Genomic DNA, 54,981 nt, shown 5'->3' with positions numbered 1-54,981 from the left:
AGGTCACGCTCGGTATCGGCCAGCCGCTGCTTGTCGGCATCGCCTTCGGCCTGCAGCGCGGCGCGCAATGCATTGAGCACGGCCACTCGCTGCTGCAACTGTGCCAGGCCGTTGGCGGTGACGTAATTGGGCTGGTCGCTGACCAGGCGCTCGACCGGCTGGCTGGCCTGGGCGGCGGCCTGGTCTTCATTGACGAATGCTCGGCTCATGGTTGGCCTCCTTGTGCTGGAGACCATGGTGGCAGGCTGCGGGTTTCAACAGTTGTCCATTTACGACGTCAGTTGCGGCGGTATGCACGGGCCGCACCTTGGTCTTTCTCCTTCTGCCAGTCGCGGTCACGCTCGTCCCAATAGCGTTCGCGATACTCGCGCAGGTCTTCGTTGGACTGCATGGCGTGGCACTGGCGAAAGCCATCGTCCCAGCCGCTTTCGTACTGGCGGTTATTCAGGTAGCGCGGGGCATCCTTGCGGAAGTCGCCGGCCATCAGCCCGGCGGCCTGGCGACCGCTGCTGCAGCCGTCCTGGAAGCCGTCGGCATAGGCGGGCGGGTAGCCCTGGTTGACCATTTGTTCATGGGTGGTTTCGCAACCCGCCAGCAGCAAGAGAAACAAGGCTAACCAGTACCGCGACATGACCACAGGACCCTCGGATTGATACCGCAAAGTCTAGGTCGGGAATTGTTGGCGCGATGTCAAAACGCTGTCGAAGGATTGCATCGGGACTGGGACCGCAAAGCGGCCCAGGTGCTCAGTACTGATACCACTTCAACTCCAGCATCACCTCGTTCTGCGCCGTGGCCAGGTGGCTGAATTGGCGTGAAGCACTCAATCGCAAGCCCAGGTCGCGGCTGATCTCCCATTGCTGGTTAAGGCTCACGCTACGCCGTACTTCGCCGTTGGTGAAAAAATCACCCTTTGCCTCAAGCGTCAGGTTGCCCAGCGGGTTGCGCCACAGCAGCCCGCCGTTGAACCCGGCGGCGGGCGAGATTAACTCAGCGAAATCGTTGTGATGCTCGACCCGCACCGTGCCCAGGGCAAAGCCCAGCAAGTCGTCACCCAGTTGCCAGGTACCGCCGGCGCCGCCGTTGACATGGCTGACCAGCACCTCGTCGTCATGCTTGCCCGGCACGCGCTCCAGGCCGCCCGCGACCTGCCACGACCATGGCTTGAGCAGTTCGTTGCGCGGTGTCAGCGAGCGGATGGTGGCCAGGTCCAGGCGTTGTACCTGCCAGTCGTTGCCCTCGTACTGACGCAGCTTGAGCTGCAGGATCTCGATCTGCGCGCCGAGGGGGAAACTGTCCATGTTGTCGTTGAGGTCGTGGTAAGCCATGCGCAGGCCATACTCGGCGTAGGCGCGGTCCTCACGGGTACCCACCCCCAGTTGCCAGGTTCGCGACTGGTGGCCGTCCTCCGGCAGGCCGGGCCGCTCGATCTGCAATGGCGGCGGCGGGTTGCGGTTGATCGCCCTGAGCAGTTCATAGCTGCGGCCGGCCTGGGCCGGGTCGCGTTCCTGGCCGTTGGCGCGGTAGCGCTCCAACCGGTAGGCGGCGTCCTGTACCAGCGCCTGGCGGTCGCGGGGCAGGGCGGTGAAGGAGGGGCTCTGCAGCTGCGCGGTGTCGGCGCTGATGGCCAGCACCTGCTGCTTTTCCTCGTGGTCCAGCGGCTCGGCACGGGCCAGCAGTTCACGCTCGCGGGACGGGCGGTAGCGCACGTTCGCCACCAGCCCGGACTGTTTCACCGCCTTCACGGTGTCGGTCGGGATGGCGGTCAGCGGGAACTGCGAGGTCAGGTCCAGGCTGGGGCGTGCCACCTGCAACAGCTCCAGCAGGCGATAGGAGCAATTTTCGTCGAAGAAGAAATAGTCGAACTTGATCTGCTTGAGTTCCCACACGTGCTCGACCATGCGCCCGGTCTCTTCTGGGGTCAGGTCCAGTTGATACTCCCACAGGTCACGGTTTTCCAGGCTGCGGTACTCGGACAGCTTTTCCTGGTAGGGCATCATCGCGAACAGCCCGGGATAGCCGCCCATCAGGCCTTTCCAGGCATAGAGGATGCTGTTGTCGCTGCCCTCGATGTAGGCGCCGAAATTGATCGCGTAGCTCAGCAGCGTGGTGTCGTCACGCCGGGTATTGGACTGGTCGATGCGCAGCAGCGTATGGCCGAACATCGACGACGGGCTGTTGAGGTAGGCAGCCGGGAAGATCAGCGCCGCGCTGTGCGGGTCGATCGACTTGTACCAGGTATCGAATTCCTGGCAGGCCGGGCTCGGCAGGTCGGTGAGGGCCAGCTGTTCGCGCAGCCAGCGGGTCCGTGCCGGGAACACGCACTGGGCATGCTTGTCACCCAGGCTGGCCGGGGCATAGAGCGCGGCGACCGTTGCCTGCAGCTCCTGGTCCGGGTGATGCGCGCCATCCTCGGCGAGAAAGAAGCGCGGGTCGTCCACATAGCTGCGCCAACCGCCAAGCTTGGCAGTCTCGTAATGGCCGAGGGCGATCCAGTAGGGCGTGGCCGCCAACTGCTGGACGCGGGCCAGGTCAAGCTGTGGGGCGGCATGAAGCGGTGCGCTGACGATCAGCGCCAGGGAAGCGAGGCGTTTGAGCATGTCGGGCAACTACATCCTGATGATGCCGAAAGGTAAAGCGCCAAACCCGCCCCGCTGCCGGGGCGGGAGGCGTGGTACTCAAGCCTCGGTGGCGTACTTGGCCAACTGCGGGTCGCTCTTGAGCACCGCCAGGGTGTTGGAATGGACAGTCTCGGCAGTCACGTCGGCGCTGCTGAAGATCTGCTGGAAGTGCTCGTGGGTGACAGCGGCGAAATGCGCGCGGTCTTCAGGGGCTACACCTAGGACCACGGCATAGGTGGTCAGGGCTTCGCCCTGGCCCTGGGCCATGTCTTCGGAGAGCTCGTTCATCATGCCGTTCATGGCGAACCAGGATTTGCCGCCATAGGTGAGTGCGGCCTTGGTCGAGCAGCCATTGGTGCCCGAGGTCATGCCGAATGTTGCGTTGCCGGAAGTGCCGTTGGTGGTGGAGGCCAGGAAGTGGGCCGGCGTGCCGCGCTGGCCCTCGAACAGCAGGTTGCCCCAGCCGCAGTTCGGGCCGCCTGGCGCTTCAGCCATGGCGTTGATCGAGACAGCGGCGAACAGAGTACCCAGAAGAATCCGTTTCATAGCGATGTTCTCTTTCTCAAGTGACGTACCAATGGTCAGGTTTCTGGCAACGCAGTTGCCAGTGCGAGAGGATTTCCATCCTCCTGCGCAGCTTGGAGTTTAGGCACGATCCAAAGGTTGCGTTGTTTATTGCGAAAAATTGCTTGCGTGATGGCCAGGCTTGGGCTGTGACATAAAGTCCCACGGAGCCTTGCCGCTACGCGCTGGCAGCGCCAGAATGCCTTTCATCCGCCCCGCCGAAGTAAGGAAACCCAATGCCCGATCCTGTCGCCTCGCGCCTGCGTCTCGCGCCAGAAGCCCTGACCCGGCGTTTCTCCGCTGAACAGTTTGCTTTTTCCAATACCGACGATCTGGAGCCATTTCGTGGTGTGCTGGGCCAGGAACGTGCTGTCGAGGCCCTGCAGTTCGGCGTGGCCATGCCGCGTCCCGGTTACAACGTGTATGTGATGGGCGAGCCCGGTACGGGCCGTTTCTCCTTCGTCAAGCGTTACCTCAAGGCCGAAGGCAAGCGCCAGCACACCCCGGCCGACTGGTTGTATGTCAACAACTTCGAGGACTCGCGCGAGCCACGCGCGCTGGAACTGCCGGCTGGCAGCGCCCATGAGTTCATCAGCGACATGAACGGCCTGATCGACAACCTGTTGGCTACGTTCCCGGCGGTGTTCGAGCACCCTTCCTACCAGCAGAAGAAAAGCGCCATCGACCGCGCCTTCAACCAGCGCTATGACCGGGCACTGGATGTGATCGAGCGCGCCTCGCTGGAGAAGGATGTGGCGCTGTACCGCGACAGCAGCAATGTCGCCTTTACCCCCATGGCCGATGGCAAGGCGCTGGACGAAGCTGAATTCGCTCAACTGCCTGAGCAATTGCGCGAGCGCTTCCACGAGGACATCGCCGAGCTCGAGGAGCGTTTGAACGAGGAGCTCTCCAGCCTGCCGCAATGGAAGCGTGAATCGAACAACCAGTTGCGCCAGCTCAACGAGGAGACCATCACCCTTGCTCTACAGCCGCTGCTGGCGCCGTTATCGGAAAAGTACGCAGAAAACGCCGCAGTGTGCGCCTATCTGCAATCGGTGCAGTTGAACCTGCTGCGGACTGTCGTCGAACAATTGGTCGATGACAGCAAGACCGACGCGGTGGCGCGCAAGATGCTCGAGGAGCAATACGCCCCCAACCTGGTGGTCGGCCACCCGGGCAAAGGCGGGGCGCCGGTGGTGTTCGAGCCGCATCCGACCTACGACAATCTGTTCGGTCGCATCGAATACAGCACCGACCAGGGCGCTTTGTACACCTCCTATCGCCAGCTTCGCGCCGGTGCGTTGCACCGCGCCAATGGCGGCTTCCTGATTCTCGAAGCCGAGAAGATGCTCGGCGAGCCCTTTGTCTGGGACGCCCTGAAGCGTGCCTTGCAGTCGCGCAAGCTGAAGATGGAGTCGCCGCTGGGCGAACTGGGCCGTGTCGCCACGGTGAGCCTGACGCCACAGATGATCCCGCTCAGCGTCAAGCTGGTGATCATTGGCTCGCGCCAACTGTACTATGCGCTGCAGGACCATGACCCGGACTTCCAGGAGATGTTCCGGGTGCTCGTGGACTTCGATGAAGACATGCCCATGGTCGACGAGAACCTGGAGCAGTTCGCCCAGTTGCTGCGCACCCGCACCAACGAGGAAGGCATGGCGCCGCTGACCAGCGATGCAGTGGCGCGCCTGGCCACCTACAGCGCGCGCCTGGCCGAGAACCAGTCGCGGCTGTCGGCGCGCATCGGCGACTTGTTCCAGCTGGTCAGCGAGGCCGACTTCATCCGCCAGCTGGCCAGCGAGAGCATGACCGACGCCGGTCACATCGAGCGCGCCCTGAAGGCCAAGGCCCAGCGCACCGGGCGGGTGTCGCAGCGGGTGCTAGACGACATGCTCGCCGGGATCATCCTGATTGACACCGAAGGCGCGGCGATCGGCAAGTGCAACGGCTTGACCGTGCTCGAGGTCGGCGATTCGGCGTTCGGCATGCCGGCGCGGATTTCCGCCACCGTCTACCCGGGCGGCAGTGGCATCGTCGACATCGAGCGCGAGGTCAACCTGGGGCAGCCGATCCACTCCAAGGGGGTGATGATCCTCACCGGCTACCTGGGCAGCCGCTATGCCCAGGAGTTTCCCCTGGCGATCTCGGCGAGCATCGCGCTGGAGCAGTCCTATGGCTATGTCGACGGCGACAGCGCCTCGCTGGGCGAGGCATGCACGCTGATCTCGGCGTTGTCGCGTACGCCGCTGAAGCAGTGCTTTGCCATTACCGGCTCGATCAACCAGTTTGGCGAGGTGCAGGCGGTCGGTGGGGTCAACGAGAAGATCGAAGGCTTCTTCCGACTTTGTGAAGCCCGTGGCCTGACCGGTGAACAAGGGGTGATCATCCCGCGTGCCAACGTCGCCACGCTGATGCTCGACGAGCGGGTGGTGCAGGCGGTCGAGGCTGGTCGTTTCCATGTCTATGCCGTCAGCCAGGCCGACGAAGCCTTGAGCCTGCTGGTGGGCGAGGAGGCCGGCGAGATGGATGACAAGGGCGAATTCGCCGAGGGCAGTGTCAACGCCCGGGTGGTCGAGCGCCTGCGGGTGATCGCCGAGATGATCAGCGAGGAAGAAATCAAGGAAGCCGAGAAAGAGCGCCTGGAGGAGGTCATCACCCAGGCCAAGCCTGCGTAAGTCAATAAACTGGCGCTAGCGGCGAAGTGCTACCGTTCAGCGCCAGTTTTCCAACTTTTTCCTTAGGTCGGCTACAGTGGAACTTAAGGACGTTATCAGGGTTCAGGATGGAAACAGCCTGAAGGTTTCAGGCTGAACAGGGCTTTACAGAGGGGACGCCGCCATGCGCAACCTCAGCCTCACCCGCCAGTGCCTGGGCCTGGTGACCCGCATCGAATGCAGCATCCGTCCGCTGGCCGGCGACAATGGCATGTGGACCTTGCTGTTCGCCGCCGGCATGGCCGGTGAACAACCCTCGGCGATCAAGGCCCAGGGCCCGTTCCACGGGCCGATGGTCGCCGAATCGGTGATGAATGCCATCGTCGACAGCCTCACCCTCCATGGCTATCAGGTCGCTGAAGATCCGCAGATCTGGTGCCTGCACCTGCAGGCGCAGTTGCGTCGGATCAATGGTGAACGTTGCCGGAACCTTGGGGATTATCAGTTCCATCCCGAAACCTGATCCAATGATCTCGTCGCCAGCAAGCTGTTACACACCTGACCTGTGGGAGCCGGCTTGCCGGCGATAGGATATAGAGGATTTATCGGGCCTGCGGCAACTGACCGCAGGCTTTTGCTGTAACAGGTGGCTGGATATACTCGCGCTCGCTTTTCCAGTCACTTCAGAGTCCCTTATTGTCCATGGAACGTATCCTCGAAAACGCGATGTATGCCTCGCGCTGGCTGCTCGCCCCGATCTACTTCGGCCTCTCGCTGGGCCTGTTGGCACTGGCCCTGAAGTTCTTCCAGGAAATCATCCATGTCCTGCCCAACGTCTTCACCCTCGCCGAAGCCGACCTGATCCTGGTGATCCTGTCGCTGATCGACATGTCGCTGGTTGGTGGCCTGCTGGTGATGGTGATGATCTCCGGCTACGAGAACTTCGTCTCGCAGCTGGACATCGACGAGAGCAAGGAAAAGCTCAACTGGCTGGGCAAGATGGATTCCTCGTCGTTGAAGATGAAGGTCGCCGCATCGATCGTCGCCATTTCCTCGATCCACCTGCTGCGGGTGTTCATGGATGCGCAGAACATCTCCACCGACTACCTGATGTGGTACGTGATCATCCACATGACCTTCGTCATTTCGGCATTCGTCATGGGTTACCTGGATCGCATCACCAAGCACTGATCCGTCTGCGCTCATCGCGGGCTTGCCCCGCGATGCTTTTCAGCTCCTGACGGATGGTGGCTTGTACTTTCAGCAGGTCTGTACAAAAAATGAGCACTCATGCGCGGTTCCCGCAGCGAGGTGCGTCCATGAACCTGCATCAGCTCAATTCCGAGGCCAGGGCTGGCCATGTCGACGAACTCAACCTGATCGCCATCGAAGGCGGCGATTATCTGTTGGAGGCCCGGATCAAAGGCCGTGCCCACCCCCTTGCCGACGCCCGTGGTGAACGCCTGAGGGTGCATTCGGTGGAGGATGCAAGGCAGCTTCTGCAAGCCATTCCCCAAGTGTCGATGAATCTTACCCATTGGTCCGTGCAAGACGAGATGTGCGGCATGGGCACGCACCCGGAAGAAGACCTCAAATTACCGATCTCCCAGCGATCGGCCTGGTAGCTGCTTCGCGCGGCGCCAGTGTGCTAGGCTGCTCGCCCTTTTCATCAGGGCGCGGATGCAGTGCGCCCTCAAGCGGAGCACGCCAATGTCCGAACTCAATCTGTCCACCGACGAATCCCGCGTCAGCTACGGCATCGGCCGTCAGCTGGGTGGCCAGCTGCGCGACAACCCGCCACCGGGCGTCAACCTGACCGCCATCGTCGCCGGCCTGACCGATGCCTTCAACGGCGCCGACAGCCGCGTCAGCGAAGAAGACCTGTCGGCGGCCTTCAAGGTCATCCGCGAAGTGATGCAGGCAGAAGCTGCTGCCAAGGCCGAAGCCGCCGCTGCCGCCGGCAAGGAATTCCTGGCTGACAACGCCAAGCGTGAAGGCATCGTGACCCTGGCCTCGGGCCTGCAGTACGAAGTGCTGACCGCAGGCGAGGGCGCCAAGCCGTCCCGCGAAGACAACGTGCGTACTCATTACCACGGCACCCTGATCGACGGCACCGTGTTCGACAGCTCCTACGATCGTGGCCAGCCTGCCGAATTCCCGGTTGGCGGCGTGATCGCCGGCTGGACCGAGGCCCTGCAACTGATGAATGCTGGCAGCAAATGGCGCCTGTACGTGCCGAGCGAGCTGGCCTACGGCGCTCAAGGCGTCGGCAGCATCCCGCCGCACAGCACCCTGGTATTCGACGTCGAACTGCTCGACGTTCTGTAATACCGTCGGGGCCGCTTTGCGGCCCATTCGCGTGCAAGCCCGCTCTCACAGGAACAGCACAAGACCTTAGGTCGTTGCGATCAGTGTGGGAGCCGGCTTGCCGGCGATGAGGGCAGGCCTGCTAAATTCAGTTCCAATCCGTTCCGCCCGGGCGCAATGCCCGCGCATAGCAGAACAGGAACAGGTTCCTCACCAGCTCCTTGAGCACTCCCGGCTCACTCGAATTCAGCCCCATGAGGTCCAGGTCGCCCTGGTCGCGCAGTTCATCGAGCGCGTCTTCCTCGAGCACGGCGCAGACTTCGCCAGTCTCGCGATGCAGGATACGCAGGTAAGGGTGGGGGCGGTCGAGCCAGGCGTCGATGAGATAGGTCATGGCTACTCTCCTTGGATAGCGGTTCCAATGAGAATAATTCTTATTATCAAAATAGCAAGAGACTATTGGAAGATTTCTTCCGAATGGTCCCGGCGATCCTGTTGCAGGATCTGTCAGGGCCGCCCGTTGGGCAGCCCCGAGGGGCAGGCGATCAGACCTTGCGCACGAACTCAGACTTGAGTTTCATCGCGCCGATGCCGTCGATCTTGCAGTCGATGTCGTGGTCGCCGTCGCACAGACGGATGTTCTTGACCTTGGTGCCGACCTTGACCACCAGGGACGAACCCTTGACCTTGAGATCCTTGATCACGGTGACGGTGTCGCCGTCCTGCAGGACGTTGCCGACCGAATCCTTTTTCACCACGTCGTCGCTGGCGGCTTCGGCTTCGCCGTTGGCCGACCACTCGTGGGCGCATTCGGGGCAGATCAGTTGGGTGCCATCCTCATAGGTGTATTCGGAGTTGCATTGGGGGCAGGGTGGCAGAGTGCTCACGGCGTTTCCTTTCAAGTACAGGCGGTTAAAGGCGCACATTGTATAGGGTTTAGTGATTTCCTGCACAAAAGCATCGCGGGGCAAGCCTGCTCCCACGCCATGATGTGCTGGCGTGGGAGCGGGCTTGCCCCGCGATAGGGGTGATGCGATGGATCAGTGCGTACGCGCTACGGCAAACTCGCTCAGCTCTACCAGTGCATCCCGGTATTCGCTGGCCGGCAGCACTTCCAGGCAGGCGATGGCGCGGGCGACGTAGTCGCGGGCCATCTGCGCGGTGTAGTCCAGCGCGCCGGATGCCTCGACGGCGAGGCGGATCTGCTCCAGGTCCTCCAGGCCACCCTTCTGGATCGCCTGGCGTACCAGAGCGGCCTGCTCCGCGGTGCCTTCGCGCATGGTGTAGATCAGCGGCAGGGTCGGCTTGCCTTCGGCCAGGTCGTCGCCGACGTTCTTGCCCAGGGTCTCGGAGTCGCCCTTGTAGTCGAGCAGGTCGTCGACCAGCTGGAAGGCCACGCCCAGGTGGTCGCCGAAGGTACGCAGGGCCTCGCGCTGCGCGTCCGTGGCGCCGGCCAGGGCGGCGGCGCTGTGGGTCGAGGCTTCGAACAGCATCGCGGTCTTGCCGCGGATGACGTCCATGTAGATTTCCTCGGTGGTGCTGGCATCACGCACGCGCGACAGCTGCAGCACTTCACCTTCGGCGATCACCCGTGTGGCCTTGGAGAGGATCTGCATGACCGGCATCGAGCCCAGCTCGACCATCATCTCGAACGAGCGCGAATAGAGGAAGTCGCCCACCAGTACGCTCGGCGCGTTGCCCCACAGGGCGTTGGCGGTGGAGCGGCCACGGCGCATGCCGGACATGTCGACCACGTCGTCGTGCAGCAGGGTGGCGGTGTGCAGGAACTCGATGGTCGCCGCCAGCAGGCGCAGGTCGTCGCCCTCGCGGCCCAGGGCCTTGCCGCACAGCAGCACCAGCAGGGGGCGCAGGCGTTTGCCGCCAGCGGACGTGATATAGTCGCCGATCTTCGATACCAGCGGCACGCGCGAGGTCAGCTGCTTCTTGATGATCTCGTCGACGGCGCTGAAGTCATCAGCTACCGCGCGGTAGAAGGTTTGGGGTTGCATCGGCTGCTCCATTGAGGTTGCGCGGCATGCTAGGTCGCAGGTACCGGTGTGTCAAGGCGCGGTGGCCGTGGCCCCGGGCCGGTACTTGCAAGCATTTATGGGGTTGCGTACAATCGCGCACCCTAACTTCCTGGGCAGCACCTGCCTTACGCAATTGCACCGGGCCGTTCCAGCCCTGTGCAGCCATGCCAGCCAATACTCATCATATAAAGCGCTGGGTGAGCAGGATTATCGGAGAAATACCATGTCTTACGCAGTAATCGTTACCGGCGGCAAGCAGTACAAAGTCGCTGAAGGTGAATTCCTCAAGATCGAAAAACTGGAAGTCGCCACTGGCGAATCCGTGACCTTCGATCGCGTTCTGCTGGTCGCCAACGGTGAAGAAGTCACCATCGGCGCTCCAGTTGTTGCTGGTGCTAAAGTAGTGGCCGAAGTCGTTTCGCAAGGCCGTCACGACAAGGTTCGCATCATCAAGTTCCGTCGTCGTAAGCACCACATGAAGCGCATGGGCCACCGCCAGTGGTTCACCGAAATCAAAATCACCGGTATCCAGGCTTAATCGCCCCGATCCCCTGAATTTATTGGAGAATTGAACCATGGCTCACAAGAAGGCTGGTGGTAGTACTCGTAACGGTCGCGACTCAGAATCGAAACGCCTTGGCGTGAAGATGTATGGCGGTCAGGTCATCAAACCTGGCAACATCATCGTCCGTCAGCGCGGCACCGAATTCCACGCTGGCTACGGCGTTGGCATGGGCAAGGATCACACCCTGTTCGCTAAGATCGAAGGCGTGATCAAGTTCGAGAAGAAAGGCGAGTTCATGCGCCGTTACGTGAGCATCGTCGCCGCTTAATCGCGACGTCGCTCCAGAAGCCCCGTCATGCGACGGGGCTTTTTCGTTTGTGGTGAGCCTCTTGCAAAGCTGTTTGTCTGGGCTGCCGGCGTTGGTTTCTGATTCGTACGGGGCCGCCGCGCTCATTTTTGCAAGAGCCTCATGGTTTTCTGGTTTTCGACTCGTCGTCCGACGAGAGGCGGTTTTGAATGAAGTTTGTAGACGAAGTATCGATCCGGGTAAAAGCCGGTGACGGCGGCAACGGTTGCATGAGCTTCCGCCGCGAGAAATTCATCGAGAACGGTGGCCCCAACGGCGGCGACGGCGGTGACGGCGGCTCGGTGTACATGGTGGCCGACGAGAACCTCAACACCCTCGTCGACTATCGCTATACCCGCCACCACGAGGCCCAGCGCGGCCAGAACGGTGGCAGCACCGATTGCACCGGCAAGAAGGGCGAGGACCTGTTCCTGCGCGTGCCGGTCGGCACCACCGTGATCGACGCCTCCACCCAGGAAGTGATCGGTGACCTGGTCACCCCGGGACAGAAGCTGATGGTCGCCCAAGGCGGCTGGCACGGCCTGGGCAACACCCGTTTCAAGTCGAGCACCAACCGTGCGCCGCGCCAGACCACCCCAGGCAAGCCGGGCGATCAGCGCGACCTGAAGATGGAAATGAAAGTCCTGGCCGACGTCGGTCTGCTGGGTCTGCCGAACGCCGGCAAGAGTACTTTCATCCGCTCGGTTTCGGCCGCCAAGCCGAAGGTCGCCGACTACCCGTTCACCACCCTGGTGCCGAACCTTGGCGTGGTCAGCGTCGACCGCTGGAAGAGCTTCGTCATCGCCGACATCCCTGGCCTGATCGAAGGCGCCTCCGAAGGTGCCGGCCTGGGTATCCGCTTCCTCAAGCACCTGGCCCGTACCCGCGTGCTGCTGCACCTGGTCGACCTGGCGCCGCTGGATGGCAGCAGCCCGGCCGACGCAGCCGAAGTGATCATCAACGAGCTGGCGCAGTTCAGCCCGGCGCTGGTCGACCGTGAGCGCTGGCTGGTGCTGAACAAGGCCGACATGATCATGGACGACGAGCGTGACGAGCGCGTCAAGGAAGTGGTCGAGCGCCTGAACTGGGATGGCCCGGTGTACGTGATCTCGGCTATCGCCAAGCAGGGTACCGAGAAGCTCAGCCATGACCTGATGCGTTACCTCGAGGACCGCGCCGACCGCCTGGCCAATGACCCGGCCTACGCTGCAGAGCTGGCCGAGCTCGACCAGCGCATCGAAGACGAGGCCCGCGCCCAGCTGCAGGCCCTCGACGACGCCCGCACCCTGCGTCGCACCGGCGTCAAGAGCGTGCACGACATCGGCGACGATGACGACTGGGATGATTTCGAGGACGATGAAGACGGCCCGGAAATCATTTACGTGCGCGACTGATCGGTTGCAGTACACTAAACGCCGCTCTCTGGAGCGGCGTTTTTGTATCCAAGGTATCTACAGATTCGACATAGGTTGGAAGAGAAGATGCGAAGCAAGGTGACTGGCGCCAAGCGCTGGGTCGTGAAGATCGGCAGCGCGCTGCTGACCGCCGACGGCAAGGGCCTCGACCGTGGCGCCATGGCGGTGTGGGTCGAGCAGATGCTGGCCCTGCGTGAAGCGGGCGTGGAACTGGTGCTGGTCTCCTCCGGGGCCGTGGCGGCGGGCATGAGCCAGCTGGGCTGGACCACGCGACCGAGCGCGATGAACGAGCTGCAGGCCGCCGCCTCGCTTGGCCAGATGCGCCTGGTGCAGGCCTGGGAGTCGAGCTTCGGCGAACACGGCAAGCACACCGCGCAGATCCTCCTGACCCACGACGACCTCTCCGACCGCAAGCGTTACCTCAACGCCCGCAGCACCCTGCGCACCCTGGTAGACCTGGGCGTGGTGCCGGTGATCAATGAGAACGACACCGTGGTCACCGACGAGATCCGCTTCGGTGACAACGACACCCTGGCGGCGTTGGTGGCCAACCTGGTGGAAGCCGACCTGCTGGTGATCCTCACCGACCGCGACGGCATGTTCGACGCTGACCCGCGCAACAACCCCGAGGCCCAGCTGATCTACGAAGCCCGCGCCGATGACCCGGCGCTGGATGCCGTGGCCGGCGGCACCGGCGGCGCCTTGGGCCGTGGCGGCATGCAAACCAAGCTGCGCGCCGCGCGCCTGGCTGCCCGTTCTGGTGCGCATACCATCATCATCGGTGGCCGTATCGAGCGCGTGCTCGACCGCCTGAAGGCCGGTGAGCGCCTGGGCACCCTGCTGTCGCCTGAGCGCGGCATGCTCGCCGCGCGCAAGCAGTGGCTGGCCGGCCATCTGCAGACCCGTGGCACCCTGGTGATCGACAACGGTGCCGTGAAGGCGCTGCGCGAATCGAACAAGAGCCTGCTGCCGGTCGGCGTGAAGACCGTGCAGGGCAGTTTCCGCCGTGGCGAGATGGTGGTCTGCGTCGGTCCCGACGGCCTGGAAGTGGCCCGTGGCCTGGCCAACTACAGCGCCCTGGAGGCGCAGAAGATCATTGGCCAGCCGTCCGATGCCATTGAGGGCCTGCTGGGCTACAGCGCCGAGCCTGAGCTGGTGCACCGCGACAACCTGGTGTTGGTCTGAAGGAGATGCAAGTGCTTAAAGGATTGATTGCCGCCGCCGCGCTGGCACTGCCGATGCTGGCCTGGGCCGAGGAAATCGGCCAGGTGTCCACCGTGTTCAAGTTCGTCGGGCCGAATGACCGCATCGTCGTCGAGGCGTTCGACGACCCGAAGGTCGATGGTGTGACTTGTTACCTGTCGCGGGCCAAGACCGGCGGCCTGAAAGGGGGGTTGGGTCTGGCCGAGGACCGCGCCGAGGCGTCGATTGCCTGCCGTCAGGTCGGGCCGATCCAGTTCAAGGGTGAGCTCAAGGATGGCGAGGAGGTGTTCAAGGAACGCACCTCGCTGGTGTTCAAGACCATGCAGGTGGTACGTTTTCTCGACAAGAAGCGCAACACGCTGGTGTACCTGGTGTACAGCGACCGCGTGATCGAAGGCAGCCCGCAGAATGCGGTGACGGCGATTCCGATCGTGCCTTGGGCTCAACAGTAACAGCCGGTTGAAATGATCGCGGGGCAATCCCGCTCCCACAGAGCCTTGTGGGAGCGGCGGTGCGCCGATGCGAATTGCCCCGCGATGCTTTTCGGTTTGAATCAGGCCAGTTCCTCGGCCTCATCCTCACGCACTATCGCCTTCACCTCGTCGCGACGGCTGATGTACTTCCAGTCCGACTCGTCGATGTAGATGCCATTCGGCCCGCTGCCACCTTCCAGGTCGATTGCCACCCGCGCCGACACCTGCGGCTTCACGCTCGCCAGGATCGGCACGAAGCCCAGCTGCTGGCTGGTTTCCAGCAACGCCGCCTGGTTGCGTTCGTCGATGTCCGCCGCCTCGTCGAGGTAGTACGGCAGGCGAATGCGCCCGGCCAGGTCGCGGTCCATCAGGTGCAGCAACAAATACATGTTGGTCAGCGCCTTGATGGTCATGGTGGTGCCGTTGGACGCGGCGCCATCGATGTCGGCGTGGATCACCGGCTGGCTGTTGATCTTGGTGATCTCGAAGGCCAGTTCGAACAGGTCCTTCAGGCCCAGCTGGTTGTGGTTGGCCGCCACCAACCGCGCCAGGTACTCCTTGGCCTCTTCGTTCTTGTGGTCCTGCTCGGCGCTCTGGGTCAGGTCGAACACCGACAGGGTCTCGCCTTCCTCGTACTGGCCGGCGCTGTGGATGATCTGGTCGATGTGCTTGAGCGCTTCCTTGTTCGGTGCCAGCACCACGCGGAAGCTCTCCAGGTTCGATACCTGGCGCTTGTTGATCTCTCGGTTGAACAGCGCCAGCTGGTGCTCGAGACTGTCATAGTCGCTACGGATGTTGCGCAGGGTCCGGGCGATGTCGGTGACCGCGGCGCGGCGGGCCTTGGCCAGGGTCAGCGCTTCCTCGGTGCGGTGCGAGTAGGCGTTGATCAGCAGCTGCAGGCGGCGCTCCATGTCGTCTTCGCTGTCGAACTTGGCCACGCCCTTCAGGCGCACCTGGGCGTACAGCGCCTCGATCTGGTTGTCCACGCGTTGCAGGGCCTGCCAGCTGTCCTGGTAGTCGTTGAGCAGCGGCAGCAGGTTGTCCATGGAGTCGTCGATGGCTTCCATGAACGGCGTGCCGAACGGCAGGTCGGCCGGCAGCAGTTGGCGACGGCGCAGGGCGTCTTCCAGGGTGCGCTGCTTGGCTTCCAGGTCGGCGATCTGCCGGCCCACCAGTTGCAGCTTGGCCGACAGCTGCTGGACGCGCTCGGTGAAGGCGTCGCTGGAGCGCTTGAGCTCGTCCTGGGCGGCTTCCAGCTGGCCCAGTTGCTCCATTTTTTCCGGCTCTTCGGCAGCCAGGGTCTCGGTGCGGCGGAAGTCTTCCAGGGCCTTCTGCGCATCCAGCACCTGCTGGTACAGCGCTTCGGTCTGCGCCTTGCTCGCGGCGCGGTCGAGGGCCACGGCCTGCTGGGTCTTGAGCTGCTTGAGCTCCTTCTCCAGGCGTTCCTTCTGGTCGCGCAGGGCGGCGCGGTCGGCCAGGGCCTGCAGCGCGGGCGGGTCGATGTGCGAGATGTCGATGGACAGGCCGGGCACTTCGAAGCGCTCTCCCTTGAAGCGGTCGAGCACGCTTTCCAGGGTCTTCACCCAGACGTCGCTGTCGTCCAGCTCGATGCCGCGGTCACCCATCGGCAGGCTGAACAGCGCGCCGTTGAACAGGCGCATCAGGCGGTCCACGTCCTGCTGCGAGAACTCTTCGCGCAGGCGGGCGTAGCTGTTGTTGTCGGCGTGGTCGAGCTGCTGCTTGACCGCCTTGACGCGTTTTTCAAGGTCGCGCACGCGCTCGTCGAGGTCTTCGGCGGAGAACTGCCGCGACTGGGCCAGGGCGCCGGCCAGTTCATCGTGGGCGTCCTTGGCGGCCAGCAGCTGCTGCTCCAGCACCTTGACGTCGGTGACCAGGGCGAAGCGGTGCTTGAGCACCGACAGCTCCCCCAGCCAGCGCTGGATGCCGGTGATCTCGCGCTCCAGGCGCATCAACTCCTGAGTGCCGCCGCGCTGGTCGTTCTGCAGGCGGTCCTGCTCGCCACGGTAGTGCTCGGCTTGGATGGTCAGCTCTTCCTTGCGTGCCATGGCGTATTCCTGCCATGTGCCCAGCAGGTTGTCGAGCAGGGGCGAGATACGGTGCAGCTTGCCGCGCAGGATGTCGCGCTGGGCCACGCCGCCGGCCAGGGCCTCGACCAACGGGCCGGCAGCCACCAGGGCGTTGTAGTCGCCCTCCATGCGGCGCACATCGCGGAAGGCCTCTTCGCAGGCAGCGATGTAGTCGACGCTGCCCGAACGCAGGCTGTGCTCGAAGGCATCGAGGAACAGTTGCTTGAGCTTGGCGGCGGTGATTTCGCGCATGTGCAGCAGGTTGATGAATAGCGCCCGGAATGTCTTCAGACTCTGTTCGCTGGTCGAGCGCAGCGGGATCAGGGTCAGGTCCAGCGGCACCGAGGTGTGGCCGCCGACCAGCAGCCGGCGTAGTTCGTCAGGCTTGAGCTCGTAGGCCTTCAGGCCATGGCGCTCGAGGTTGGTGAACAGCTCTTTCTGGCGCAGGCAGGTGTCGTCTTTCTGGTAGTGGGCCAGGTCCAGCTCGCCTTGGTAGGCGAAGAACTGGTGGCCGAAGCCGCCGCCCGGGCCGCGGCCGACCACGCCGATCACGTGAGGGCCGTGGGGCAGGTTCAGCTCGCAGAGGATGTAGCTGGTGTCGGTGGCGAAGTAGAAGCGGCGTGACTGCTCCAGGCTGTACTTGCCAAAGCTCATGTCGGACATGCGCGCCAGGATCGGGAACTGCAGGGCGTTGATCGACGCCGATTTACCCAGGTTGTTGGCGCCATAGACCGACAGCGGGTGTTCCAGGGGGAACAGGCCTAGGCTGTAGCCGGCGGTGTTGAGCAGTGCGAAGCGGCGGATGCCGTAGCGTTCCTGGCTCATGCGTCAATCTCCTGTTGCTCTTCGCGGATCGCCCGAGCCAGGGCATCCTCTTCGCTTTCCTCGCCATCGAACGGGGTGAGGTCGAGCGGGTCGTCGGTGCGGTTGAGTTCTTCGGGCGTCTCTTCCACAACCAGCACGGGTACCGGCAGCGGCAGGTCGCTGTGCAGGGTGGCGGCCAAGTCGCGGTCCTGCTGGACCGACAGGCAGACGTCGAGGAAGCGGTGCATCGGCGGCAGGAAGCGGTAGATGCCGCCTTCCTCATGGGCAAAGCCGAGCTGGCTCATGCGGCGCATGATTTTTTCTTCGAGCTCGTCGACGGTCTGCACTTCGGCCTGCAGGAACAGGTCGCGGTACTTGTCCAGCAGCGACGGCAGTTCGTCACGGCCGATGCTGCCACCGTCGAGCACGGCCATCGGGTCGCGCCCCTGGTCGGCGAGGTGCTCGACCAGGATGAAGGTAAACAGCGACAGGCGCTGGGCGGTCTTGTTGACCTGCGCGGCGGCCTGCTCGGGGACGAAGTAGTAGAAGCCGCGGGTATCGCACACCAGCTCGAAGCCCAGGGCCTTGAACAGGGTGCGGTACTGGTCCTGGAAGTTCGACAGCTGGGCGTACAGCTCCGGGTCGCGGCGGCTGACGTGGAAGCCCTTGAACAGCTCGCGGAAGATCGGCGCGAGCTGGGACAGTTCGGAAAGATCAAGATGCATGGGTGGGGCTCGCGGTGGATTCGGTCGTGGTCGCCGGCTTGTCGCGGCTGGAGGTCAGGGCGAAGGAGCGCAGGCTGACCAGGTGTTCGCGGGTGAGGTATTGCTGGCGGTCGAGGCGCTCGCGGCTGAAGCGCTTCTCGCGCGACAGGCGCGAGAACCAGTACAGCAGTTCGTCGGTGGCGCCTTCAGGCTCCTGCTCCAGCAGCCAGACCATCAGGTCCGGCAGCGGCAGGGCGTCTTCGCAGCGCTCGAGCATTTCCTTGACCGTGCGCGGGGCGCGGGGCAGCGGGCCCTTTTGCGTCTTGTGCGCCTTGGGGAAGCGCGCGGGCTTGGGCTCGAAGCGGGCCAGGGCATAGACGTAGGCCTCGACCTGGCTGGCGCTGCCGAGGAAGGTGCTCTGCGGGCGGGTGAACAGCGGCATGGCGGCCTGGGGTACGGCGTCGATGCCTTTCTTGCGGATCACCGACAGCGCCAGCGCGGCGCCGCGGGTCACGGCGTTGTGCCGGCGCGCCTCTTCACGCAGCGGCAGCAGCAGCTCGCGGGCGTGGCGCAAGGTCAGCTGGGCGCTGGTCTGCATCTCGAGGATGCGCGCGTGGGTGCGCAGCAGCATGTCGTCGTCGACCAGGTGGCCCAAGCGCGCCTGCTCACCCAGCAGGCGCAGCAGTACGGTCTCGACCTTGCGCACGCCCTGCTCGAAGGCGCCGTCGGCGTTGACCAGCTGGATCATCGGCTCGACGTACTCGTCCCAGGTCGCCAGTACTTCGGCGTAGCGCTGGCGCAGGGGGATCTGGCGGTTGCTGGTCTTGGCCCGCTCGGCCACGGCCACCAGCGCCTGCTCGTCGTTGTCGAGCTTCTTCAGTACATCGCGCACGCGCATGTCGAGCAGGCGCAACTGGCGCGCCAGGTCGTCGCTGTCGCGGTTGTCGAAGGCGTCCTGGATATGCCCGGCCAGGCGCTCCAGGTGGCGCAGGTAGGCCTCGATCTCCAGGCACAGGCCCAGCCGGTGCTCGCGGCGCAGGTAGGCGAGGAAGTCGTGGATCTGCGCGTTGAGCTCGAAACGGTTCGGGCTCTTGGCCACCGGGACCAGGATGTCCAGGCGGATCCACACGTCGAGCAGCTGGGTGATGTCCTGCGGGGTGCTTTCCACCTGCTGGCGGGCCAGTTGCTGGCGCAGCTCGACCAGGCTCAGGGTGCCCTGGTCGAAGCGCTCGCACAGCGGCTCGATCAAGGCCCAGTGTTCGGCTAGGGCGCGCAGGACGCGCTTGGGTTCGATCATTGGCGGGTCGACTCGTTGCCAAATAAAAGCGGCGATTGTACTGCATCCGGGGGGGAGGATTTCACCCCTTGGTCTGTTATGGGGATAACCCTGATCCTTTTGGGGGATTCACCGGCCTCATCGCGGGGCAGGCCCGCGATGACCGACAATCTGTTGCGGCGCATCCAGGTCAACAGCGTTAGAATGCCCGACTGTTTCGACTATCCACCGGATACCCGCGCCTTGCTGATCGAGTCCCGCCGCCGCGCCTACCTGTCCGCCATGCAAGTGGTGCACTGGCTGCCGCGCGCCGAACTGCCGTTCGCCGCGCCGTCGCGGCCAGAGCTGCTGTTGCCGGTGGCGCCGGTCGATGAGGTCGACTTCGAGGTGCGTCCGGCCGCTCCCGCGCCTGCGCCGAGCGCCACTCCGGCAGCCCCTCAGGCGCGTGCCGAGCGGCCGAAGATCGAGATCCCGCGCCCGGGCAGCGCGCCGAAAGTCGCCGCCAAGCCGGTCGAGGCAGAGGCAGAGCCTCCCGCGCCGCGCCCGGCGCCTGTGCCACCACCGCGCTTCGCCCTGCAGTTGCTGCGTGCCGGCGACTGTCTGCTGCTGGTGGAGCTGGCCACCGGCCAGCCGTTCCAGAGCCGCGACCCGTCCTACCTGCTGCTCAAGGACATGCTGCGCGCCGCCGGTCTGCCGGACGCCCCGCAGATCATTGGCGAGCCGGTGCGTTGGCCGCTACTGATGCGCGGCAACATGGACCAGGGGCCGGATGCCGCCCGGGACTTTGTCCAGGGCTTTATCGCCGCTCGCCTGGAAGAGGCGCCGTGCGCCTGCCTGTGGCTGATCGGCCTGCCGGCCATTCGCTTCGCCGGCCAGGCAGACGGCGAAGCTTATTACCAAGAACTCAAGGTCGACCTGCTCGGCGATGCCTGGGCCTTGCCCGGCCTTGAACTGTTGATGGACGAGCCGCAGCGCAAGGCGGACGTCTGGAAAGCCATGCGCCAGCTGATGGCGCGCTGGAAACGCGTTGAATGAGTGACTCGATCAGTTTCCGCCCGGCAACCGAGGCGGATCTGGATACCCTGCTGAAGATCGAATATGCCGCCTTCAGCCATCCCTGGACCCGCGGCATCTTCCAGGATGCGCTGAAGTCCTACGAAGTGTGGCTGATGTTCGACGGCCAGCAGCAGGTCGGCCATGGCGTGATCAACGTGATCATCGATGAGGCGCACCTGCTCAACATCACAGTAAAGCCGGAGAACCAGGGCTGTGGCCTCGGCCTGCGCCTGCTCGAGCACCTGATGTCCCGGGCCTACCAGCTCAATGGCCGGGAGTGTTTCCTGGAGGTACGTGCCAGCAACCAGTCGGCGTATCGCCTGTACGAGCGCTATGGCTTCAATGAAGTCGGCCGGCGCCGTGACTACTACCCGATGGCGGGCGGGCGGGAAGATGCGCTGGTGATGGCCTGTACGTTGCTCGAAGACTGATTTCGCACGCTGTCTTGTATTGGGGCCGCTACGCGCCCATCGCTGGCAAGCCAGCTCCCACAGCGATGGCACTTGGCTTGAAGGCGGCGCGGTCGGGGTGGGAGCCGGCTTGCCGGCGATAGGGCCGCATCGCGGCCCCTTGTGCAAGTAACTCAGATCTCTGGGTGTAGCACTTCGACCGGTTTACGCAGGTCCCGCAAGCTGCGCGTCACCGTTCCGGTATTGCACTTGGCCGCCGCCTGCTCCGGAGTCATCTCGCGGATGGTGCGGTAGAACAATTCGCAGGTCTGCTTCTTCTGGGTTACCTGCCACTTGCTGGTGCAGGCATCCAGGGTGAGCTTGGCATCGGCCTGCGGGTTGCGCCCCATGCCGGCCTGCCAGCAGGCGGCGGAGAGGTCCTGGCCCATCATCTTCAGGCCTGCGGCATCGGCCTTGTCCTGGTCGCCGTCGTAGCTTTTCGGGTCGGCGGCGTACCAGATCGCGCTCGGGTGGTTGGCGCCGAGCACGGGCACCTTGGCGCTGTTGGCCTCGGGGCTGATGCTCACCAGGCCGAGCACATTCACCTTCGGCCCATACTGCTGCTGGATCCAGGCCCGTACCGGCGCGCCGAACGCGACCATCGGCAAGGCGCCTTTGCCGTCGTGGGTCAGGGCCACTTCCTTGACCATGCGCACCTGGTAGTCGTTGAAGTAGCTGTAGACCCCTTCCAGGTCCTTGCCGGCGCTGGCCGGCGCGGCGATCGGGGCGATGTCGACGATGGTCTGGTAGGCCGGGGTCTGGGTAGCCTCGATACCGTTGAAGGTCAGAAGTTGCGCCCAGCGGTCGGTGGTGTTGGACTTCAGGTAGTCCTGGTAGCGGGTCAGCGAGTAGTCCGGCGGGAAGTGCAGCAGTTCGATGCTGCGACGGTTCTCCAGGGCCATGCCCAGGGGCAGGAACAGGTACCAGCTATAGTCCCAGCCGCCTTTCTGGTTGAGGCGGGTGGCGCCCTGGTAGGCCAGCTCGCCGCTGTCGAGCAGCTTGCGCAAGGGTTCGGCGTAGCTCGCCGGTACGTCGGTGATGCTGGCGCGCAGCTTGTCGTTGTCGCGGTTCACCGTGACCTTGGCATTGGCATAGCCGTCGCGCTGCACGCTCTGGGTGAGGTAGTGCTCGACGGTCTGTTCGAGTGTCCAGTCGCGGTAGCAGATCACGTTGCAGTTGTTGGGATAGGCGAACAGCCGGGTGACCCGCTGGGCATCGCCCAGGTCGATCTGCGCGTCGGCCATGGCCAGGCCGCTGAAGGCGAGGGCGGCCAGGCCCGATACGGCAATCTTGTGCATGCTTAACTCCTTGTCAGTGGCCGCCAGGACGGCGGACCGCCCATGGTGGATGAAGAGGTGGGGGAATGAAAAGCGCCAGGATATGGCTATTGGCTAGCGCGCTGATCGGGCTGGGTACGGCCCAGGCCGATGAACGCGATGTGTGGATGTTCGCCCAGTGGGCCGGGGATCACGAGAACCGCAGGTTTCGTGAAATGCTGGTGGACGCCCGGCTGTATGGCGTGGTGCCGATCCATCAGTTGCTGCGTTCGGCCTCGGACTGGCGCCTGTGCAAGGCTTCACCCTTCGCGGTGCCGCCGGCGAGCCACTGGCCGGCGGTGCGTTCAACCCTGGCATTGATCAAGACCCTGGACCAGCAGGGCATCCTGCGTCAGTTCGAAGTGGTGTCGGCCTACCGCGATCCCCGGCTCAATGCCTGCGCCGGCGGCGCGCCGAGCAGTGCGCACATGCGCGCCTTCGCCGTCGACCTGCTGCTGCCACCCTGGGCCGACCCGAACCCGCTGTGCCGCTTCTGGCAGCAGCACGGCCAGGCCTGGAACATGGGGCTTGGCCGTTACCCCTCGGGGCGTATCCATATCGACACGGCCGGCTATCGCACCTGGGGCGGTGACGGCGGGGCCGGGTCGTCGTTCTGCAGCAAGCCCAGGTGAGCCAGGCAGGCCTGGCATTCGTCGCCGACCCACTGCGCGAAGCGCTGGCGCTTGCTGCCGTCGTCCAGCGGCTGCGGGCTGAGCAGGTGGTAGCCGGAGCCATCGCGCAGGAAGCTGTACGGCGCCTGTAGCTGGCCATTGTCCAGTTCGTCGCGAACCATCAGCGCCGAGGCGATGGCCAGCCCCATGCCTGCGCTGGCGGCCTGGATCGACAAGTAGAAGTGCTCGAAGTCGCTGCGCGCCGTGTGCCGGATGCCTTGGCCGCTCAGGCGTAGCCAGGTGGCCCAGGCATCGGGGCGGGTGGCGCTGTGCAGCAGGCGTTGGCCCTTGAAGTCTGGCCTTGCGACCGGGCCGATCCACTCATCGCAGATCTTCAGGCTGTGCAACTGGCGATCCCAATGGAAGTCATCGCGGCGCAGTGCCAGGTCGATGCCGCCACGGGCGAAGTCCACCGGCCCGCCGGCCGCCACCAGGTGCAGTTGCAGGTCGGGGTGCGCGGCGTGAAAGCGCGGCAGGCGCGGGATCAGCCAGCGCATGGCGATGGTCGGTTCGCAGGAGACCACCAGTAGGTTGTCTTCAGGCTGCTGTTGCAGGCGCTGCACCGCGCCCTCCAATTGCTCGAAGATCGACTGGGTGGTGCTGTGCAGCTCGCGACCGGCGGGGGTCAGAAAGATTGCCCGGTTACGCCGTTCGAACAGTGCCACGCCGAGGCTTTCCTCGAGCAGGCGCACCTGGCGGCTGACGGCGCCGTGGGTGACATGCAGGTGCTCGGCGGCGCGCACGAAGCTTTCAGTGCGGGCGGCGATGTCGAAGTAGCGAAAGGCGGTAAGGGGAGGCAGTTTCATGTGCTGGCCTGTTCCGGCTTTATCGCGGGGCAAGCCCGCTCCCACGCATGCTGAGGCTGCGCTCGTGGGAGCGGGCCTGCCCCGCGATAGGCCAGTCGATTCAATGCGAATAGGTGAGTAAAACTAGCAGATTAGCCAGACTATAAATCGATTTTTACTCGTTCAAGGCAACAGGATAATCCCATCTTCCGTGAATTTTCATCGAGGATCCCTGTTCGTGAGCGAACTCATCGCCGTAGCCCTGTTCACCATTCTGGCTGTCATCAGTCCTGGCGCCGACTTCGCCATGGTCACCCGCAGCAGTTACGCACAAGGCCGCAAAGCTGGCCTCGCTGCCGCGGCAGGCATCGCCCTGGGCGTGCAAGTGCATGTGCTGTACACCGTGCTCGGCATCGCCGTGATCATCAGCCAGAGCCCGACCCTGTTCCTGGCCATGAAGGTAGTGGGGGCGGGCTACCTGGTGTACCTGGGCTATAAATCGCTGACCAACACCACGCGCATCAGCCTCGACGGCCTGGCGCAAGGCGCTTCCAGCGTGGCGAGCGCGTTGCGCACGGGCTTTCTGACCAATGCGCTGAATCCCAAGACCATGCTGTTCGTGGTCAGCGCCTATACCCAGGTAGTGCGGCCGGGCAGCCCGCTGGCGCTGGACTTCGCCTATGGCGCGTTCATGTCGTTTGCCCATTGGGTGTGGTTCAGCCTGGTGGCGGTGTTCTTTTCCAGTGCGCGACTGCGGGCGGCGATGATCGAGCGCCAGCGCACGGTTGACCGGGTAATCGGGGTGGCCTTGATCGGCCTGGGGCTGGCCGTGGTGGTGGCGGGAGTGAAGTAACGTTTTCGCGGGCAAAGAAAAAGGGCTTATCTTTCGATAAGCCCTTTTAGAAGGTGGTGGCTACACAGGGACTTGAACCCCGGACCCCAGCATTATGAATGCTATGCTCTAACCAACTGAGCTATGTAGCCAACTTGGCGCGCATTATTAGCTCGAATCGCGATCCTGTCAACAACGTTTTCAAAAAAAATTTCCAACCTTTCAAACGCTTAGCCAGGAAGGGCGCCTCAACGCACGATCAGCCAGTGGCCGAGCAGGTTGTGCAGACGCAATTGCTGATCGGCGGCCAGGCGCTCGAGGCTCTGCGCCGGGTGGTCGAGGTCGAAGTCACCGCTGATCCGCTGATAGGCTGCTTGCTCGTTCATCATCCAGACACGCTGGCCACGGTAATCGGCCAGGCGCTCCAGCACTTCGCTCAACGGCAGGTTCCTGGCCTTCAATTGGCCGTTGCGCCAGGCATCGGCCAATTTGGCATCGATCTTTTCGACCGGATTGATGCGGCTCTCGCTGAACGTCACCCGTTCACCGGCATTCACCAGGCGCTGGTCGCCACCCTGCAGGACTGCGGCCTTGCCGCTGAGCACCACCAGTTCGTCATGGTCGGCATGGCGGGCGATCTGCAGGCGAGTTCCGAACACCTGGATCCGGGTGTCATCGACCTGTACCTCCATGGCCCGGCCATCGAGCATCACCTCCAGGTAGACCTGGCCCTGCACCAGATGCAGTTGGCGGGTGCGGCCACGCAGGTCGACATTCATCGCGCTGGCGCTGTCCAGGTGCAGGGTCGAGCCGTCGGCCAGGCGCACGCTGCGGCGTTCGCCGCTGTCGGTGTGCAATTCGCTGCCCAGGCGCTGCATCAGTGGCCAGTAGAGCCAGGCCAGTGCCGCCACCAGCATCAGGAACAGCAGCGCCAGGCACAGCCCGGCACGGCTGCGGCGTACCTTGGCGACCCGTGGTCGTGGCCGGGCGGCCGGCACCTGCAACTGCTGCCAGTAAGCTTCGAGTTGGGCATACGCCCTGGCGTTGAGCGGGTCCTGGCACCAGTTGGCGAATGCCTGGCGCAGGGCCTCGTCGCAGCCGGGTTGGCGCAGGCGCGAGAACCAGTCCAGGGCTTCCTGCTCGGGGTCGGGCGTGGGCTGCAAGGCGGGCATCGGGCTCATGGGATCGGTCTGCTCGCAGAGGGCGGGCGGTTTTGCCCAGCGTTCACAGGGAAGAGGAGAAAGGATGCTAAATATATTGAGAATTATTTACAAGTGCGTGTCGGATGGAAGGCTCGCGCAAATAAAAAGGTAGCTTCGTATCTATTTGTTTCACGATAATCGGATCCCAACCCGCAGACGGACATCCAGCCCATGGCCATCAGCAGCACCCCGACTTCCAGCGCGAGCAGCCCGGCAAACCCGGCCACGCCGCTGGTGATGAGCATCATTGGTTTCTGTGCCCTGGCGCACCTGATCAACGACCTGATCCAGGCCGTGCTGCCGGCGATCTACCCGATGCTCAAGGCCAACTACAACCTGAGCTTCGCCCAGATCGGCCTGATCACCCTGACCTTCCAGATCACTGCCTCGTTATTGCAGCCGTGGGTGGGCTTCTTCACCGACAAGCGGCCCACGCCGAACCTGTTGCCGCTGGGCACCCTGTGCACCCTGGTGGGGATCGTGATGCTGGCCTTCGTTGGCAGCTTCCCGATGATCCTGCTGGCCTCGGCGTTGGTGGGCATTGGCTCCTCAACCTTCCACCCGGAGACCTCGCGCATCGCCCGGCTGGCCTCGGGCGGGCGCTTCGGCCTGGCCCAGTCGAGCTTCCAGGTCGGCGGCAACGCAGGCTCCGCCCTTGGCCCGTTGTTGGCGGCGGCAATCGTCATTCCCTTCGGCCAGACCCACGTGGCCTGGTTCGGCGTGGCCGGGCTGTTCTTCTTTGCCGTGACCTTGATGCTGCGCCGCTGGTACAAGGAGCACCTGAACCAGGCCAGGGCGCGCAAGGCGGTGCAGGCCACCCACGGCATCTCGCGCCAGCGGGTGATCATGGCCTTGGTGGTGCTGGGCCTGCTGGTGTTTTCCAAGTACTTCTACATGGCCAGCTTCACCAGCTACTTCACCTTCTACTTAATCGAGAAGTTCCAGCTGTCGGTGGCCAGTTCGCAGCTGCATCTGTTCCTGTTCCTTGGCGCGGTGGCGGCGGGCACCTTCTTTGGCGGGCCCATAGGTGACCGTATCGGGCGCAAGGCGGTGATCTGGTTCTCGATCCTCGGCGTGGCGCCGTTCACCCTGGCGCTGCCCTATGCCGACCTGTTCTGGACCACCGTGCTCAGCGTGGTGATCGGTTTTGTCCTGGCTTCGGCGTTCTCGGCCATCGTGGTGTATGCCCAGGAACTGGTGCCGGGCAATGTGGGGATGATCGCCGGGATCTTCTTCGGGCTGATGTTCGGGTTTGGCGGGATCGGCGCGGCGCTGCTGGGGTATGTGGCCGACCTGCGTGGGATCGAGTATGTGTACGGGGTTTGCTCGTTCCTGCCATTGTTCGGGTTGCTGGCGGTGTTCTTGCCTTCCACCGGCAAGCACTGAGTGGAGCGGGCGTTGTAGCGCGGCGGCGTCCACAGAGAGGGCGAAGCCACTGTGGCGATTGACGGTCCGGATCACCTTGGCCTAGAGTGCCGCCTCCTCAATATCCTGCGTAGCCGATGCAATGCGCCGTACCCGTAGTCTTCGCCCACACCGCCAGCCTGTCGCCCCGACAGCGCGCCGCGCGTGGCCGAGCGACACGGTGCTCAAGCGTCGACGCAGCGTGCTGTTCGCCTTCACCTTCTCGCCACACCTTGCCCTGAACTGATCCGCGCCCCTGCGTAGCGCGCCTTCCCGGCGTGACGGCGGGCGTCTGCGTTCGAACATCTTTCAGCGGATTTTCCAGTCGGCCAGGGCCAGAGCCCCTGTGCGCCGGCTTGCAAGGAGTGGTACATGAACATGCGTTTGCTGGCGGGCCTGTTGTTCGCCGTGTCGGTGGTCGGTTTCAGCCTCGGGGCGAGCCTGCCGCTGGTGTCGTTGCGTCTGCACGAGGCGGGGGCGGGGACGCTGGAGATCGGCATCATCTCGGCGATCCCGGCGGCGGGCATGATGCTCTCGGCGTTCATGGTCGACGCTTGTTGCCGGCACCTGACCCGCCGCGTCATCTACTTGCTGAGCTTCAGCCTGTGCACCCTTAGCATCGCCTTGCTCGAGTGGGCCTTCGACTCGATGCTGTGGCTGGCGCTGCTGCGCCTGGGGCTCGGTATTGGCATGGGCATCGCGATCATCCTCGGCGAGTCGTGGGTCAACGAGCTGTGCCCCGAGCACAACCGCGGCAAGATCATGGCGCTGTACGCCACCAGCTTCACCGGCTTCCAGGTGCTCGGCCCGGCGCTGCTGGCGCTGTTGGGCGCCAATAGCCCATGGCTGACCGGCGTGGTCACCCTCTGCTATGGCCTGGCCTTGCTGTGCATCCTGTTCACCGTGCCCAACGATCATGTCGAGCATGAGGAAGACGCCAAGAGCTTCGGCCTGGCCGGTTTCTTCCGTGTGGCCCCGGCCTTGTGCGTGGCGGTGCTGTTCTTCTCGTTCTTCGATGCCGTGGTGCTGTCGCTGCTGCCGGTGTACGCCACCAGCCATGGTTTCGCCGTGGGCGTGGCGGCGCTGATGGTGACCGTGGTGTTCGCCGGCGACATGCTCTTCCAGCTGCCGCTGGGCTGGCTCGCCGACCGGGTCGAGCGTACCGGGCTGCACCTGGTATGCGGGTTGGTGGCAATGATGATCGGCATCGCCTTGCCCTGGCTGCTGCAGATGACCTGGCTGCTGTGGCCGCTGCTGGTGGTGCTCGGCGCGGTGGCGGGGGGCATCTATACCTTGGCGCTGGTACTGATCGGGCAGCGCTTCAAAGGCCAGGACCTGGTCACGGCGAACGCCAGCGTCGGCTTGCTGTGGGGCGTCGGCAGCCTGGTCGGGCCGCTGGTCAGCGGCGCGGCGATGGACGTGGCGCCCCATGGCCTGCCCATGGCGCTGGCGCTGATGGCGGGGCTGTTCGTGTGCTTCGCCCGCCAGGCCTATCGCCGGGCAGGCAAGCTTCAGGCGGTGGCGGACTGACCCCCAGCCATCGAACGGCAGGTCAGAAGGTTCCGCGCAAGGTCACCGACACATTGCGCGGATCGCCCCAGTAGTACCCGGTCGGCGTCGGCGCCACCTGGCGGTAGTACTTCTTGTCGAACAGGTTGTTGGCGTTCAACTGCAACGAATAGTTGTCGTTGAAGCGGTAGTTCACCATCGCGTTGTACACCGCATACCCCGACTGCGAAGCTTCGGCTGTGCCGCTGCGGTTGTAGATGGCGCTCTGCGCCTGCACGCCGCCGCCCACGGTCCAGGCCTGCAGCTCGCCCGGCAGGCGATAGCTGGTGAACAGGCGCAGCATGCGCTTGGGGTCGGTGGTGCGGATCGGGTTGCCGTTGTTGCCGGTGGTGTCCTTGAGGTATTCGGTGGTGTTGTAGGTGTAGCCGCCGGTCACGTTCCAGCCCGGCAGCACTTCGCCGGAAATCTCCAGCTCGAAGCCCTGGCTGCGGTTCTTGCCCGCGGCGACCTTGCAATAGCCGCTGGTGTAGTTGGGCAGGCACGGGTTAGGCCCGCTGAGGTCGTCCAGTGCGTTGCCGACCTGGTAGATGCGGAAGAACGCCAGCGAGGTGTTCAGCCGGCCCTCGTAGAACTCGCCCTTGATCCCGGTCTCGTAGGCTTCGCCGGTGACCGGCTCGAGCACGGAGCCGGCGGCATCGGTGTTGGTCTGCGGGTTGAAGATCTCGGTGTAGCTGGCGTAGGTGCTGAAGTTCTCGTTGAGGTCGTAGATCAGCGCGGCGTAGGGCACGATCTCGTTGTCGACGCTGAACTTGCCGTTGGCCTTGGTGTTGTTTTCCTGCTCGTAGTCGTACCAGTTGGCGCGGGCGCCGATGATCGCGGTGAGCGGATCGGCCAGGGAGATGCGCCAGGTGGCATAGGCACCTTCCTGGGTGGTACGGGTGCGTACCGGGTGGGCGGTGATGTCGATGCTCGGGTTGGCCAGGCTGGTCTTCGGGTCCCAGGTGCGGATGTCGAACACGCCCGATTGCACATTGTTGGTGGCCGAGGCGTAGGAGTCGTTGCGGATGCGCTCGACGCCCAGCATCAGCTCGTGGCTGCGGCCGAGCAGGTCGAACGGGCCGTTGAGGGTGGCGCTGAGGTTGTTCTGCAGGCTCTCGCCGCCATCGCCTTCGGTGACCTGGTAGCTCATCAGGTAAGGGTTGCGGGTCGGGTTGGCGGTCCCGGTGGCACGGCTGAAGTAGGTCTGCTTGAAGCCGTTGTCGTCCAGCTCGAAGTGGGTGCGCTGGGCCATCAGCTTGAGCGTCCAGTCGTTGTCGAAACGATGCTCGAGTTCGGCGAAGGTCTGCAGGTTGCTGCGGTTCCAGCGGTTCCAGTCGGCGCCCAGGTAGGTGCTGCGGCCGAACGGCAGTGGCGAGCCGTCGTAGTCGGCCGGCAGGTTGCCCCAGGCGCCGGTGGCGTCGAGCTGGGTCCACTCGAGGCCAGTGGTCAGGGTGGTGCTGTCGTCGAGATCGAAGGCCATGACCCCGTACAGCACATCCTTGCGCTCCTGGCGCGATTGCTGGAAGTGGTCCTTCTCGTCATGCACCGCGATCACCCGGCCACGCACGTTGCCAGTCTCGGTCAAGGGGCCGGAAAGGTCGGCGACGTAGCGCTGGGCATCCCAGGTGCCGAGGGTGACGCTGCCTTCGCCCTGGAACTCATAGGTGGGGCGCTTGCGCACCAGGTTGACGGTGCCGGAGGGGTTGCCGGCGCCGCGCAGCATGCCGGTGGCGCCGCGCAGGATCTCGGCGCGGTCGAGGATTGCCGAATCGCTCTGGATGAACGAACCACCGCCGCTGCTCTGCACCACGGTGGCGCCGTCGTACTGGATGGCATCGATCTGGTAGCCGCGCGAGTAGTACTGCACCCGCTCACTGTCGGTCAGGTTGACCACCACGCCTGGGGTCTGCTCGAGCAGGTTGGTGAGGTTGGTGATGTTCTGGTCGTCGATGCGCTGGCGGGTGACCACGGTCACCGATTGCGGCGTGTGGCGGATGCTTTGCGGCGTCTTGCCGATGGTGACCGCCCCAGTGGTGTAGGAGCCGCTGTGCTCGGTGGTCTCGCCCAGGCGGTTGCTGGAGATGCTGGTGGCGCCCAGTTGCAGGGCATCGCCTATCTCCAGGGCGGGTATCAGCAGGAAGCTCTTTTCGCTTTCCTGCTGGACCTGCACATCGCTGCCCCGCAGCAGGATCTGCAACGCCTGCGCGCTGTCATGCCGGCCCTGCAAGCCTTGGGTGGTCTTGCCCTGCAGGCTGCCGGCGTCGAACGACAGGTTCAGACCCCCCTGGCGCGCCAGCTGGTCCAGCGCGGCGGCCAACGGGCCGGCCGGGATGTTCCAGTCGCGCTGCTGGCTCTGGCTGGCGGGCGCGGCGACGGCGACTGTCGGCAGCACGCCTGCGCAGGCCATGCCCAGGCCGAGGGCGGCAGCGTGGATGGCATGGCGCAGGGTGGCGTTGCGAGGGGAACACGGGCGAATCATGAAGCGCTCCTGAAGGTTGTCAGACCACTGTTCGGGCTTGTTTTCCTTCAGGCCGGACGAGAATGAGATTCCACCTCATTTATTTTCATCAATTGTTCAGGCGGCGCCGATGCTCACCCAATAGCGTGTGCGGTAGTCGACGCGCACCGGCAGGCTACGGGCGACCAGCAGCAGGACCTGGTCGGTGTCGGCCAGCTGGTAGGTGCCGGAGATCTTCAGCCCGGCCACCTCCGGCGCGCAGCGCAACACGCCGGGGCGGTAGCGCGACAGCTCGTCGATGAACTCGCCCAGGGGCATCTGCTGCACGCTGAGCACGCCGTCGGTCCAGGCCCAGGGGTCGCCATGCACGGTGGCAGGCCGATAGTCGCCTTGGGCGAACACCTGCAGCACCTCGCCAGGCTTGACCGAATGCGCGGCGCTGGAGGCGGGGAACAACGTCACCTCGCCTCGGCGCACGGCCAGCAGCAGGCCCTGGGCGTTCTCGCGCAGCAGCAGCTGGCCGCCCTGGGTGCCGAGGGTGCCAACCGGGGTGTCGATTCTGAACGGGCGGTTGTCGTTGACGTTGCTGTCCAGGCTGATTTCGCCACGGAGCAGGGTCAGCCGGCGCTGGTCGGCGCTGTAGCGCAGGTCGATGGCACTGGCGGTGTTCAGGTGGATCAGGCTGCCGTCGCTGCCGAGCAGTTCACGGCGCTCGCCGGTGGCGGTGCGGCTGTCGGCCATCCAGGCCGACAGGCCCAGCGGTTCACGTGCCGCCCAGCCAGCGCCTCCGCCAAGGGCCAATACTGACAGCAGCTTGAGATGGTCGCGCCGGCTCATGCGTCGGCGCTCGGTACCGGCGAGGGTCTGCCGACTCAACTCGGAGGGCAGGCTGGCCAGTTCGTCACCGAGGCTGCTGACCCGCTGCCAGGCCTGGGCATGCTGCGGGTGGCTGGCCAGCCAGCGCTGGAACTGCTGTTCGGTGCGTGGGCCGGGGCTGTCGTAGCGCAGTTTGACCAGCCATTCGATGGCCTGGTCGACCTGGGCCTGGGTCGGTGACTGGTCAGGCGTCGGCATAGCGCATCCGGTAGCAGACGCCTAGGGCCTTGGCCAGGTCGCGTTCCACCGTGGCCCGGGAAACGTCCAGGCGCTGGGCGATCTGCGTCAGGCTGAGGCCGTCGAGCTGGGCCAGCAGGAAGGCCTGTCGGGCCCGGGGCTTGAGGCGTTGCAGGGCAAGGTCGAGGCGCTCGAGGGTGTCGAGGATCAACAGGCGTTGCTCCTCGCTGGGCGCCTCTTGTTCCGGCAGGTTGGCCAGGCTTTCCAGGTAGGCTTTTTCCAGGGCGCGACGGCGGAACTGGTCGATCATCAGGCCACGGGCGATGCTGCTCAGATAGGCGCGCGGCTCTTTGAGTGGCGAGGCCTGGCGCGCCTTGAGCAGGCGCACGAAGGTGTCCTGGGCCAGGTCCGCGGCGTTCTCCCGGCAACCCACCCGGGCGCCGAGCCAGCCGCGCAGCCAGCGGTGATGGGCCTGATAGAGCAGATCGACCTCGGCCGGTTTCAGCGTGTCTTCGATCTGCATCGTCTGGAGAGCCTGCGCGGATAATGTGATTGTTAATAGTTCTCAATTCTATGCGGGGCGCCACGGGCGGATCAATGGTATGCCAGCGATTAGATGCGCAAGATTGAGCGTTTCACCGATGAACGGTTGGGCTAGGCTGGGAGGCTGTGTCCATGGGAACGCCAACAATGATCCTTGCAGACCTTTCCCCGCAGGCCTTTGAGGCTGCCGCTGCCTGGCTGGCCGAGCAGGATGCGGACTGGGCGCGGCATATTGCCGCCGTGGGGCCCTGCCTGCATCGGGCGACCCCCGGTCGTGAGCCCTACGAGGCGCTGGTGCGGGCCATTGCCTACCAGCAGTTGCATGCGCGGGCGGCCGAGGCGATCCTCGGGCGGTTGCTGGCGTTGTTCCCGGATGGAGCGTTTCCCTCGCCCAGACAGTTGCTGGCGGTGACGCCGGAGGCGATGCGCGCCTGTGGGCTCTCCGCGAGCAAGATCGCCACGGTTCACGGGATCGCCCAGGCGCGTGTGGAGGGTGTGGTGCCCAGCCGGGAAGAGGCGCTGCATATGTCGGATGCCGCACTGGTCGAACGCCTGGTGGCGCTGCGAGGAGTCGGGCGTTGGACGGTGGAGATGCTGTTGATCTATAGCCTGGAGCGATCGGATATCCTGCCGGTGGATGATTTTGGCGTGCGTGAGGGGTATCGACGCATGAAGGGCCTGGACAAGGCGCCGACGCCCGCGCAAATGCGGGTATTGGGCGGGGCGTGGAGCCCCTATCGCACCGTGGCGGCCTGGTACCTGTGGCGGGCTTGACCCGTGATTGGCCCGTTAAAGATAACGCAAGATTCGGAGTGTTCACTTTCGGCCAAGCCGTCAAGCTCAGCGCATCGAACCAAGGAGAGGCGCCATGACCCCCGCCCCGACCACCTACACCACCGACGCTGAACGCTGGCACGCCGTGCAGTCCCGCGACACCGCCGCGACCGGCCACTTTGTCTACGCCGTGCGCACCACCGGCGTCTACTGCCAGCCCGCCTGCAAGTCGCGCCTGGCCAAGCGCGAAAATGTCGAGTTCTTTGCCGACCCCGGCCAGGCCGAGGCAGCTGGCTACCGCGCTTGCAAGCGCTGCAAGGCCGGGCAGGGCAGTCGGCGCACCGACCTGGTTGCCCGCGCCTGCCGCCTGATCGAGGCCCGTGAAGCCGCGCCCAACCTCGACCAGCTCGGCAGCGAGCTGAACGTCAGCCCCTTCCATCTGCATCGCCTGTTCAAGGCCGAGACCGGCCTGACCCCCAAGGCCTACGCCTCGGCCTTCCGCGCCCAACGTCTGCGCCAGCGCCTGGATGCCGCCGACAGCGTCACCGAGGCCATCTACGACGCGGGCTACAACTCCAACAGCCGGTTCTACGAGAGCGCCGCCGAGCGGCTGGGCATGCGCCCGCGGGAGTACCGTGCCGGCGGCCAGGGTGCCACCATCCATTTTGCCGTGGCCCAGTGCTCGCTGGGGGCGATCCTGGTGGCCCAGAGCGAGCGGGGCATCTGCGCGATCCTGCTGGGTGACGAGCCCGAGCCCTTGCTCAAGGACCTGCAGGACAAGTTCCCCAAGGCCCGGCTGATCGGCGGCGATGACGCCTTCGAGCGGCTGGTGGCCGAGGTGATCGGCTTTGTCGAGGCGCCGGCGCTGGGCCTGGCGTTACCCCTGGATGTGCAGGGCACGGCGTTCCAGGAGCGGGTCTGGCAGGCGCTGCGCGAGGTGCCGCCCGGGACCACGGTCAGCTACACCGACATCGCCGAGCGCATCGGCGCGCCCAAGGCCGTGCGGGCGGTGGCCCAGGCCTGCGCGGCCAACGCGATAGCCGTGGCCATTCCCTGTCACCGGGTGGTGCGCCGTGACGGTGACCTCAGTGGCTACCGCTGGGGCATCGAGCGCAAGCGTCAGTTGCTGGACCGAGAGACGGCACTCTCCTGAGCGCGCGGACCGAGTAGAATTCACGCCCTGTCGAGTTGCGTAGAGGAACATTCGATGAGGCGTGTCAGCCTTGACCGATTCTATGCGGGGATTTTCGCCCTGCTGTTGTGCCTGGCCGTCCCGGCCTGGGCTGCCCCGGCCACGCCGGCATCGCGCCTGGCCGTGGCCGAGCAGCAGGTGCTGGACGAGAACGCCAGCCTGGAAGAGTTGAGCGAACGCCTCGACCAGATCCGCCAGGGCGTCACCAGCAACGCCAACGATGACCTACTCGCGCAGTTGCGCCAGTCGGCCCTGCAGGTGCAGCGCCAGGCCGATGCGCTGGCCACCCAGCGCACCGCCGACGTGCAGCGCCTGGACGACCAGCTCAACGTGCTCGGCCCGCCCATGGCCGAAGAGGCCGAGAGCCTGACGCGGCAGCGCAAGCAGCTCACTGACGAAAAGAACAAGGTGGTCGCTGAGCAGAAGGACGCCACCACGTTGACCCAGTCGGCCCGTGACCTGTCCACGCAGATCGTCAACCTGCGCCGCAGCCTGTTCAACTCGCAGATCACCAGCCGCGCCGCCAGCCCGTTGAGCCCGGCGTTCTGGTCGAGCCTGATCCGCCCCACCGACGACGACGTGGCGCGCCTGCGCGACCTGCGCGACGAAGTCTCGGACGCCATGGCCAGCGCCCTCAGCGCCGAAAACCGCTGGTTGTTCATCACCGCGCTGGTGGCGGCGGTGCTGGTCTGGACCCTGGTACGGCGGCTGCTGGAGCGCCTGCTGGCCGATGCGATGATCCGCTGGCTACCCGAAGGCCGTCTGCGCCGCAGCGCCCTGGCCCTGAGCGTGAGCCTGGCCACGCTGGGCACCATCTCCGGCTCGGTGTCGCTGCTGCGTTGGGGCCTGGAGAGCAGCGCCGACCTGGGTACCGACGTCGCCAGCCTGACCAACCATATCCTGGCGCTGGTGATCTTCAGTGCCTTCATCTCCGGCCTGGGCCGCGCCATGCTGATGCTACAGCGCCCGTCCTGGCGCCTGCCACCGATCCCTGACGAAGTGGCCAGCGCGCTGGGCTGGTTCCCCAAAGTCCTGGCCCTGGCACTGATGGTGCTGCTGACCCAGGAGCGCATCAACAGCGTGATCGGTGCCAGCCTGGCGCTGACGTTGGCCACCAACGGCGTGACCACGCTGGTGGTCTCGCTGCTGTTCGTCGTGGCCCTGCTGCGCTACCGTCGTGCCCGTCGTCAGCATGGCCTGGAGCGTCCCAAAGGCCTGGCCGGACTGATCCCGTTTGTAATCGTGGTGTGGGTGGTGGCGATCCTGCTGCCCCTGCTCGCCGGCTATCTGACACTTGCCTATTTCCTCACCGGCAAGCTGTTGTGGGTCAGCGTGGTGGTGACCTGCGCCTACCTGCTGGTGACCGTGTTCGGCGACCTGTGCGAAACCCTGCTGTCGCCGCGTCAGCCTGGTGGCCTGGCGCTGGCCTCGGCGCTGGGCCTGCAGCAACGCCACCAGGCCCAGGCCAGCACGGTGCTGGCGGGAATCGGCCGCACACTGCTGCTGTTTGCCGCCGCGTTGCTGATATTCATGCCATCGGGCACCAGCCCCGGCGAGCTGCTGCTGAGCCTGGCGGACTGGGACGGCACCGGTGGCAAGGTGCTGGGCAACCTGAACATCGTGCCCCAGGACATCTTCCTGGCCGTGGCGATCTTCCTCGGTGGCTGGTTCGCCATTCGCGTGGTCAAGCGCTGGCTGAGCGAACGCCTGCTTCCGGAAACCGACATGGACGCCGGCATGCGCGCCTCGCTGGTGACCCTGGTCGGCTACCTGGGCTTCCTGTTCCTGGCCATGCTGGTGATGTCCACCCTGCACATCAACCTGACCAGCCTGACATGGGTAGTCAGTGCGCTGTCGGTGGGTATCGGTTTCGGCCTGCAGCAGATCGTGCAGAACTTCATCTCCGGCCTGATCCTGCTCACCGAGCGCCCGGTGAAGGTGGGTGACTGGGTGAGCCTGGCGGGTGTCGAGGGTGATATTCGCCGGATCAACGTGCGCGCCACGGAAATCCAGATGTCTGACCGCTCGACGGTGATCGTGCCCAATTCGCAGTTCATCTCGCAGAACGTACGCAACGTGACCATGGCCAATGCCCTGGGGGTGGTGGGCATCACCCTGACGCTGCCGCTGGAGACCGACCCTGCGAAAGTGCGCGAGGTGTTGCTGGCGGCGTACAAGGAGCACGAGTCGATCCTCGACGCGCCGGCCACCTCGGTTACCTTCAAGGACCTGACCAGCAGTGGCATGGTCATCGGGGTAAGCGGCTATGTCGCTTCGCCTCGACAGGTATCGGGCACGCGCAGCGACCTGCTATTCACCATTCTCGGGCGCTTGCGCGAAGAGGGCATCGCCCTGTCGTCGCCGGCGAGCATGGTGCTGGTGCAGGAGAACGGGCGCCAGGCCGACGAACCGGCATAAGGCCAATCGCGGGGCCAGTCGCATCGGCGTGCCGATGCGACTGGCCCCGCGATGCGCTCGGAGTCTGTCAGCCGCAAGTGCAGCGGTTCAACGCATGCTCCGCCAACGCCCGCCCCATCTGCACGTTGTGCGCGGCGTTCACCAGCATCCCCAGTCCGGGTTCTCCGGCCAAGGCGCAGCAGTATTCGTCGATGGTGTCTTCGATACCGCGCATCAGCTGGATGGCATGAAGCAGCGCTTCGATGGTGGGCATATCATCGTTGATGGTGAAGAAGGGGCGGTTGAGCGGTTTGGCAGGGGGTGGATCAGGAACGATCTTTTTCATGGGAAGCACTCATTTCGATTGAAAAGGTGCCGCCTCCAGATCCCTCTCACAGGATGAGGGTGGCAGCCGTACGCGGGGTGAGAGACCGGTCGAAATGAGCAAATGCCGGCCAGGCCTGGGCCTGCCCGCGCACAGCCGCCATGGCAGCGCTGCGTGCTTCATTTCGACGGTAGCAGGCTCTCACACCTGGTCGCCGGAAAGACGACCTGGGGAAGTTAGTCCTGCTGATGATCCTCGACAATTCAGACGCGTCGGCAGCGTGCGTAGGGTAATTCCCAAGCTGATGAGCTTTGAAGCACTTTGTTTCAGGTTCGGAAGTGTCTTACGGCTGATGAGGTATTGATCGTCGTGGAAGCGGGCTTGACCCGCGATGGGGTCCAAGTGATATCGCGAGAAGGCGACCATGTGTTCGCCGAGAGCCTCACGCGCCCTGTGAAAGGCTCAGCTACTCACCCCAAGCACCGCGTCACATGCTTCACCGACTGATACCCCGAAAGCCCCCAAGGCCCGAGCTCACGCCCGATCCCGCTACCCTTGGTCCCGCCCCACGAGGTTTCGACGAATACCGCCTGCACCGAGTTGATCCACACATGCCCCACCTCCAGCGCATCGGCCACGCGCTCGGCGCGTTCCAGGTCGGCGGAGCACACGGTGGCGACCAGGCCGAAGCGGCTGTCGTTGGCTTGGGCAATGGCCTCGGCCTCGCTGCCGAAGCGCCGCGCGCACAGCACCGGGCCGAAGATTTCTTCGCCCCACAGGCGACTGCTTACCGGTACATCCACATACAACGTCGGGCTGACGAACCAGCCGTCGCGGTCCTGCGCGGTGCCGCCGGCCAGGCACTTCAGGCCTTCTTCGCGGGCGGTGGCGAAATAGCCGGCGACCTTCAGCCACTGCGCCTGGCTGGTCAGCGGCCCCATGTGCACTTCTTCAGTGAGCGGGTTGCCCACGCGCAACGCCACCAGCGCCGCCTGCAAGCGCGGCAGCAGGGCATCGGCGATGCCCTCCTGCACCAGCAGGCGCGAGGTGGCCGAGCACATCTGCCCGGCGTTCCAGGTAATACCGGCGACGATCCATTCCACCGCCTGGTCGACCTCGCAATCGTCGAACACCACGATGACCGACTTGCCGCCCAGCTCCAGTGTCACCGGCCGGCACTGGGCCGCGGCGGCGCGCATCACCTGGCTGCCGACGCCGTTGCTGCCGGTGAATGACAGCTTGTCCAGGCCGTTGTGGCCGCTCAGCGCAGCGCCGGTCTCGGCCTTGCCGCCCACGATGTTCAGCACGCCGGCCGGCAGGCCCAGCACCTCGGCGATCTGGCCGTAGGCCTGCTCGATCAGCGGGGTGATCTCGGAGGGCTTGAGCACCACGGTGCAGCCGGCCGCGAGGGCCGGGGCGAGCTTCCAGGCGCTGGTCACCAGCGGGAAGTTCCACGGCACGATAAGACCGACCACGCCCACCGGCTCAAGGCGAGTGCGGGCGGTGAAGCCCGGCGCGGCCAGGGGCACGTCACGGTTTTTCGCCGGTAACTGCTCGGCCAGGTCGGCGTAGTAGGCGAAGGTTGCGATGGCGTCGTCGAGGTCGATCTCGGCCTCATGCCGAGGCTTGCCGTTGTTGCGCATCTGCAACGCGATCAGTTCGTCGCGGCGCTGGCCCAGCTGTTCGGCGAAACCGCGCAGGTAGGTGGCACGCTCGGTGGCGCTGACCGTCTTCCAAGGCGCCAGGGCACGGCGCGCGGCGGCCACGGCCTGGTCGACCTGGGCGCTGCTGGCGGCCATCAGTTCGGCGAACGGCTGGCCGTCGGACGGGTTGTGGACAACGATGCAGTCGCTGCCCTGGCCTTCGACCCAGCGGCCGTCGATGTAGTGAGGTGTGGTCATGGTCGGATTCCAGTCAGGCCATTTCGGCAGTGGTCACAGGCTTTACCGGCGTGCTTTTGCAGCGCACCCAGCGCGGGCCACGGGGGCCATACACGCCAGCAGGTTCAGGGAACAGGTTGAGCAGGATCAGGTACAGCACGGCGGCGATGCCGAGGGTCGCCGGCAGGCTCAGGTCGATGCCGCCGGCGAGCTCGCCCAGCGGGCCGACGAACTGTCCGGGCAGGTTCACGAAGCACAGGCCAACCACCGCGCTGGGGATCCACGCGCCCATGCCGCGCCAGTTCCAGCCGTGCTCGAACCAGTAGTGGCCGCCTTGCTGGCCACGGGTGAACACTTGCAGGTCGTCGGCGTGGTAGAAGCCGCGGCGGGTGATCAGGCCGAGGATCATGATCACCATCCAGGGGCTTGTGCAGGTGATGATCAGCACGGCGAAGGTCGACACGCTCTGCACCAGGTTGAAGGTGAAGCGGCCGACGAAGATGAAGCCGATGGCCAGCACGCCGATCAGCAAGGTGGCGGCGGCGCGGCTGAGCAGGCGCGGGAACACGCTGGACATGTCCAGGCCGGTGCCGTATAGCGCCGTGGTGCCGGTGGACATGCCGCCGATCACCGCGATCAGGCACACCGGCAGGAAGAACCAGCCCGGCGAGATCGCCAGCAGGCCGCCGACATAGTTGTTGGCGGCGATGTAGTCCGGTGCCTGGCTGGCCACCAGGGTGGCGGTGCACAGGCCGAACAGGAACGGGATCAGCGTGGCGGCCTGGGCGAGAATCACCGCCAGCATGATGCGCGACTTGGGCGTTTGGCGCGGGATATAGCGCGACCAGTCGCCGAGGAAGGCGCCGAACGACACCGGGTTGCTCATGGCCAGGATCGCCGCGCCGACGAACGCCGCCCAGAAGCCGGCCTGGCCGAGGTAGACGCTGCCGGCGTAGCCCGCATCGAAGGGCCCGGCAAAAGCGAAGATGCCCAGCAGGAACAGCAGGCTCGAGGCCCACACCGCGATCTTGTTGACCCACAGCATGAAGCGGAAGCCGAAGATGCACACCACCAGCACCAGTATCGCGAACAGGCCGTAGGCCAGGCCCAGGGTCAGGTCGGTTTCCGGCAGGCCGACCAGGCGCTTGGCGCCGCCGACCAGGGCATCGCCGGAGCTCCATACCGACAGCGAGAAGAACGCGACGGCGGTCAGCAGTGACAGGAACGAGCCGACGATACGCCCGTGCACACCGAAGTGCGCGCCGGACGACACCGCGTTGTTGGTGCCGTTGAGCGCGCCGAACAGGCCCATCGGCGCGAGGATCAGCGCGCCCACGCCGACGCCGAGCAGGATCGCCCAGACCCCGGCCTGGAACGACAGCCCGAACAGCACCGGGAAGCTGCCCAGCACGGCGGTGGCGAAGGTATTGGCACCGCCGAAAATCAGGCGGAACAGGTCCAGCGGGGCGGCGTCGCGTTGATCGTCGGGGATCTGTTCGACGCCATTGGTCTCGATACCGGTCGAGTGGCTCATGGTGATGCTCCAGCGCGAATGTTGTCGGCCGTTGGGCGGCCTTGTTGTGGGTGCGATGGCAGTGCGGCAGGGCCGCTTGAAAGAGGATCAGGCCGGCGAGACGACCGACAGGTGCTCGTGACAGGCCAGCCAGCGGTCGCCGTGCAGGCGGAAGACGATGGTCTCGCGTTCATTCAGGTCGAGGGTCTCGCCGGCGACGTTCAGGCGTGTGGTCACGTCGTGCATGAAGATCGCCACCTCGCCCTGCAGGCTCACCTGGGCATTGCTTGACTCGCAGCCGAGCACAGCGAAACCGTCCGCCTGCCAGCTGGCCCAGAGTTCTTCATAGGCACGGCGCGACAGCAGCGGTTGCGGCACGGTGTGGAAGAGGAAGGTGGCGTCTTCGCTGAAGCAGGCGAAGTAGCGGGCGGTGTCGTTGCTGGCGAAGGCGGCGACGAGGTCGGCGGCGGCCTGCCGTACCTGGAGTGTCTGCTCCACGGGAGTGGCCTCACGGTTTATTGTGATTGTTGGTGAAGCGATTCTGGTGGGGGCCGGCGGGTGGAAGAATCGCTGTGGTCAAATAATCAGTTCAGGAAATCGTGAACCAATGGACTGACCGACCAAGTAACCGACCAAGTTATCGACCAAGTAGCGCTGCTGAAAATTACCGATCCATCGGATCGGTGATTGGGGCAGGCGTTTCATCATCGTTCCCCCAGCGCAACTCTGAGGGTTCACCCATGGGCCTACCGGCCCGCATCTCTCCTCTCTACCGTTAGGCCTGTCGCCCGCCTGGCCACAGGCCGCACGGGCATATTCCACGGCCCGCCGACTGACGGTCGCTTCGTTCAGCCTGCGTTGCCTACTCTCATAGTCCCCACTGTGGATGTGTGGGGCGCGGCCCGACCGCAGCGGCCAGGATGGCCAGTTCTCACACCAAGAGGAGAGAACGATGAGCAATTTCTCGCAAGCCGCCAACTTCGAAGGCCAGGTGCCACGCATCGACCCCGACAACGTCGCGATGCTGCTGATCGACCACCAGAGTGGCCTGTTCCAGACGGTCAAGGACATGCCCATGACCGAGCTGCGGGCCAATGCCATCACCCTGGCCAAGGTTGCCAGCCTGGCGAAGATCCCGGTCATCACCACCGCCTCGGTACCCCAGGGCCCCAACGGCCCGTTGATCCCGGAAATCCACGAGGCTGCGCCACACGCGCAATACGTGGCCCGCAAAGGTGAGATCAACGCCTGGGACAACCCCGAGTTCGTCGCTGCGGTGAAGGCCACCGGGCGCAAGCAACTGATCATCGCCGGCACCATCACCAGCGTGTGCATGGCTTTCCCTAGCATCAGCGCGGTGGCCGCCGGCTACCAGGTGTTCGCTGTCATCGACGCGTCAGGCACCTACTCCAAGATGGCCCAGGAAGTGACCTTGGCGCGGGTGGTCCAGGCCGGCGTGGTGCCAATGGACACCGCCGCCGTCTGCTCCGAGGTGCAGCGCACCTGGAACCGTCCGGATGCCGCGCAGTGGGCCGAGGCCTACAGCGCTGTATTCCCGCACTATCAACTGCTGATCGAGAGCTACGCCAAGGCCCAGGCCGTCGTCACCGGCCATGAGCAACTGGACTCGCAACGCAACTGAACCTGGCTGTTTCCCATCCAAGCAAGGAGATCCACCATGGCATTCCAATACAAGCGTCTGGACAAGAACAACGCCGCGGTACTGCTGGTCGATCATCAGACCGGGCTGCTGTCGCTGGTGCGCGACATCGACCCGGACCGGTTCAAGAACAACGTGCTGGCGCTGGCCGACCTGGCCAAGTACTTCAAGCTGCCGACCATCCTCACCACCAGCTTCGAGACCGGCCCCAACGGCCCGCTGGTGCCCGAGCTCAAGGAGCAGTTCCCCGAGGCGCCCTACGTCGCCCGCCCCGGCAACATCAACGCCTGGGACAACGAGGACTTCGTCAAGGCGGTGAAGGCCACCGGCAAGAAGCAGCTGATCATCGCCGGCGTGGTCACCGAGGTGTGCGTGGCCTTCCCGGCGCTGTCGGCGCTGGAGGAGGGCTTCGAGGTGTTCGTGGTCACCGACGCTTCCGGCACCTTCAATGAATTGACCCGCGACTCGGCTTGGCGCCGCATGGAAGCCGCCGGTGCCCAGCTGATGACCTGGTTCGGCGTGGCCTGCGAGCTGCACCGTGACTGGCGCAACGACATCGAAGGGTTGGGCACGCTGTTCTCCAACCACATCCCCGACTACCGCAACCTGATGACCAGCTACAGCAAGCTGGCCAAGTGACCGCCAACCCGGGCCCCGTTGCCGGGGCCCGGGCCTGGTGACGCCCACGGCCCCTGTGACGATCCCTGTAGAATGGCGGATGATGCAGCGGTGAGCCGTGGACGAGTGTTGCCGATGTTCGACCTGAACGACCTTTATCTCTATGCCAAGGTGGTGGAGCACGGCGGCTTCGCGCCCGCCGGGCGCATCCTTGGCCTGCCCAAGTCACGCCTCAGCCGGCGCGTGGCCAAGCTCGAGGAGCGCCTGGGCGTGCGCCTGATCCAGCGCTCCACGCGGCAGTTCCAGGTTACCGAGGTGGGCCTGGAGTATTACCGCCATTGCCTGGGCATGCTCGAGCAGGCCGTCGCCGCCGAGGATGCCGTCGAGCGCAACCGCGCCGAGCCCCGTGGCATCGTGCGCCTGGCCAGCAGCACCGCGCTGCTCGACTCGCGTCTGGCGCCGATGCTGGCGCGCTTCATGGCGCAATGCCCGGTGGTCGAGTTGTTGGTCAAGAGCTACAACCGCCGGGTGGATGTGATCGGCGAGGGCTTTGACCTGGTGCTGAGCGTGCAGCACCAGCCACTGGAAAGCAGCGAGCTGGTGATGCGTCGCCTGGCCCCGAGCCGTCAGTGCCTGGTGGTTGCGCCGGGCCTGCTGGCCGGACACGGGCGGCCCATGTCACCGGAAGGGCTCCAGGTCCTGCCGAGCCTGAACTGGGGCGCCAATGTGCAGGACGCCACCTGGATGCTGATTGGGCCTGCGGGCGCCGAGGCTGCCGTGCGCCATCGCCCCCGTGTGGTGTCGGACGACCTCGCGGTACTGCGCGAGGCCGCCCTGGCCGGCGTGGGCGCGGTGCTGTTGCCCGAGGAGGCGGTGCGTGCCGACCTGGCTGACGGGCGGCTGGTGCATGTCCTCGACGATTGGGCTCCACGGGAAGGGGAGGTGGTGGCGTTGTTCCCTTCCCGGCGCGGGTTAATGCCCGCGGTGCGCAAGCTGATCGACTACCTGGCCGACGCCTTCGAGCAGGAGCAGCAGACCGCTACGCCGGTTTGCGCTTGCTGAAAACTGGCTCGGCAGGAGGGCGGGCCGACCAGAATGCCAGGCCCGCCGCCAAGGCGGTCAGCGCGGCGCCGGCCCAGGGGGTGGCCGCCAGCGTCGCCCCGGTGATCACCACGCCGCCGATGGCCGAACCCAGCCCGACACCGAGGTGCATGGCCGACATGTTCAGGCTCATGCCAGCCGGGAAGGTATCCGGGCCACGGGTCGCCAGGTAGCTCTGCACCACCGGTGAGGTGGTCCAGCTCAGCCCACCCCAGAGCATCATGGTCGCCAGGAACCACCATGGCGTGCCCACGCTCAAGGGCAGTACCAGCAAGCTGGCGAGATAGAGCAGCGGCGCCAGCGCGATGGAGCGGCCTGCGCCGAGTCGGTCCGCCATCCAGCCGCCGACATAGCCGCCCGAAACACCGGCGATGCCGAAGGCGGCGAACACTGCCGCCAGCCATTGCAGCGGAATGTCGGCGACCTGGTGGGCATAGGGGGCCAGGTAGGCGAAGACCGTGAAGTGCCCGGCAATCATCAGCAACGACACGCCCTGGGCTGCCATCAGGCGGCTGTCGCGCAGATGGCGGACATAGCTGCGCAGGGCGATGCGATCGCTGCTCTGCAGCTGCGGCAACCCTTGCCAGGCCATCAGCAGCACCGCCATTGCCAGCACGCTCAGCCCGGTGAATACGCCACGCCAGCCCAGCACGTCGCACAGCAGCATCCCGGCCGGCACCCCCAGCACCAGTGAGCTGCAGATGCCCATGAAGATCACCCCGATGGCGCGGCCACGCAGGGCCTCGGGCACCATGCGCGTAGCCATCAGTGTGCAGGTCAGGCAGGTCAGGGCGCTGGTCGCGGCCATGCCTATACGCGCCACCAGCAACGCGGTATAGCCAGGCGCCAGGGCTGCTGCAAGGTTGCACAGGGCAAAGATCGCCAGGGTGGCGCACAGCAGGCGGCGCAAGGGCAGGCGTGTGGTCAGCAGGGGAGAGAAGGGCGCGGCGAGGGCGAAGCTCAGGGAGAACACCGTGGTCAGCTGCCCGGCAATACCGAGCGGGACTTGCAGGCCATCGGCCAGGGCCGGCAGGATGCCGACCGTGATGTTTTCTGCCATGCCCGTGACGAACGTCGCCAGGGCCAGCAGCCAGATACGCGGGCTCATTGTGTTGCCTCCGATAAACAGGCCGGCCAAGGTCCGGACCCATTTGTCCCGACGGTTGACCGGCAAGGGTCAGGTCCATCGGGTTTCGAGGCAGTGCTTCGGTTATCCCGGTTCAAGCAGGGGGAGTGTAGGGCCGCTGGGGTACACGCGCAACCTGGGCAGGCGCGCGCTTGTTCATCACTTCAGCTCGGTTTCGATGAACACCACTTCGTGATCGCTGGCATTGACCACGTTGTGCTCCACACCGGCCTTGCGAAAGTAGCTCTGGCCCGCCTCCAGAGGGGCGAGCTTCTCGCCCTCCGGGGTTTCCAGCAACAACGTGCCATCGGTCATCGGTACCACCACGTAGTCATGGCCGTGCAGATGCCGGCCAGTCTCGGCACCTGGGGCGAAGCGCCATTCAGTGACGATCACTTCTTCGGTGTTCACCTGAACGGTGGGTACGGCTTTGGGGCGTTGGGGCTTCTGCGTCATGGGGTAGGCCTGCTCACGAAAAAGCGTCCAGCCTGGACCGCTTGCTCGATGGTTTAAATCCAAGTCTGCTGGCAGTCAGTCGTGTGAACGCTCAACTTTTTCCGGCGCAAACGAACGCGGGGCCAGCCCGCTCCCCCAGGCTCAAGGTTGAGCCTGGGGGAGCGGGCTGGCCCCGCGATACGAAACGCCCTGAAAGCTACAGCGTGATCGGCTTCAACTTGAGCCCCATGGCCTGGGCCTGCACTGCCGCGCCGCTGAAGGCTGCCGCATTGCTCGGTGGTGGCGTGGGGCCGTGCACATGCGCGGCCAGTTCGGTGTTCATCGCCTGGACCAGCTCGAGCAGGTCGCAGAGCACCTGCAGCACGTTCACCGACGCCGAGCCCAGCCAGGTCTTTGGCGCCTGCAGGCGCTGGCTGAGTTTCACCACGCTTTCGCGCAGCCCCTCGATGCGCTCCTGGACGTCGCCGCCGATCGCTGCGTTGAGTTTCTGCCCCACCGCCAGGTTCAGGTCGCGCCCAGTGGCCTGGTGCAGGTCGTCGAGGGCGGCCAGGCTGGCGGAGCCGCCGGACAGCAGCTTGAGCGCGCCGAGGGCCTCGATCTTCTTCACCCCGCCCACCGTCTCGGTCGAGTGGTCGTCCACGGTCCGCGCATGGCTCTGGAACTGCTCGGTATTGGCCAGCGCCTCGACCTCGCGTTCGATCGCCTTGTCGCGGATCCGGCCATCGGTCTGGCGCAGCCAGTTGCCATCGGCGTCGGCGCGCTGCTGACAGGCCTCGCTGTGCTGCCATAGCAGATCACCCTTCGGCACCCTGGGCAGGCTGAGCCCATGAGGCAGGATCTGCTGGATGAAGGGTTTGTGGGGCAGGCCGTAGGCAAACGACACCACCACGGTGGTTCCTTCTTCGGGGAAACCGAACATGCCGCGTTCCTGGCCGCCCATGGGCGTCGGTAGCGGCAGGCTGGTGAACACCGGCAGCGTCGGGTCGGGCTCGCCATCTGGTAGCAGTACCTGGACATCGACGCCGAAACGCGGGCGGAAGTCGTCGCACAGCCCGGGCGCCGCTGGCGCATCGGGCACCGCGACCACCCGGCCGAAGCGCGGCAGGTGGTAGCCGCCGGTGATCTCGGGGAACTGGCGCGCTACGGCGCGGCGGATTGCGTCTTCCATCGGATGGCCATCTGGTTGCCGGCCAGCGCGACATGGGTCACGCGCTCGCCGTGGTTGATCGGTGCGCCTGGACGCAGCCCTGGCAGGGCGGCAATCGTGGCGCTCTGGTTACCCTGGTAGTTGTCGAACAGCTCCATGGGCAGTTGCAGCGCGGGGCGGGCGCCGAAGTAGCTGTCGGCCCAGCTGCCCACGTACACCTCGCCATTGCCCTGCTGCTGCCAGATGAAGTCGGGGATGTCGAACACCTGGGCCAGGCTCTCCATGGCCTGGAAGCCGGCGGCGAGGCTGTAGAAGAACGGTGCGCGCACCGATGCGTAGGGCCGCTCGGGCACGCGAAAGCGCAGGCCGGTCTGCTGGCCGACCTGGTCGAGCACGCCGTGCAGGTCGACATGGCGCAGGTTCATCGGCAGCGGCCTGGCCAGGATCGCCGCCAGCTCGCGGCAGAACAGCACCTGCTGCCTGGCGTTGGCGGTGGTGCAACGCTCGACGTAGCCGATGAAATGCCGCTGCAGCGTGCTGTCGTTGTAGCCGATGTCGAGGGTGACCAGGCCCTTGAGCGGTGCCTCGGCCTGGACGATGAAGGTCGCCCGCCCCGGGTTGCGCAGCTCCAGACGCACATCCGCCCTGACCAGGTCGTGGCGTTCGCCTGCCACGGTGAGGACCTGATGCAGTTTCATGGTTTCTCCCCCAGCCAGTCGTCCACTTTTTTCAACAGCTTTTCGAAACTGGTCAGGTCCGGATCCTTGTCATCCTCGTCATCTTCCGCCCCTGCCGCGGCGCCGGGTGCGGCCTGTGCCTTGACGCGTTTCTTGGCCCGACGCTTCTCGACCTTTTCCGGGTTGGAGGTCTTCTCGGCCAGGCCGAACTGCACCCGCCAGCAGGCCAGCGCATCGTCTTCCCGGACGTTGACGTTGTCGGCGAAGCACACCTGGCGGATGCCGAAGGCCTCGGCCGTGTCGTTGACGATGCGGTAGGTCTTGAGCTGGCCGCCACTCTGGGTGGCTTCGGCCAGGCGCATCAGGTTGCGCAGCCAGACGCTGTTGACGTAGGGGATGGTCAGGGTGACGGTGAGGGTCTTGGGTTTGAAGCCTTTGTGCGCGGTGTCGGTGTTGCTGGTCTGGCCGGACAGGTCCTCGGCTTCGATGCGCAGGTTGCCGGTGACTTTCAGGGTCTTGCCTTCGACGGGCTGGCCGTCCAACAGTAGCAGTGTCATAAACCCACCATTTCACGAACGAAGCTCAGGCCTTTTGCCGAGCCGACCAGGATCACGCCCGCGCTTATCACCCACTCATGCCCCGGGGCATCGCCTTCGAGCAGCATGCGCCGCAGTTGCGTGGTGTCGCCCGGGCCGAGCAGGCGGGCGCGTACCGAGCTGTCGGCCTGGCCGCCCTCCAGCAGCTGGCGCAGGTCGGTCAGGCGCTGGTCACGGACCTGCTGCTGGTTGGCCTTGAGTGCCGCCAGTCCGGCGAGGTCGCTCATGGGGGAGCTGTCGGCGGCGTAGCTTTCCAGCACCGCGATCTGCCCGGCGATCGATTGCTGCGCGGCCTTGAGCACCGTGCAACGCTCCAGCGGCAAGGCTTCCCAGCGCGGCAGGGCGGAGGCCTGGGGAATCTGCCATTTCTCGGTTTCGAGCCGGGTCAGGTGCTCGGCGCGGCGTTGTGCGCGCACCAGCTCGGGGATCGGCATCAGGGCGTTGAAGCGGCCCAGGCCGGCGGCCAGCTGATCGTGGCGGGTACCCAGGAACAGTAGGCACAGCGCATGCTGCTCGCCCTGGGGGCTACCGTCGTCGGTGGCGTCGGTCAGTTTGTTGGCCATCAGTTGCAGAAGGTTCGGCGCAGACAGGAAGCGCTGGTAGCCACGCCCCTGGCCGATACCGCTCTGGAACGGCGTCACCACCAGACACCTGGGCACTTCGCCCAGTTGCTCGGCCAGGGCCTGGCGCCCGGCTGCGATCGCACCCTGGGCCGCCTCGCCGACCGGTCCGGGGTTGGTGGTCACCAGCCCTTGCAGGCCGGCCAGCCGCTGGCCGGTGCTGGCCAATTCGTTGCCGGCCAGGGTCTTGGCCGCTTGCAACTGGTCCATCCAGCGTGTCGCTTCGCTCGGCCAGCGCATGGCGACAGGCGACCAGCTCATGCCGGCACCGTCCACTGGATGGCGCGCAGGGCATTGAGCTTCTTGTCCTGCAGCGCCTTGGCCGCGTCACGCTTGAGTTGGTCGGCATGTTGCAGCGCGGCCTGCTTGAACAGGACCAGGTCCTTGTTCACCTGCAGCAACTGGTCGCGGGTGTGGGCCAGGAACAGGCGCACGCCATCGCTGCCGGTGCAGGGGTAGGCGCTGTCCAGGCCGCTGAACACCAGGCCGGTCAGGTTGACCTGGTCTTCCAGCGAGCTGCTGTAGCGATGCACCTTGCCCAGAGCCGTCGAATCGAAGCCGGCCTCGATGTACTTCGCGCAGCCGGTGTTGATCTCATCCAGCTTCTGCTGGTGGAGCTTGGCCAGCACGGCGGTAGTGTCGTCCACCCACTCGCCGTTCTTCCATACCTGGTCCGGGCCAGGCTTTTTCACCGTGTAACCCGAGGGGACCGGCCCCATGCCGGTGATGGTCAGGGCCTCGGCGGTGGTGATGCTGTAGACCACCAGGCCGTCGTAGTAGTCCACCAGGGACCAGGCCTGGCCGTTCCAGTGGGCGGCCTTGTGCTCGGGGATCGACGGCGGCGCCGTCTCCACGCAGCCGCCGGGGATCAGGAACACGCCGGGCTCCAGCGGCGACTCGTCCGCTTCGGCGGTACCAGTGAACAAGCCCAATGGGGATGTCTGGTAGACCGTTTTTGTCTTTGCCATCGGGCACCTCAGTATTTGATGTAGTAGTACAGGGCCATGTTCACAGGGCGCGCCTCGGCCCCGCCGGAGGGGTTTACCGTTACCGGGTGAGTGTGAGCGCCGTCGCCGACGATGTTCAGGGTATGGCTGTGGTCGCCGGCGGGTTGAATACGGTTGGTGGCGGCCGAGTTAACGCCGGCGTAATGCATGGCTGCGCCGATTCCAGGGATATCCTGGGTGGTCGGTGTATTCACGTAGTTGAAGGCGTGGATATGGCTACCCGCGACCGACGAGGTGCTCCCGCCGTGGGTGTGCCAGCCGGCACTGCCGGTAGACGCGGAGTGGGCGTGGTACTGGTTCTGACTGCTTTGGAATGTTCCCAAAACTCGGCCTGCATCAAGGTCTCGTCCATTGTCGACATCTCGAATGAACAGGCCACGAGTATCGGGCAGGGTGAAGGTCGTGGATCCGTCGGCAGCCCCGTAGTAATCACCGATCGCTGCAAAGAGCGCTGCATAGACCGTACGACTGACAGCAGCACCGTTACAGCGAAGGCAATTGGGAGGCGCGATGCTGCTGAACGACTGGATCAACGTGCCGGCGGGTACGATGTCCTGGGGCTTGAGGTTGCCGGTGTGATAGAGCGCAGAGCCGTTCCAGGCGATCACGCCTTGGGCGTTCATCGCCAGATCGCCCGCTACCTGACCTCCCCAGTGGAAGCCAAGACGGGGAGCGTACTCCCAGTTCAGATTGGTATTGTGAACCAGCCCCACCTCGCGGATTTCGAGGGCAGGATGTATGTAGTTGGTACTTGGTGTATCTGAGTAGAACCGGGGGAGCTGGTTGCTGTATCCAGTGTGCAGTGCATCGGTAATCCCATACCCCTGGAGCGTGGTTGGCTTGCCGCTGGTGATCTTGCTCCAGTCCAGGCTGGGGATATCGACCTGCAGCAGTGCCTCGCTACCGATGACCTGACCTTTGCCATTGATCGTGACTTTGGAGTACGTCCCGGGCACCACGCCGATGTCCGCAAGCGTGGCCTGGATCGCCACGTTCCTGGAGCCGTCGAAGTCCACGCGCCCGATGACATCGCCCTGTAACTCGATCTGACGCGCTTCGGCCAGCTGGCGCGACTTGCCGGCGGAGGTCACTCCCTCCTCGAGGTCCGTAACTGACCTGCGGCTGGCGAAGTGGTCCACCAGCGGGCCGGCGATGGGCACGGACTTGCGCTTGTCGGCGATGACCCCGGAACTGGCGATGTCCGCCAGTTGGATGCAGTAGACCCAGCCGTCAGGAGTGACGGAATCCTGCTGGTCGGGCAGGTACACGACTTTCCAGCTGGGAATCACATCGTTCTGCTTGCGCTGCCAGGTGATGTGAATCCACACCTGGGTCGCGTCTTGCGGCGGGCTCAGCGGCACGGCCTTGGGCAGCTCCAGGCGCATGCCTTCCAGGTAGGCGATGCCGGCGGCCAGCTGGTAGTTGTCGCCCATCTTCTGGAACTGCAGGCCGTCGCCGAAGAAGCACGCTCGCCCATACACGTCGCGGTTGCTCAGGCGCTCGCGCTCGTCGATGCCTTTCAGGCGCACGGTGAAATCGTGCTGCCAGGTGCTGGCATCGATGGTGATGCCGGTCAGTTCCTGGGCGCCGCTGTATTCCACCAGGATATTGCGGGTGACGTTGTTGCCGATCTGCAGCGGCGGGATGTTGCGCCGTTTCTGCTGCAGGGGCAGGTAGGCCACGGCGAACAGCACGCCCTCGGCGCTTTCCAGGCCCATCCAGTTCCAGTCGAAGTCGCCGATGTCGCTGCCCAGCATCGAGCTGTAGACGACCTGGTTGGGGTTCACGTAGCCGCTGTTGCCCGCCGGGATGTCGTAGCTGTGCACGATCTGGCTGGCCGGCGGCTTGGTCGCGGCGCGGTCGACTGGCGTGTTCGGGTCGAGCCCGGGCACATTGGCGTAGATGAAGCGGGTGATCTGCAGGACTTCCTTGGCCCCCTGCTTCTGGGCGATCAGGCTTTCGCCGGCGAAAGTGATTCTGGCCACGGCGGGCTCCTAGAGCGTGGCGACCAACGTCTGCTGGTCGTCGTTGAATTGGACTGCGGCAATGCGCAGGGTCACGGGGGTGATGCTGACGAAGTCGTAGCGGCGGCAGGTCCGGCCGTACTGCTGGATCAGCACCCGCAGCAGTTCGGGGTTCTCCGACAGCTGCGAGTCGGAAAGGCGCAGCAGGACCACATCCCAGTCGCGGTCCGGCATACGCTCGTCGATCTCCACATAGCCGACGCCCAGCCGGCGCAGGATGCGTTTGAGCCCAGCAGTGCTGCCGGCATCGACCGCGTTGATGAAGGCGAACTTCACCCGCAGCCGGTACAGGCTTTCCGGCTCGTCCTTGAAGCGGGTGATATCGCGCTGCCAGGCGAGCAGGTCCAGCACGGTGAGGTGGCAGGTCTCGGCATCCATCTGCAGCAGCGGCCAGCGCAGCCACTCGGTCACCCTGGCCCACCAGGCCTGGGCGGCGTCCTTGAGCTTGGTCAGTTCGCTGCCGGCGAGCCAGAACGGCAGTTTCAGCGGGCTCATACCAGGTCCACCCGCAGGTTGGCGATGCGCGCGATGCTCAGCGGCGAGACGATGTCCTGGTTGGCGAAGTGCAGCGATTCGATGTCGTCGAAGGCCTGGTGCAGTTCTTCGGCCAGGCGGCTGAAGGAGAATCGCGATTGTGGGTAGGTCAGCGTCGGGCGGTAGTCGCTGGCCGTGCTTTCACGGAACGCCGCGCGGATGAACTGGGCAATGCCTTGCTGCAATGCCTCGCGACGCTTCGTCGTCAGGTTCGCCTGTGGCCAGACCGTCAGTGCGATGTCGTGCCGCGTTTCGGGTATGACCATCACGAGCAGGTCGTCGCCGTGGCCGTGGTTGCCCTCGTCGCGCACGTGGGCGTTGATCTGCGCCAGGTACGATTCCGCTGGCACGTCGGCGTCGAACAGCACGTAGGCGTTGGCGCTGCCCGGACCGCGCGGCGCGTCGTGGAGGAAGTACACGCCATCGGGGCGCACGCCCGGGAAGGCGGCGATCATGGCGCGATAGACCGCGTCGGTGTGCCATTGGTTGACCGCGCTGAACTGGTTGCGAGTGCGCAGGCGTAGTTGCTCGTCGGGCTCGGGGTCGGCTCCGGGCGAGGTCATCCAGCCGTCGTCGTTGACCACCTGGACGATCCCCGTCACCGGCTCGGGCAGGATGGCGTAGTAGCCGGGTGCCAGGTTGTAGCCGCTGCCGACCTGCTGTGCCTGGACCTTGACCGACTGTTGCAGGCGACCTTCTGGAAACACCGCGTCCTCGATGGTTACCAGTTGGTAGACTTGGCCGTTGATCGCGGCAGACTGCACCACGACGCCGGCGCGCATCAGCAGCTCGCCGGCGCTGTTTTCACGGGTGAACAACAGCTGGCCCTGGGCCTTGGTCGCGCCCTTGCGATCGATGTTCACCGCCCAGGCCAGGCTGTCCAGCCAGGCGCCGCTGGCGGTCTTGACGAAGAAGTTGGGCAGCACGGTGTCGCTGATGAAACCCACCAGCCAGAGCACTGGCTTGGTCACCAGTGCCGTCACCACCCGCCAGAACGGCGAGTAGGCGCTGGTGTTGCTCAGCTTGCTGCCCTGGGCGGCCACTTCGGCCTCCCAGGCCTTGTGCAGCGCCGCCTCGGTGGTGGGAATGCCGGCGTCGGCCAGCACCTTGCGAAAGTCCAAGTCGCTCACAGGTATACCTCGATGTCACCGAATTTCAGGGTTTTCGCCGTGACCCGGTACACGCCCGGCCGCTCTTGCAGGATGCGGGCGGTACCGGGCAGCAGGCGCTCGTCGTCCTCTACCAGCAGTTCCAGCTGCAGGATGCAATCGGCCTGGCGCTGGCGGCTGCGCTCGGCCACCAGGGTCACCAGCAGGCCGCTGTCGCGGATCATGTGGGCGATGTCCTGGGCGATGCTGGCGCGGTCCTCGATCAGCAGCGGTTGATGGGAAGGGTCCAGGACCAGGTCGTTGTCGTGGATCAGCAGATCGATGTAGTCGCTCATCAGCCCACCGCCATTTCCATCATCTGTTCGAGCTCCAGCGGGTTCATGGCCTTGCTGGTGTTGATCTCGATCTTCTCGACGTGCATGCGCCGATCCTGGGTCTGGGTGCTGCTCTGGATCTGGGTCATCAGCCCCCCCTGGGGAACGCTCGTCGGGCTGGCCGGCGAGAGGTTTAGTGCGGTCTGGGTCATGCGCTGGCGCTGTTGGTCGAGTTGCTCGATCGGCGTCATCAGCGGGGTGGGTGCAGGCACCTGCACCAGGTGCTTGATGGACGGTGGCTGGCTGGTGATGGGCAGGATGCCGATCGGCGCGACCTGGCCAGGCAGCTGAGGCACCTCGGGCGCCTTTGGCAGATCGCCGAAACGTGCCTCGATGTTCACGCCCGGGATCTTGTTCAGCATCTCGATCAGGCTGTCCACCGCGCTGCGGAATATCCTGCTGATGCCGTCCCAGGCGCTTTTCGCGAAGTCCGCCCAGCCACTCATCGAGCCGAACATTTTGCCCAGTGCGGTGAATTGCGCGCTGACCCACTGGAACGCCGTGCTTTCGAGCAGGGCCGCCTTGAAATCGTCCCAGTACCTGACGACCAGGGCGACGATCGTGATCAATACGGCGATGCCGGCGACAACGACGCCAATCGGGTTGGCGTACATGGCCGCGTTGACCAGCCAGGTCACGGTTTGCCAGGCGAGCATCGCCACGCGCAGGGTGCCGAGCACCGCGATCATGAGCAGTACCCTACCGACCAGGAGCACGCATTGAATGGAGTGCAGGATGAACACGGCCAGGCTTCGCAATCCGGTCAGGTTGAGCAGTGCCCAGACGGTCTGCAGCCCCAGCATGGCGACCCGGGCGATACCGACGGCGACTGCCAGCGCGCTCAGGGCGGCGCCCATGCCGGCGATGATCAGTGTGGCAATGCCGACGACCCGGGTGATATTGGGGAACAGCTTGATCCAGCGGACCAGGGTCTGGGCGATCTCGACCAGGCGTGCCATCAGCGGTTGCAAAATGGGAATCAGCGCCTGGCCGAAGGCGATGCGTAACCCTTTTACCGCAGCCCCGAACTGCTGCCAGGGGTCGACCATGGCCTTGGCCATCTGTTCGGCCTGTTCCAGGCCACGCACCTGGCCCAGCTTGTCGATGCCGTTCTGGAGACGGTCGGTGTCCTGGGCCAGGGCGCCGATGAGCTGGGCCGCCTCACCGCCGAAGGCCTCGGTGATCTTGGCGTTGGCCGCAGCTCCGCGCAGGTCGCCGAACCTACCCTGCAGCTTGGCCAGGATGTCCAGCATCGGCAGGACCTTGCCATTGGTGTCGGTGAACTTGATGCCGAGCTTGTCCGAGGCGTCCTCGATGTTCTCGAAGAAGGCCTTGTAAAGCCCACCGGCCGCGCTGCCGTCCATGCTGCCGGACAGGCTGCCGATCACGGCCATCTGCTCGGCCAGGCCGATGCCGGCGGCGGAAGCCTGGGCGCCGGCCTCCTTGAAACCATCCTTCATCTGTTCGCCGCTGGTGCGGAAAAGCTGGACCGCCAGGGCGGTCTGCCCACCCAGGATCTTGACCCATTGGCCCTTGCCCATGGCG

At 65.0% G+C, this 54,981-nt stretch carries 54 protein-coding genes and 1 tRNA gene (2 of these 55 cut by a window edge); 22 read left to right on the top strand and 33 right to left on the bottom strand.

From position 1 onward, the window contains the following. From OH705_RS06550 to OH705_RS06535, 4 genes are all read right to left on the bottom strand, one after another. A protein-coding gene (locus tag OH705_RS06550; protein WP_267301497.1) for a GreA/GreB family elongation factor crosses the window boundary here: on the bottom strand, positions 1-209 show its beginning. 286 nt of this gene lie to the left of the window's left edge; only the first 209 of its 495 coding nucleotides appear in the window; its start codon is at positions 207-209; the stop codon falls past the left edge of the window. 68 nt (positions 210-277) lie between these two features. Continuing rightward, entirely contained in the window at positions 278-631 is a 354-nt protein-coding gene (locus OH705_RS06545; RefSeq protein WP_267301495.1) for a hypothetical protein, read from the bottom strand. A 115-nt stretch (positions 632-746) separates the two neighbouring features. Continuing rightward, positions 747-2,600, bottom strand: coding sequence for a DUF4105 domain-containing protein (locus tag OH705_RS06540; protein WP_267301493.1), 1,854 nt, complete (start codon positions 2,598-2,600; stop codon positions 747-749). Positions 2,601-2,678: 78 nt separating this feature from the next. Next, complete coding sequence (locus OH705_RS06535) at positions 2,679-3,167, bottom strand: DUF3015 domain-containing protein (protein WP_023630569.1); 489 nt, start codon at positions 3,165-3,167, stop codon at positions 2,679-2,681. Between the two features lie 254 nt (positions 3,168-3,421). On the opposite strand from OH705_RS06535, the gene OH705_RS06530 reads away from it, so the two are divergent. The 5 genes from OH705_RS06530 to OH705_RS06510 all read left to right on the top strand — a co-directional run bounded on the left by OH705_RS06530 (position 3,422) and on the right by OH705_RS06510 (position 8,167). Further along, complete coding sequence (locus OH705_RS06530; RefSeq protein WP_094010323.1) at positions 3,422-5,860, top strand: Lon protease family protein; 2,439 nt, start codon at positions 3,422-3,424, stop codon at positions 5,858-5,860. Between the two features lie 163 nt (positions 5,861-6,023). After that, the gene (locus OH705_RS06525; RefSeq protein ID WP_023631147.1) at positions 6,024-6,362 is read left to right on the top strand and encodes a hypothetical protein; all 339 of its coding nucleotides are present in this window, start codon (positions 6,024-6,026) and stop codon (positions 6,360-6,362) included. 179 nt (positions 6,363-6,541) lie between these two features. After that, a complete protein-coding gene (locus tag OH705_RS06520) occupies positions 6,542-7,030 on the top strand; it encodes a TIGR00645 family protein (RefSeq protein ID WP_023631146.1) in 489 nt (162 codons plus the stop codon). A 128-nt stretch (positions 7,031-7,158) separates the two neighbouring features. Further along, positions 7,159-7,464 carry a DUF6482 family protein gene (locus tag OH705_RS06515; RefSeq protein ID WP_023631145.1) on the top strand — a complete coding sequence of 102 codons (306 nt, stop codon included), beginning with the start codon at positions 7,159-7,161 and terminating at the stop codon, positions 7,462-7,464. Positions 7,465-7,549: 85 nt separating this feature from the next. After that, entirely contained in the window at positions 7,550-8,167 is a 618-nt protein-coding gene (locus OH705_RS06510; protein WP_023631144.1) for an FKBP-type peptidyl-prolyl cis-trans isomerase, read from the top strand. Between the two features lie 127 nt (positions 8,168-8,294). Here OH705_RS06510 and OH705_RS06505 read toward each other — a convergent pair whose 3' ends face one another. The 3 genes from OH705_RS06505 to OH705_RS06495 all read right to left on the bottom strand — a co-directional run bounded on the left by OH705_RS06505 (position 8,295) and on the right by OH705_RS06495 (position 10,155). After that, positions 8,295-8,540, bottom strand: coding sequence for a hypothetical protein (locus OH705_RS06505; RefSeq protein ID WP_038707330.1), 246 nt, complete (start codon positions 8,538-8,540; stop codon positions 8,295-8,297). A gap of 151 nt (positions 8,541-8,691) precedes the next feature. Further along, entirely contained in the window at positions 8,692-9,033 is a 342-nt protein-coding gene (locus tag OH705_RS06500; RefSeq protein ID WP_046857186.1) for a zinc ribbon domain-containing protein YjdM, read from the bottom strand. Between the two features lie 153 nt (positions 9,034-9,186). Further along, positions 9,187-10,155: a polyprenyl synthetase family protein gene (locus OH705_RS06495; protein ID WP_094010322.1), complete on the bottom strand. Its 969-nt coding sequence runs from the start codon at positions 10,153-10,155 to the stop codon at positions 9,187-9,189. Positions 10,156-10,399: 244 nt separating this feature from the next. On the opposite strand from OH705_RS06495, the gene rplU reads away from it, so the two are divergent. The 5 genes from rplU (at position 10,400) to OH705_RS06470 (ending at position 14,097) form a co-directional block, all read left to right on the top strand. Continuing rightward, positions 10,400-10,714: a 50S ribosomal protein L21 gene (gene rplU, locus OH705_RS06490; protein WP_003247466.1), complete on the top strand. Its 315-nt coding sequence runs from the start codon at positions 10,400-10,402 to the stop codon at positions 10,712-10,714. A gap of 37 nt (positions 10,715-10,751) precedes the next feature. Next, positions 10,752-11,009 (top strand): 50S ribosomal protein L27, encoded by a 258-nt coding sequence (rpmA, locus tag OH705_RS06485; protein ID WP_003247464.1) that lies wholly within the window; start codon positions 10,752-10,754, stop codon positions 11,007-11,009. Between the two features lie 188 nt (positions 11,010-11,197). Continuing rightward, positions 11,198-12,421: an Obg family GTPase CgtA gene (gene cgtA / locus OH705_RS06480; protein WP_023631407.1), complete on the top strand. Its 1,224-nt coding sequence runs from the start codon at positions 11,198-11,200 to the stop codon at positions 12,419-12,421. Between the two features lie 87 nt (positions 12,422-12,508). Further along, positions 12,509-13,627, top strand: coding sequence for a glutamate 5-kinase (proB, locus tag OH705_RS06475; protein WP_267301479.1), 1,119 nt, complete (start codon positions 12,509-12,511; stop codon positions 13,625-13,627). Between the two features lie 5 nt (positions 13,628-13,632). Beyond that, positions 13,633-14,097 (top strand): CreA family protein, encoded by a 465-nt coding sequence (locus OH705_RS06470; RefSeq protein WP_267301477.1) that lies wholly within the window; start codon positions 13,633-13,635, stop codon positions 14,095-14,097. Positions 14,098-14,198: 101 nt separating this feature from the next. On the opposite strand, the gene mksF is transcribed toward OH705_RS06470, so the two are convergent. The 3 genes from mksF to mksB are packed head-to-tail and all read right to left on the bottom strand — an operon-like array spanning position 14,199 to position 19,010. Next, complete coding sequence (gene mksF / locus OH705_RS06465) at positions 14,199-17,030, bottom strand: Mks condensin complex protein MksF (protein WP_263159321.1); 2,832 nt, start codon at positions 17,028-17,030, stop codon at positions 14,199-14,201. After that, positions 17,027-17,734 (bottom strand): Mks condensin complex protein MksE, encoded by a 708-nt coding sequence (gene mksE / locus OH705_RS06460; protein ID WP_046857180.1) that lies wholly within the window; start codon positions 17,732-17,734, stop codon positions 17,027-17,029. The genes mksF and mksE overlap by 4 nt, the downstream gene beginning before the upstream one ends. Continuing rightward, positions 17,724-19,010 (bottom strand): Mks condensin complex protein MksB, encoded by a 1,287-nt coding sequence (mksB, locus tag OH705_RS06455; RefSeq protein WP_094010318.1) that lies wholly within the window; start codon positions 19,008-19,010, stop codon positions 17,724-17,726. The genes mksE and mksB overlap by 11 nt, the downstream gene beginning before the upstream one ends. Positions 19,011-19,232: 222 nt before the next feature. On the opposite strand from mksB, the gene OH705_RS06450 reads away from it, so the two are divergent. Then, a complete protein-coding gene (locus OH705_RS06450; RefSeq protein WP_038707653.1) occupies positions 19,233-20,024 on the top strand; it encodes a hypothetical protein in 792 nt (263 codons plus the stop codon). Then, positions 20,021-20,476 (top strand): ribosomal protein S18-alanine N-acetyltransferase, encoded by a 456-nt coding sequence (rimI, locus tag OH705_RS06445; RefSeq protein WP_094010317.1) that lies wholly within the window; start codon positions 20,021-20,023, stop codon positions 20,474-20,476. Before OH705_RS06450 ends, rimI begins: the two co-directional genes overlap by 4 nt. A gap of 152 nt (positions 20,477-20,628) precedes the next feature. Here the strand turns inward: rimI and OH705_RS06440 are convergent, their stop codons facing one another. Continuing rightward, on the bottom strand, positions 20,629-21,792 hold the full coding sequence (locus tag OH705_RS06440) for a hypothetical protein (RefSeq protein WP_038707335.1): 1,164 nt from the start codon (positions 21,790-21,792) through the stop codon (positions 20,629-20,631). 65 nt (positions 21,793-21,857) lie between these two features. Here OH705_RS06440 and OH705_RS06435 point away from each other — a divergent pair, with 65 nt between their 5' ends. Further along, complete coding sequence (locus OH705_RS06435) at positions 21,858-22,442, top strand: D-Ala-D-Ala carboxypeptidase family metallohydrolase (protein ID WP_177182873.1); 585 nt, start codon at positions 21,858-21,860, stop codon at positions 22,440-22,442. On the opposite strand, the gene OH705_RS06430 is transcribed toward OH705_RS06435, so the two are convergent. Then, the gene (locus tag OH705_RS06430; protein ID WP_267301471.1) at positions 22,382-23,287 is read right to left on the bottom strand and encodes a LysR substrate-binding domain-containing protein; all 906 of its coding nucleotides are present in this window, start codon (positions 23,285-23,287) and stop codon (positions 22,382-22,384) included. The two genes, OH705_RS06435 and OH705_RS06430, sit on opposite strands and share 61 nt — an antisense overlap. A gap of 217 nt (positions 23,288-23,504) precedes the next feature. On the opposite strand from OH705_RS06430, the gene OH705_RS06425 reads away from it, so the two are divergent. After that, on the top strand, positions 23,505-24,119 hold the full coding sequence (locus OH705_RS06425; RefSeq protein ID WP_267301469.1) for a LysE family translocator: 615 nt from the start codon (positions 23,505-23,507) through the stop codon (positions 24,117-24,119). 54 nt (positions 24,120-24,173) lie between these two features. Here the strand turns inward: OH705_RS06425 and OH705_RS06420 are convergent. Next, positions 24,174-24,250: transfer RNA gene (locus OH705_RS06420), tRNA-Met, on the bottom strand. Between the two features lie 96 nt (positions 24,251-24,346). After that, a complete protein-coding gene (locus OH705_RS06415) occupies positions 24,347-25,270 on the bottom strand; it encodes a FecR family protein (RefSeq protein WP_267301533.1) in 924 nt (307 codons plus the stop codon). Positions 25,271-25,471: 201 nt separating this feature from the next. Between OH705_RS06415 and OH705_RS06410 the strand changes: the two genes are divergently transcribed. After that, a complete protein-coding gene (locus OH705_RS06410) occupies positions 25,472-26,686 on the top strand; it encodes an MFS transporter (RefSeq protein ID WP_267301467.1) in 1,215 nt (404 codons plus the stop codon). 390 nt (positions 26,687-27,076) lie between these two features. Beyond that, the gene (locus tag OH705_RS06405) at positions 27,077-28,234 is read left to right on the top strand and encodes an MFS transporter (protein WP_038707339.1); all 1,158 of its coding nucleotides are present in this window, start codon (positions 27,077-27,079) and stop codon (positions 28,232-28,234) included. 22 nt (positions 28,235-28,256) lie between these two features. Here the strand turns inward: OH705_RS06405 and OH705_RS06400 are convergent, their stop codons facing one another. The 3 genes from OH705_RS06400 to OH705_RS06390 form a co-directional block, all read right to left on the bottom strand. Next, entirely contained in the window at positions 28,257-30,731 is a 2,475-nt protein-coding gene (locus tag OH705_RS06400) for a TonB-dependent siderophore receptor (protein ID WP_267301466.1), read from the bottom strand. Between the two features lie 96 nt (positions 30,732-30,827). Continuing rightward, the gene (locus OH705_RS06395; RefSeq protein WP_267301465.1) at positions 30,828-31,784 is read right to left on the bottom strand and encodes a FecR domain-containing protein; all 957 of its coding nucleotides are present in this window, start codon (positions 31,782-31,784) and stop codon (positions 30,828-30,830) included. Continuing rightward, positions 31,771-32,286 carry a sigma-70 family RNA polymerase sigma factor gene (locus tag OH705_RS06390; protein ID WP_023632317.1) on the bottom strand — a complete coding sequence of 172 codons (516 nt, stop codon included), beginning with the start codon at positions 32,284-32,286 and terminating at the stop codon, positions 31,771-31,773. Before OH705_RS06390 ends, OH705_RS06395 begins: the two co-directional genes overlap by 14 nt. A 167-nt stretch (positions 32,287-32,453) precedes the next feature. Here OH705_RS06390 and OH705_RS06385 point away from each other — a divergent pair, with 167 nt between their 5' ends. The 3 genes from OH705_RS06385 (at position 32,454) to OH705_RS06375 (ending at position 36,690) form a co-directional block, all read left to right on the top strand. After that, positions 32,454-33,080 (top strand): DNA-3-methyladenine glycosylase family protein, encoded by a 627-nt coding sequence (locus OH705_RS06385; protein ID WP_094010309.1) that lies wholly within the window; start codon positions 32,454-32,456, stop codon positions 33,078-33,080. Between the two features lie 94 nt (positions 33,081-33,174). After that, positions 33,175-34,233, top strand: a complete 1,059-nt coding sequence (gene ada, locus OH705_RS06380) for a bifunctional DNA-binding transcriptional regulator/O6-methylguanine-DNA methyltransferase Ada (protein ID WP_267301464.1) — start codon at positions 33,175-33,177, stop codon at positions 34,231-34,233. Positions 34,234-34,287: 54 nt separating this feature from the next. Beyond that, the gene (locus OH705_RS06375) at positions 34,288-36,690 is read left to right on the top strand and encodes a DUF3772 domain-containing protein (protein WP_267301461.1); all 2,403 of its coding nucleotides are present in this window, start codon (positions 34,288-34,290) and stop codon (positions 36,688-36,690) included. A 67-nt stretch (positions 36,691-36,757) separates the two neighbouring features. On the opposite strand, the gene OH705_RS06370 is transcribed toward OH705_RS06375, so the two are convergent. The 4 genes from OH705_RS06370 to OH705_RS06355 all read right to left on the bottom strand — a co-directional run bounded on the left by OH705_RS06370 (position 36,758) and on the right by OH705_RS06355 (position 40,885). Next, positions 36,758-37,015, bottom strand: coding sequence for a hypothetical protein (locus tag OH705_RS06370; RefSeq protein WP_267301459.1), 258 nt, complete (start codon positions 37,013-37,015; stop codon positions 36,758-36,760). A gap of 449 nt (positions 37,016-37,464) precedes the next feature. Beyond that, positions 37,465-38,895 (bottom strand): aldehyde dehydrogenase family protein, encoded by a 1,431-nt coding sequence (locus OH705_RS06365; protein ID WP_267301457.1) that lies wholly within the window; start codon positions 38,893-38,895, stop codon positions 37,465-37,467. A 13-nt stretch (positions 38,896-38,908) separates the two neighbouring features. Further along, positions 38,909-40,408: a purine-cytosine permease family protein gene (locus OH705_RS06360; protein WP_094010305.1), complete on the bottom strand. Its 1,500-nt coding sequence runs from the start codon at positions 40,406-40,408 to the stop codon at positions 38,909-38,911. Between the two features lie 87 nt (positions 40,409-40,495). Then, a complete protein-coding gene (locus OH705_RS06355; RefSeq protein WP_267301455.1) occupies positions 40,496-40,885 on the bottom strand; it encodes a YybH family protein in 390 nt (129 codons plus the stop codon). Between the two features lie 454 nt (positions 40,886-41,339). Here OH705_RS06355 and OH705_RS06350 point away from each other — a divergent pair, with 454 nt between their 5' ends. From OH705_RS06350 to OH705_RS06340, 3 genes are all read left to right on the top strand, one after another. Then, on the top strand, positions 41,340-42,029 hold the full coding sequence (locus OH705_RS06350; RefSeq protein WP_023632675.1) for a hydrolase: 690 nt from the start codon (positions 41,340-41,342) through the stop codon (positions 42,027-42,029). A gap of 36 nt (positions 42,030-42,065) precedes the next feature. Continuing rightward, a complete protein-coding gene (ycaC, locus tag OH705_RS06345; protein ID WP_023632674.1) occupies positions 42,066-42,686 on the top strand; it encodes an isochorismate family cysteine hydrolase YcaC in 621 nt (206 codons plus the stop codon). 114 nt (positions 42,687-42,800) lie between these two features. Continuing rightward, positions 42,801-43,727, top strand: a complete 927-nt coding sequence (locus tag OH705_RS06340) for a LysR substrate-binding domain-containing protein (protein ID WP_267301451.1) — start codon at positions 42,801-42,803, stop codon at positions 43,725-43,727. Here the strand turns inward: OH705_RS06340 and OH705_RS06335 are convergent. The 12 genes from OH705_RS06335 to OH705_RS06280 form a co-directional block, all read right to left on the bottom strand. Next, positions 43,705-44,874, bottom strand: coding sequence for an MFS transporter (locus OH705_RS06335; RefSeq protein ID WP_267301449.1), 1,170 nt, complete (start codon positions 44,872-44,874; stop codon positions 43,705-43,707). The two genes, OH705_RS06340 and OH705_RS06335, sit on opposite strands and share 23 nt — an antisense overlap. Positions 44,875-45,051: 177 nt before the next feature. Continuing rightward, a complete protein-coding gene (locus OH705_RS06330) occupies positions 45,052-45,348 on the bottom strand; it encodes a cupin domain-containing protein (RefSeq protein ID WP_267301447.1) in 297 nt (98 codons plus the stop codon). A 196-nt stretch (positions 45,349-45,544) separates the two neighbouring features. Continuing rightward, positions 45,545-46,516, bottom strand: a complete 972-nt coding sequence (locus tag OH705_RS06325) for a hypothetical protein (protein ID WP_267301446.1) — start codon at positions 46,514-46,516, stop codon at positions 45,545-45,547. After that, on the bottom strand, positions 46,489-47,193 hold the full coding sequence (locus OH705_RS06320; RefSeq protein ID WP_267301445.1) for a hypothetical protein: 705 nt from the start codon (positions 47,191-47,193) through the stop codon (positions 46,489-46,491). Before OH705_RS06320 ends, OH705_RS06325 begins: the two co-directional genes overlap by 28 nt. Then, positions 47,190-47,729: a DNA-binding protein gene (locus tag OH705_RS06315; protein ID WP_267301444.1), complete on the bottom strand. Its 540-nt coding sequence runs from the start codon at positions 47,727-47,729 to the stop codon at positions 47,190-47,192. Before OH705_RS06315 ends, OH705_RS06320 begins: the two co-directional genes overlap by 4 nt. Continuing rightward, positions 47,726-48,649 carry a hypothetical protein gene (locus OH705_RS06310; protein ID WP_267301442.1) on the bottom strand — a complete coding sequence of 308 codons (924 nt, stop codon included), beginning with the start codon at positions 48,647-48,649 and terminating at the stop codon, positions 47,726-47,728. Before OH705_RS06310 ends, OH705_RS06315 begins: the two co-directional genes overlap by 4 nt. After that, positions 48,646-49,356, bottom strand: coding sequence for a hypothetical protein (locus OH705_RS06305; RefSeq protein ID WP_214500992.1), 711 nt, complete (start codon positions 49,354-49,356; stop codon positions 48,646-48,648). Before OH705_RS06305 ends, OH705_RS06310 begins: the two co-directional genes overlap by 4 nt. A gap of 8 nt (positions 49,357-49,364) precedes the next feature. Then, entirely contained in the window at positions 49,365-51,380 is a 2,016-nt protein-coding gene (locus OH705_RS06300) for a phage tail protein (protein WP_267301439.1), read from the bottom strand. A gap of 9 nt (positions 51,381-51,389) precedes the next feature. Further along, complete coding sequence (locus tag OH705_RS06295) at positions 51,390-51,914, bottom strand: phage tail protein (RefSeq protein WP_217868350.1); 525 nt, start codon at positions 51,912-51,914, stop codon at positions 51,390-51,392. Next, a complete protein-coding gene (locus OH705_RS06290; protein WP_267301436.1) occupies positions 51,911-53,083 on the bottom strand; it encodes a baseplate J/gp47 family protein in 1,173 nt (390 codons plus the stop codon). Before OH705_RS06290 ends, OH705_RS06295 begins: the two co-directional genes overlap by 4 nt. Then, positions 53,080-53,397: a DUF2590 family protein gene (locus tag OH705_RS06285; protein ID WP_046857148.1), complete on the bottom strand. Its 318-nt coding sequence runs from the start codon at positions 53,395-53,397 to the stop codon at positions 53,080-53,082. The genes OH705_RS06290 and OH705_RS06285 overlap by 4 nt, the downstream gene beginning before the upstream one ends. Then, positions 53,397-54,981, bottom strand: the 3' portion of a protein-coding gene (locus tag OH705_RS06280) for a phage tail tape measure protein (RefSeq protein ID WP_267301434.1). Its footprint extends 488 nt past the window's final position; the window shows 1,585 of its 2,073 coding nt (coding positions 489-2,073); its start codon lies off the right edge, out of view; it ends in the stop codon at positions 53,397-53,399. Before OH705_RS06280 ends, OH705_RS06285 begins: the two co-directional genes overlap by 1 nt.

The sequence above is a fragment of the Pseudomonas sp. BJa3 genome, from assembly GCF_026343815.1.
Lineage (GTDB): Bacteria > Pseudomonadota > Gammaproteobacteria > Pseudomonadales > Pseudomonadaceae > Aquipseudomonas > Aquipseudomonas soli.
This window is presented reverse-complemented; position numbering and strand designations above follow the sequence as displayed.

Excerpts from the sequence above, each read along its gene's own strand:
- OH705_RS06545 (WP_267301495.1), bottom strand. The coding sequence starts at position 631 with ATGTCGCGGTACTGGTTAGCCTTGTTTCTCTTGCTGCTGGCGGGTTGC.
- OH705_RS06540 (WP_267301493.1), bottom strand. The coding sequence starts at position 2,600 with ATGCTCAAACGCCTCGCTTCCCTGGCGCTGATCGTCAGCGCACCGCTT.
- OH705_RS06535 (WP_023630569.1), bottom strand. The coding sequence starts at position 3,167 with ATGAAACGGATTCTTCTGGGTACTCTGTTCGCCGCTGTCTCGATCAAC.
- OH705_RS06530 (WP_094010323.1), top strand. The coding sequence starts at position 3,422 with ATGCCCGATCCTGTCGCCTCGCGCCTGCGTCTCGCGCCAGAAGCCCTG.
- OH705_RS06525 (WP_023631147.1), top strand. The coding sequence starts at position 6,024 with ATGCGCAACCTCAGCCTCACCCGCCAGTGCCTGGGCCTGGTGACCCGC.
- OH705_RS06520 (WP_023631146.1), top strand. The coding sequence starts at position 6,542 with ATGGAACGTATCCTCGAAAACGCGATGTATGCCTCGCGCTGGCTGCTC.
- OH705_RS06515 (WP_023631145.1), top strand. The coding sequence starts at position 7,159 with ATGAACCTGCATCAGCTCAATTCCGAGGCCAGGGCTGGCCATGTCGAC.
- OH705_RS06510 (WP_023631144.1), top strand. The coding sequence starts at position 7,550 with ATGTCCGAACTCAATCTGTCCACCGACGAATCCCGCGTCAGCTACGGC.
- OH705_RS06505 (WP_038707330.1), bottom strand. The coding sequence starts at position 8,540 with ATGACCTATCTCATCGACGCCTGGCTCGACCGCCCCCACCCTTACCTG.
- OH705_RS06495 (WP_094010322.1), bottom strand. The coding sequence starts at position 10,155 with ATGCAACCCCAAACCTTCTACCGCGCGGTAGCTGATGACTTCAGCGCC.
- rplU (WP_003247466.1), top strand. The coding sequence starts at position 10,400 with ATGTCTTACGCAGTAATCGTTACCGGCGGCAAGCAGTACAAAGTCGCT.
- rpmA (WP_003247464.1), top strand. The coding sequence starts at position 10,752 with ATGGCTCACAAGAAGGCTGGTGGTAGTACTCGTAACGGTCGCGACTCA.
- cgtA (WP_023631407.1), top strand. The coding sequence starts at position 11,198 with ATGAAGTTTGTAGACGAAGTATCGATCCGGGTAAAAGCCGGTGACGGC.
- proB (WP_267301479.1), top strand. The coding sequence starts at position 12,509 with ATGCGAAGCAAGGTGACTGGCGCCAAGCGCTGGGTCGTGAAGATCGGC.
- OH705_RS06470 (WP_267301477.1), top strand. The coding sequence starts at position 13,633 with ATGCAAGTGCTTAAAGGATTGATTGCCGCCGCCGCGCTGGCACTGCCG.
- mksF (WP_263159321.1), bottom strand. The coding sequence starts at position 17,030 with ATGAGCCAGGAACGCTACGGCATCCGCCGCTTCGCACTGCTCAACACC.
- mksE (WP_046857180.1), bottom strand. The coding sequence starts at position 17,734 with ATGCATCTTGATCTTTCCGAACTGTCCCAGCTCGCGCCGATCTTCCGC.
- mksB (WP_094010318.1), bottom strand. The coding sequence starts at position 19,010 with ATGATCGAACCCAAGCGCGTCCTGCGCGCCCTAGCCGAACACTGGGCC.
- rimI (WP_094010317.1), top strand. The coding sequence starts at position 20,021 with ATGAGTGACTCGATCAGTTTCCGCCCGGCAACCGAGGCGGATCTGGAT.
- OH705_RS06440 (WP_038707335.1), bottom strand. The coding sequence starts at position 21,792 with ATGCACAAGATTGCCGTATCGGGCCTGGCCGCCCTCGCCTTCAGCGGC.
- OH705_RS06435 (WP_177182873.1), top strand. The coding sequence starts at position 21,858 with ATGAAAAGCGCCAGGATATGGCTATTGGCTAGCGCGCTGATCGGGCTG.
- OH705_RS06430 (WP_267301471.1), bottom strand. The coding sequence starts at position 23,287 with ATGAAACTGCCTCCCCTTACCGCCTTTCGCTACTTCGACATCGCCGCC.
- OH705_RS06415 (WP_267301533.1), bottom strand. The coding sequence starts at position 25,270 with ATGCCCGCCTTGCAGCCCACGCCCGACCCCGAGCAGGAAGCCCTGGAC.
- OH705_RS06410 (WP_267301467.1), top strand. The coding sequence starts at position 25,472 with ATGGCCATCAGCAGCACCCCGACTTCCAGCGCGAGCAGCCCGGCAAAC.
- OH705_RS06405 (WP_038707339.1), top strand. The coding sequence starts at position 27,077 with ATGAACATGCGTTTGCTGGCGGGCCTGTTGTTCGCCGTGTCGGTGGTC.
- OH705_RS06400 (WP_267301466.1), bottom strand. The coding sequence starts at position 30,731 with ATGATTCGCCCGTGTTCCCCTCGCAACGCCACCCTGCGCCATGCCATC.
- OH705_RS06395 (WP_267301465.1), bottom strand. The coding sequence starts at position 31,784 with ATGCCGACGCCTGACCAGTCACCGACCCAGGCCCAGGTCGACCAGGCC.
- OH705_RS06390 (WP_023632317.1), bottom strand. The coding sequence starts at position 32,286 with ATGCAGATCGAAGACACGCTGAAACCGGCCGAGGTCGATCTGCTCTAT.
- OH705_RS06385 (WP_094010309.1), top strand. The coding sequence starts at position 32,454 with ATGATCCTTGCAGACCTTTCCCCGCAGGCCTTTGAGGCTGCCGCTGCC.
- ada (WP_267301464.1), top strand. The coding sequence starts at position 33,175 with ATGACCCCCGCCCCGACCACCTACACCACCGACGCTGAACGCTGGCAC.
- OH705_RS06375 (WP_267301461.1), top strand. The coding sequence starts at position 34,288 with ATGAGGCGTGTCAGCCTTGACCGATTCTATGCGGGGATTTTCGCCCTG.
- OH705_RS06370 (WP_267301459.1), bottom strand. The coding sequence starts at position 37,015 with ATGAAAAAGATCGTTCCTGATCCACCCCCTGCCAAACCGCTCAACCGC.
- OH705_RS06365 (WP_267301457.1), bottom strand. The coding sequence starts at position 38,895 with ATGACCACACCTCACTACATCGACGGCCGCTGGGTCGAAGGCCAGGGC.
- OH705_RS06360 (WP_094010305.1), bottom strand. The coding sequence starts at position 40,408 with ATGAGCCACTCGACCGGTATCGAGACCAATGGCGTCGAACAGATCCCC.
- OH705_RS06350 (WP_023632675.1), top strand. The coding sequence starts at position 41,340 with ATGAGCAATTTCTCGCAAGCCGCCAACTTCGAAGGCCAGGTGCCACGC.
- ycaC (WP_023632674.1), top strand. The coding sequence starts at position 42,066 with ATGGCATTCCAATACAAGCGTCTGGACAAGAACAACGCCGCGGTACTG.
- OH705_RS06340 (WP_267301451.1), top strand. The coding sequence starts at position 42,801 with ATGTTCGACCTGAACGACCTTTATCTCTATGCCAAGGTGGTGGAGCAC.
- OH705_RS06335 (WP_267301449.1), bottom strand. The coding sequence starts at position 44,874 with ATGAGCCCGCGTATCTGGCTGCTGGCCCTGGCGACGTTCGTCACGGGC.
- OH705_RS06330 (WP_267301447.1), bottom strand. The coding sequence starts at position 45,348 with ATGACGCAGAAGCCCCAACGCCCCAAAGCCGTACCCACCGTTCAGGTG.
- OH705_RS06325 (WP_267301446.1), bottom strand. The coding sequence starts at position 46,516 with ATGGAAGACGCAATCCGCCGCGCCGTAGCGCGCCAGTTCCCCGAGATC.
- OH705_RS06320 (WP_267301445.1), bottom strand. The coding sequence starts at position 47,193 with ATGAAACTGCATCAGGTCCTCACCGTGGCAGGCGAACGCCACGACCTG.
- OH705_RS06315 (WP_267301444.1), bottom strand. The coding sequence starts at position 47,729 with ATGACACTGCTACTGTTGGACGGCCAGCCCGTCGAAGGCAAGACCCTG.
- OH705_RS06310 (WP_267301442.1), bottom strand. The coding sequence starts at position 48,649 with ATGAGCTGGTCGCCTGTCGCCATGCGCTGGCCGAGCGAAGCGACACGC.
- OH705_RS06305 (WP_214500992.1), bottom strand. The coding sequence starts at position 49,356 with ATGGCAAAGACAAAAACGGTCTACCAGACATCCCCATTGGGCTTGTTC.
- OH705_RS06295 (WP_217868350.1), bottom strand. The coding sequence starts at position 51,914 with ATGAGCCCGCTGAAACTGCCGTTCTGGCTCGCCGGCAGCGAACTGACC.
- OH705_RS06285 (WP_046857148.1), bottom strand. The coding sequence starts at position 53,397 with ATGAGCGACTACATCGATCTGCTGATCCACGACAACGACCTGGTCCTG.